Raw genomic sequence first — 57080 nt, forward strand, 5'->3', positions numbered from 1 at the left:
GGCGTATTTGCCAAGTGCGCTCATCGCGCTCATAGAAAATGCCGTTTCCATTTGGCTTGCAAGCTGTGTCATAACCTCGTTTGTTTTTTGTTGCATGCTAAGCTGAGAAAGCATTGAAGTTTGCTCTAACATCGCCTTTGAATCCATCGGTTCGGTCGGATCTTGGTATTGAAGCTCAGTTAAAAGTAATTTTAAAAAATCTTCTTGATTTAGCTCGGCTTTTGGGTTTGTGGGCGCAACACCGCTTGTAATCGAGCTTTTAGCCACGCCATTTGCGGCTGAATTAGTAGCGGAATTGATGCTACTTGTATCAAAATCAAATGAACTTGCCATAATTTTCTCCTCATTTTTGCTGTTTATTAAGCAAATTTTATTCCATTATTACTTGCTTTTAGTGATTATTTATTTACAATTATAAGATAAAATCCGCGCCACTTTATTTTAAAAGGATACAACAATGAAAAAACTAATCGTAGGCTCACTTTTTGCTAGTATTGCTTGCAGCGCGGCATTTGCTGCTATAAGCGATGATGAAATAATCGCATCATTCCCGCCTATTGCACAAGGTGTAAATATCAGCGTAGAAAAACGCGAAAAGCTAGAAAATACCGCATTTGAAAAGATTGTAATCTTACTAAAAAAAGATGATCAAGAATACAGACAAATAATGTTTAGCGATGGCAAATATTTATTTCCTGATATCATAGATACTGCTGCAAAACGCTCTTATGCTAGCGAATTTAGAGCCGAGCAAGAGAAAATTTTAATGTCAGCAGGCTATGAAAACCTAGCAAAACTACTAAAAACTTATCCAAAAAATAAAATTGTAAGCCTAGGTAAGGATAAGAAAAAACCTGTGAAGGTAATTTTTACCGATCCACTTTGCCCTTATTGTAAGCAAGAAATGAAAAACATACACGAAAGATTAAAAGAAGCAAATTTGCGCTTAATCTTTGCTCCAATCCCAAGCCACGGCGAAGAAGCAGTAGCTAAATCAATAAGCATTCAAAAAGAAGCAAGAAAGGCTAAAAAAGATAGCGAAATCATCGCGATTTTAGAAAAATACTATGCTGATGATTCTGTTCCAGCTAGCAATATAAGCACCGATGAAATCGAAAAAGAAAAAATGTTAATAGATAGTATATTTGCCACAGGCGCGATTAGAGGCGTGCCAGCAATCATTGATGGCAAAGATATAGATGTAAAATAATTTTAAATTTTAAAATTTGTTTAAATGTAAAATTTTGTCTAAATTTTAAAATTTGCGGGCTACTTGCCCGCCCAATCTCACTTAATTTAAAATTTATTAAAAAATTTATTAAAATTTTCTATAAAATTTTAAAATTTCAAAACTTAAAATTTATAAAAAACATTTCTTAATTTAAGCATAATTAAATTTTAATAAAGTAAAATTGCCCCTTTTGTAATCCGCGGTTTTTGAGTGCTTGGCACGAGATTTAAAATTTGCCGCTTTTTACCGCATTTGGCGATACATTCGTAAAAGCGTAGAAGCGTCTTAGACAAGTAAAAAGGACAAAAATGTCAAGAATAGGCAAAAAACCTATAGCCATACCAAATGGCGTAGATGTTAGTGTAAATGGTTCTGTTTTGACCTTTAAAAAGGGCAATAAACAAAAAGAGCTAGATACAAAAGGTAATGTAAATGTAAGCATTGAAAATGGCAACATCGTATTTAGTGCCAAAGGCGATGATAGGCAAAGTAGGGCTTACTGGGGCACATACAGAGCATTAGCAAACAATGTAATAATCGGCATAAACGAAGGTTTTACGCGCGTATTAGAAATTAACGGCGTAGGCTATAAAGCAGCTGTTAAAGGCAAAATCGTAGAGCTAAATTTAGGCTTTTCACATCCAATCAACTACGAACTTCCAGCTGGCATAGAAGCAAGCATAGAAAAAAATCAGCTAACGCTAAAAGGCGATGATAAGCAATTAATAGGACAAGTTGCAGCGCATATTAGAGAATTCCGCCCACCTGAGCCGTATAAAGGCAAAGGCGTTAAGTATCTAGAAGAACACATAGTCCGCAAAGCCGGCAAAACATCTAAAAAATAAGGGTAAGCTATGGTAGCAAATGTATTAAAAAGAAAAATCGCACTTCGCATTAAACGCAAAAAACGCGTTCGTTCAAAAATTACAGGCACACAAGCACGCCCAAGAGTATCTATTTTTAAATCAAACCGCACAATTTATGCTCAGGTAATAAACGACACCATAGCAAGCACAATATGCGCTAGCGATGGACACAAACTAGGCTTAAAAGCAAATAAGGCCGATGCTGTTAAATTAGCAGCTGATTTAGCCCAAAAAATGAAAAAAGCTAATATTGAAGAGGCTGTTTTTGATAGAAACGGCTATTTATACCACGGCGTAATCGCAAGTTTTGCGGACGCTTTACGCCAAAACGGCATAAAATTATAAGGATAAGCAATGCAAAATTACAATAGAGAAGAGTTTGAAGAGGTAATAGTTGATATTGGGCGCGTTACAAAGGTTGTAAAAGGCGGTCGCCGTTTTAGATTTACAGCGCTTGTAGTAGTTGGCAATAAAAAAGGTCTTGTAGGTTTTGGTTTTGGTAAGGCAAAAGAAGTGCCAGATGCTATGAAAAAAGCGGTAGATGACGCATTTAAAAATATTGTGGAGATTAAATTAAAAGGTAGCACAATCCCACATGATGTAGAAGTAAAATATAATGCTTCTAAAATTTTATTAAAACCAGCTAGCGAAGGTACAGGCGTAATCGCAGGTGGTGGCGCTCGCCCTGTAATAGAACTAGTTGGCATCCGTGATATACTAACTAAATCACTAGGTTCAAATAACTCAGCTAATGTGGTAAGAGCCACAATCAAAGCTTTAAGTATGTTGAAAGGCTAAAAATGGGATTAGAAAATTTACAAAAAGCAAATGGCTCTACACATAAAACTAAGCGTGTAGGCAGAGGTTGCGGTTCAGGTATGGGAAAAACAGCCACTCGTGGTGGCAAGGGTCAAACAGCTCGCACAGGCTCACACCAAAAACGCGGTTTTGAAGGCGGACAACAACCACTTCAACGCCGTTTGCCAAAGGTAGGCTTTACAAGCAAATTTGAAAAACCTTATGTAATAAATGTAGAAAAAATCACCGCACTTAAAGAACTTAATGAAATTAGCATTGAAAGCATTAAAAGCGTGCATAAACTAAGTTCAAGCGTTAAAAAAGTAAAACTAATTGGCGCAAGCGCAAAAAGCCTAGCTTCTAAAATCAAAGATGCTAATGTAATAACAAGTGGCGTTAAAAAGAGCTAAATATGAATAAATCTCTAACAAACAAAATTCTAATTACATTAGGATTTTTGTTTATTTATAGGATTTTGGCTTATGTGCCAGTACCAGGCGTAAATACTGAGGTTATTAAAGAATTTTTCACAAGCAATGCCGATAATGCCCTTGGGCTTTTTAATATGTTTAGCGGTAATGCTGCTGAGCGACTTAGCATTATTTCGCTTGGCATTATGCCTTATATTACGGCTTCGATTATTATGGAGCTTTTAGCAGCGACCTTTCCTAACCTTGCTAAGCTAAAAAAAGAGCGCGATGGTATGCAAAAATATATGCAAATCATACGCTATGCAACCATAGCAATTACCATAGTTCAAGCCATAGGTGTTAGTATAGGTTTGCAATCCCTTACTGGCAAAAACGGCGCAGCAGCTATAATGATAGATATAAATTTATTTATAGCGATTTCTTGTGCTTCTATGCTAACAGGCACGATGCTACTTATGTGGATAGGCGAGCAAATAACCCAAAGAGGCATCGGCAATGGTATAAGTTTGATAATTTTTGCTGGTATTGTTAGCGGGATCCCAGCAGCTATTAGTGGCACGATAGATTTGGTAAATACAGGCGAGATGAATTTCTTAGTGGTTTTATTCATCGCCCTTATAATAATAGCCACCGTTGGCGTGGTAATTTATGTAGAGCTTGGCGAGCGCCGTGTGCCTGTATCATACTCACGAAAAACCGTTATGGAAAATCAAAACAAGCGCATAATGAATTACATCCCTATAAAATTAAATCTAAGCGGTGTTATACCGCCGATTTTTGCCAGCGCGATTTTGATGTTTCCTAGCACGATTTTACAAGCTAGCACTAATGAATACATACAAATGATAAATGATTTTTTAAATCCAAACTCATATATGTTTAATGTGCTAACCTTTCTTTTCATTATATTTTTTGCGTATTTTTATGCTTCGATTGTATTTAATGCCAAAGATATTAGCGAAAATTTAAAGCGTCAAGGCGGATTTATCCCTGGTGTGCGTCCTGGCGAAAGCACGGCTGGATATTTAAATGAATTAGCTAGTCGCTTGACTTTTACCGGAGCTATATATTTGGGCTTAATCTCAACCTTGCCTTGGGTGCTGGTTAAAATTTTAGGCGTGCCGTTTTATTTTGGCGGCACTAGCGTGTTGATTGTAGTTTCAGTAGCTCTTGATACCATGAGGCGCATTGAGGCACAAATTTATATGAACAAATATCAAACTTTAAGTGCGGTAGGCTTATAGATGGCAATTAGCATAAAAACGCCAAAGGATATAGAAGCCTTGCGCAAGAGCAATCATATAGTTTCTCTTGCGCTTGATAAGGCGCAGGCTTTAATAGCGCCGGGGCTTAGCTTGCTTGAAATCGATAAAGCTTGCGAAGAAGTGATTTTAGAAAATGGTGCAACGCCCGCATTTAAAGGACTTTATGGCTTTCCAAACGCAACTTGCATCAGCGTAAATGATGTGATAATTCACGGAATTCCAAGTGATTATAAATTAAAAGAGGGCGATATTGTAAGCGTAGATTTAGGCGCCAAGCTTAATGGCTATTTTGGTGATAGCGCACGCACTTTTGGTGTTGGTAAGATCAGCGAGCAAGATAAGGCTTTGATAGCTTGTAGCAAAGATGCTTTGTATGATGCGATTGAATTTGTGCGCGCTGGTATGCATTTTAAAGAGCTATGCGCTCACCTTGAAAATTTTATAAAAGCTCGTGGCTTTACTCCGCTTTTAGGTTTTTGTGGGCATGGCATAGGGCGTAATGCTCACGAAGAGCCGGAAATTCCAAATTATTTAGAAGGTCAAAATCCAAAATCAGGCCCAAAAATTCGCAATGGCATGGTATTTTGCATAGAGCCGATGATATGCCAAAAAGACGGCACGCCAGTTATCGCTGCTGATAAATGGACAACTCGTTGCAAAGATGGATTAAACACCGCACATTATGAGCATTGCTTAGCTATGATTGATGGCAGAGCGCATATACTTAGTAAATAGAGGCAAAAATGGCAAAAGACGATGTTATAGAAATAGACGGCAATGTAATAGAAGCACTACCAAATGCGACCTTTAAAGTAGAGCTTGATAATAAGCATATAATACTTTGTCATATCGCAGGCAAAATGCGTATGCATTATATTAAGATTATGCCAGGCGATAAGGTAAAAGTAGAGCTTACTCCATATAGCTTAGATAAAGGGCGAATAACTTATAGATATAAATAATTTATTTAATTTAAAATTTTAAATAATTAGCGTTGCTTTCTAGCTTTTAAGTTTTAATTAAGCGTATTTTTGAGTTTAAATTTCTTAAATTATTTTTGTGCTTGTATAATTTATAAGCTCTATCTTTATAAAAAATATATTAAAATTTTATGAATGTAAAATTAGCCCTTTATATTCAAAGGGCTAAAATATAATTAGAGATTGTTTATTTAATCAAATCACTTGCTTTATTAGCGATATTTTCAGCACTAAAACCAAAATGCCTAAACAATTCATTTGCATCGCCGCTTTCGCCAAAGCTATCCATACCAAGCACGCAATCAGCGTATTTATACCATTCTAGCGCGCTAGCTGCTTCGATGGCTAGCACCTTGCCAGCAAAAACACGCTCTAAGTATTGTTTTGGCGCATTTGCTATTAGCTCAAAACACGGCGCGCTAGCCACATTTACGCTAATGCCGTTTTGCTCTAAAATTTGGGCTGCTTTAATGCAAACTGCCACCTCGCTACCGCTTGCAACTAGCGTGATTTGCGCGTTTTTACTCTCTTTTAATAAATAAACGCCTTTTGAAATTTCACCAAAAACACTTTCATTTAATGCTTCTAAATTTTGACGCGAAAGCACAAAAGCACAAGGCGCATTTAATTTTAATGCTTCTTGCCAGCAAAGCGTGTTTTCATAAGCGCTTGCTGGGCGGAAAGTATAAAAATTTGGCAAGGCACGAAGTGCGCTAAGATGCTCGATAGGCTGGTGAGTTGGGCCATCTTCGCCCACACCTATGCTATCATGGGTGAAAATAAAATAATTTTTTAAGCTCATAATTGCTGCCATTCTAAGCGCTGGCTTTAAATAATCGCTAAATACAAAAAAAGTAGCACAAAAAGGCAAAAATAATCCATATCTTGCATAAGCATTACAAATAGCGCCCATAGCGTGTTCTCTAATGCCAAAATGTAAATTTTTGCCATGCGGATAATCCCCTGCCAAACTTAGCTCTGTTTTGTTGCTTGGCGCTAAATCCGCGCTACCGCCCAAAAAGCCAGGCAATGCCGCGCTAATGGCATTTAAAAGCTTGTGATTGCTATCGCGGGTAGCCATTTTTACGCCTTTAAAATCAGGCCAAGAAATTTTAGTAAAATCAGGTTTTAATAAAGCATTTAAAAGTGATTTTTTTTCATCGTTTAAATTATTTAGGCTTTCTTGCCATTTAGCCTGGGCTAAATCGCCAAGCTCTAAGGCCGTGCGAAAGGCAAATAATACATCATCTTCTACCACAAAAGAGCTTGTTTTATCTAGTTTGGCTGCTTCTTTTGCCCTTGCTAATAAATCCGCTCCAAGTGGCGCGCCGTGCGCTTTATGGCTACCTTCAAGCTCCAAAGCACCTTTTGCGATTGTAGTGCGCGCAATGATCAAATATGGGCGTTCTTTATGCTCGGCATTTTTTAAGGCAAACTCTATCTCATCAATATCATGCCCATTTATGCGCGCTACCTCCCAGCCAGCTGCTTCAAAGCGAGCCTTAATATCCTCGCTCCAAGCAATACACGTATTGCCTTCTATTGTTATATCATTGCTATCATAAATTAGCACTAAATTATCCAGGCTATGCTTGCCAGCAAGCGCGCAAGCTTCATAACTAATGCCTTCTTGTAAATCCCCATCACCACATAAACAATAAATTTTATGATTGATGATTTCATCGCCTAATAAATTTTGTGCGCTTTTAGCAGCCATGGCTAAGCCAACGGCATTTGCTACGCCTTGACCTAATGGGCCTGTGGCTATTTCAATGCCAGGCGTGCTAAGTTCTGGATGGCCTGGCGTTTTAGAGCCAAGTTTTCTAAAATTTTTTAAATCATCCATACTCACATCATATCCGCTAAGATATAAAAACGCATAAGCTAGCGAGCTAGCATGCCCGCCAGAAAACACCAATTTATCGCGGTTTAGCCAGCTTGGGTCTTTTGGATTATGCTTTAAGGTTTGCATTAATCCTACCATCACCTCAGCCAAGCCCATAGGCGCGCCTGGATGGCCTGAATGTGCGTTTTCAACCATATCCGCGCATAAAAATCTTATAGTATTTGCTTGTTTTTCAAACATCGCTATCCTTTAAATATTTTTGCATTAAATCATTAAGCAGGGGCTTTATTTGCGTGCTTGCTTCATTTAAAATTTGCTCTTTTAGCTCATCTCTTGCGTTTTTTGCGCCTTGTAAGCCTAGTAAATTTGTAAATGAGTTTTTGTCTTTATCGTTTTTTACAGGTTTTTTTGCAATGCTTTGGCTTGCACTTGCGTCTATTATATCATCGTGTATTTGAAAGGCAAGACCTAATTTTAATCCAAGATTATAAACGCTTTTTTGGGTTTTTTTATTTTGTTTTGCTAGCACAGCGCCCATTTGCATACAGCCAGCTATCAAGCACGCGGTTTTGTGTAAGTGTAGAAATTTTAATTTAACTAAATCTAATTTTTTATTTTCAAAGTAGCAATCAATAGCTTGGCCTATCACCATGCCGTTTAATCCGCCATTATAAGCTAAAATTTTAATAAGCTTATAAGAAAGTTTAGCTTTTTTTATTTTGCTTAGTTCATAAAATGCTTGTGTGTTTAGTCCATCGCCTACCAAAATAGCTGTGGTTTGGTCGTATTTTAAATGTAAGGTTTGCACGCCACGCCTAAATGCGGCATTATCCATAGCTGGTAAATCATCATGGATTAGCGAATAAGTATGAAAAAACTCCACGCCCAAAGCACATTTTAAGGCAGATTTATTTATTTTGTTTTTTTTGCTAAAAGCTAGCATTGTGCCTAAAATTAATTGAGCGCGAAAATGCTTGCCACCAGCATTTAAAATCCAAGCAAGAGCTTCATTAAAATGCGGATGAAAGCTATTTATGCGCGGTAAATGCGTGTTTAGATACTCGCTAAAAACAGCATTTACATCTAAACTCATTTTTTCAGCCTTATGAAAAACTGAAAATTATCACGCTCTACTAAAATATGATTTACGCGGTAATTGTTTAGTTTGTTTTGTAGCTCTTTTGCTGATTTTACTGATTTTTTTTCAACTTGCATTATTAAATCGCCCACTTCAAATCCAGCAAGATGAGCTGGAGAATTTGGCGTAATCGCTGTAATAAACATCGCTTTATCTAGCCTAAATCCATAATCTTTTTGTAAAATATCATATTCATTCAAAATTTTAGGTTTAGGGCTTTGCTTTTTGGTGATTGTTTTTGTGGTGTTTTTATCGCTTTGTATTTTATTATTTAGTGCTTTTTCTATGGCGATTTTTACAGCCTCATGTTCGCTTTTTTCATAATCTTGGGCTTTTGGTAATTCAATATTTATTAACTGCTTTTTATCCGCGCGTAAAATTTCAAAACGCAAAACGCTACCTTTTGGCGCAAAAAGCACCATTTCATTTAATTCTCTAAGATCTTTTGGCACTATTTCATTTACGCTTAAAATTTTATCCCCAGCTTGCATTTTGCCACTTACTAAACCAAAAGGATAAACGCTTTTTACTGCCAAATCACCATTAACTCCATCAAAAACCGCGCCTATATCGCCATAATACACATCGTTGTATTTTATAAAATGGCGTAAATATCTATTGCCAATAAATTTTTCACCGCCTTTTGCTATGCCTACCATCAAACAACAATCGCACAACAAAAGCCCCTTTTTATCAGCACTATAACTAAGCTCATCAAACTCGCCCAAATTACCAGCCAAGCTTTTAATATGCCCGGTTTGCGTGGCGTTATCTTCTAAAACATTTACCCACATATCAGTTTTCATATCTTTTTCATCCATCATAAAAGGCGCTATTAAAGTAGTAGGCATTTTTATAAGATACAGCCCTAAATACGGATCGTGCTTGATATAATCAATTTTTTCTAAGCTTTTGTTATCTTCTTGTAAGACAGCGGCTAGATTGCCAGTAAGTGCGATAGCTGTGTGGCCGTGGTAATCAAACTGAGAAATTTTATTTTTATCATAGCATAATTGTAAATCCTCAACACTCGGGCGTGGCGCGCCAAATGCCAAGCTATTAAACGCTAGAAAAAGTGATAAAATTTTAAACTTCATAATATCCCCTTTTATAAAATCCTAAAAGTAATTTTAAACTCTCACACAAAATCGGCAAATTTAAAATTTTATTATTAAAATTTCGCTATTTTTAAAGATTTTATTTTCAAAAAGGCAAATTTAGCCTTTAAATTAAGAATAAAATTAAAATTTTAATAGCGAAATAATTATTTTGGATTTAGTGAGTTAATTCAAATCTTGATAATACTCGCAACTTAACTGATGGTCTAAATCGCAAGCTCTGCCATAATAATCTTTGGCCATGGTTTTGTTTTGCTCTAAGCCTTCTTGGCCATTTTTATACGCTCCGCCAAGAAAAAAGCAAGCAAAGGCATCTCCATTATCGCAATCTTTTTTGAATAATTCATTAGCTTTATTATATAATTCATCGGCTTTTTTGTTGTTTGGTTTTGTGTTTTTGCCTGTTTTGTATAAAAGTCCTAGTTTATTACAACTTTTAGCATCGTTATCATCGCAGGCTTTTTGATATAATTCCATAGCTTTTTTATAATCACCATTTTTTCTAGCCTCCCAAGCCTCTTCATAACCGCCACTAAAAACAGCAGTATTTAAAAGTACCAATGCCAAAATAAATTTTTTCATCTTTGCCCTTTAAATAAAAATTTTTAAACTTGCGTTTTTAAAATGTTAATTTTAATAAATTTAAAATTTAAAATTCTTAAAATTTGACTAAATATTTTGTAAAATAATTACTTTAAGATATTTTTAAGCCAGATAATCCCTAAAATTTCACTTTTTTAAAATTTACAAACCAGCAAAACCAAAAGCCTGCGCTGCTTGTTTTTTCTTTTCTTCTTTTACTAATTCATAGGCTTCATTTACGGCTGAAATTAGTAAAATTTGTAGGCTTTGTTTATCGCTTAATAATTCATCATCGATGCTTATATCTTGGATTTGTGCGTTGCCATCGATCGTAACGCTAATTAGTCCGCCACCGGCTTTTGTGGTGTAGCTTTGTTTTGCAGCTTCGACCTCAAACTCTTCTACTTTTTGTTTTACGCTATTTAGCATTTCGCCCATTTTGCTTAAATCGATATTTTCAAACATAAATAATCCTTCAAAATCGCCGATTGTATCTAAAAATTGCTAAGTTTTTTATGAAAATTTTAAAATAATGCAATAAAATAAAAAGCCCTGCTCTGTAAAGCAAGGCTTTAAAATAACGCTTTAAATAAAATGCGTTTAAAATCCTAAGCTTACGCCGCCATTTTCGCCCGTTTGATAATTTGCATCGCGGCCTATGTCGTATCCAGGGCCATTTCCGCCACCTAATGGACGACAAATATTACCTTCTTTTACAGCTCCATCAATAACCTTAGCATAAGATAGTTTTGGATCAGCGCGGGTTATTTCAACCTTGCCTACTTTGCTTTCTATCTTAGAATCGCCAGTGCTTTCTTTGGTGTAGCTATCTTTTAATGCCTTGCCTTGGGCAAAGCATTCATAAGTATCGCCCACGCTTAGTTTTTGTGTAAATACAGCCTCGCTTGCATTCATACTAGCAATTTTTAGCGGATATATTGCGTTTAAAATATCTTGGCTAATTTTAGCTGCTATTTTTGCTATCGCGTTTTCGCTTGATTTGATATCATCTTTTATGCTTACTGACATTGTTAGGGTATTAGAAAATTTCACCTGAGCTGTGGCAAATAAAATAACTTGATAATCCACGGCTAATTCAACCTTGGTGCTAGTTTTGCCGGTTAAATTGCTAATTTTGCTCTTAGCTTGGGCTGCTGCTATGTTAAAGATCAAAAAATAATCACTCCCTAACACATTTTTAAGTTTGTAAATTTCATCATTTGCAGCGTTGCCAGATTGAATTATGGCCTTTTCCATAGCGTAATACCCGCCATTATCTCTATCTAGCACATTAAATTTTCTACTATCTAACAAATCAGTGATTATGTGCTTTTTAAGCCTTTCGCCCATTGGCCTATACTCTTGCATTGAGCTATCAAAAACGCTAATTGAGCGCCTAGAACTAGCTTTTAGCCCCGGAGCTTTATAGGATTTGGTAGTTTTTGAATTTTTTATTGTAACTCTAGCTACCCATTTGCCATCAGTATCTTGGTATGCTTCATCTATTTCATAGCTATCTGCTCTACCTTTTGTAGCTTTTCTTATTTCACTACTATAAGTGTCTAATATATCTGTCCCTTTATTGCTACTAGTTGCATAAACGCCTAATTTTTTTATAGCCTCTTCTCTTGTTAGTCCGTGTCCTTCGCCAGAACTTGTTTTAGTTACTGTTTTTGTAACTACCTCTGCATTAGCAAAGCCTAAAAACAATACAAATTAATTGTGATACTTTTCTTGCTATTTGAGCGAAAATTCCACCCTTTTCAAGTGGTTCAAATTCTTTTGCGTTAGTTGAATTATCGCTCATTAAAGAATTTATACTTTTAGTAGCTATATTGCCAAAAGTATCTTTAATAAATTCGCCTTTCAGATTTAACATAGCCTTGTTATAAGCATTTTGTAGTGCTTTGGCAAAATCTGCGTCTTTTTCTTTTACTAGCACTTCTGCTTCACCTTTATAAAATACCATACCTTTTTCATTTAGTATATTATATTCTATGCCAAACTCGTCTTTAAACTCATCAAAAAAATCCTCAAGTGATTTAGGTGTAATGTTTTGCATACTAGCGTCTGATGTTTTGTTTTACATCTCTACATCTGTTTGGGTGATTTCTACTTGTTTTTCACCTGCTCCAAATAGCAAACTAGCCGCTAATAGCGAGCCTAAAATAATTTTTTCATTTTTTGTCCTTATATTGATTAAAAAGGCCCTAAAATATTTAGGGCAAGAAGTTAGGTATGAGATTACCAAGTTACGCTTTTGCTTGAACCGGCTTTATTGATTGTTTTTTCATCAGCAAAATTTTAAAATTTTTAAAATTTAAAATCATCGCTAAGTATGATTTTACCGCGACCTAAACGCAAAAGTCCGCTACTTTCTAATTCTTTTAAAATCCTGCTTACCGCCTCGCGCGCACTGCCTATTTCATTTGCGATTTGTTCATGCGTTTTTTCTACAATATTATTATTTGCCTTGCTTAATAAATAGCTTTTTATGCGTTCATTAAGCGTAGAAAATAACGCCTGGCTCATAATTTGAATGCTTTTATTAAATCTTTTTGCCAATAAATCAAGCACAAAATTTGCTAATTTTGGATATTTTAGGCGAAGTGGCATAAAAATTTCAGGCGCGACAACTAAAATTTTAACCTCATCCATAGCTTCTAAATTGATTTCTAATTCATCATTTTGGGCTATGCATTTAGCGCAAAGCACGCATTCATCGCCTTTTTCTAGTTCAAAAATCGTAATTTCTTTATTATTTGCAAAAAGCACAAAAGCACGCAAAGCTCCGCTAAGAACAAGCAAAAATCCATAACAAGCACTTTTATCTTTATATAAAATTTCGCCCTTATTAAAGTTTAAAATTTTAGCTTGATTGATGGCATTTTGCATGTCCGCATCGCTTAGCTCAAATGGTGCAAACTCTTTAATTATCAGCTCTTTTTTATCCATAATCTTGCCTTTTTGGCGTGATTTTAACTAAATTTTAATAATATAGGCGAAATTTTATTGTTTAAAATTATGGATTAAAATTTTATTTAAAAAGTATTAATTTAGCTTTGAAATTTTAATAAACCAAGCGTTAGGGTTTAAACTAACGCTTGGTTAAAGGGGATCACAATTTTTATTTTACAAGACTTTTGATGTATTCATCTGCTAAATATGGGCCGTGGCTAGCTTCGCCTATTAGTTTGATTTTATCTAAAATGCCCCTAAATAGCGCTTCTTCTTCGTGTTGTTCGCTCACATACCATTGTAAAAAGTTAAAAGTAGAAAAATCTTTTTTGCTTAGAGTAAAATCTACAAGATTGGTTATGGATTCTGTTATGCTTAGCTCGTGCGTGTAGATTTTTTCAAACACATCAAGCAAGCTATCAAACTCGCTCTCAGGCTTGGCGATCGTATCGATTACGGCTTTTGAATCTGTATCGTTTAAGTATTTTATAAGTTTTGTTGCGTGATCTCGCTCTTCTTCTGCATGAGCAAATAAAAACTCGCCCGCTCCATCAAAATGATTTTTATAGCACCACGAACTCATATTTAAATATAAATTCGAAGCAAACATTTCCTTTTTAACTTGCTCGTTTAGCAAATTAACCACCTCAGCTGATAGCATAAGCTCTCCTTTTTTTGATTTTTAACAATTTTGCCAAGGCAAAAAAGTTTAGAAGTTTAACATTTTATTAAGCTTTTGTCAATTATGAAATCAGATCTCATTTTTTATAATTTTACATTTAAAATTTTAATTTTATTATCGTGCTTTTAAGCATTTTAAAATTTTAAAATTTTGCTATTTTTTCTACTATTATATTTTTAATAATTTTTATATCAAGTTCATTTAAGCAACGACTGATTTTGCTACCATCACAGCCATCTTTTCCGCACGGCACACAATCCCACGAATGCTGAATTACGCTATGTTTGCCCATATTTTGTAAGCCGTTTTTTTGCGTGTAGGCTGAGTGCAAAAATGAATTATCCCAAGGCCCCCAGTGCATAGCCCCACTAGGCCCAAATAAAGCAATCACTGGCGTATCCACAGCAGCTGCTATATGCATAATCGCCGTATCTGCGCCTATAAAAAGCCTTGATTTAGAGCTTAAAAATGCGACTTGTTTTAGGTTTAGAGTGCCTAAAAAATTAAGTGGTTTGGCCTTTGCCAGATTTAAAATTTGCTTTGATTTTTGAATTTCTTTTTCATCATTAGCACAAGTTAGCACTACTTTTATGCCAAGTTCTAATTCGCAAAAATCAATAATTTGCGCGTTTATTTCATCGCTTGCGCATTTAAAAAGCCATCTGCTCATTGCGTGCATATGAATAAAATTTGCTGGCAGGGCATTTTTAGCGCTAAAAAAATTAGAAAAATCATCAAAATATATGCTAACTTTTGCGCTTGTTGGTTCGTAATTTAAAATTTTAATTGCGTCAAGATTACAAATCACACTATGTCTAAAGCCCTGAGCTGGCAAAAAATGCGTGATAAAACGATTTAAAAAAGCGTTTTTGCTTTTATAAGCAATTAGCGCGCGCGGGCGACAAAGCGCACTTAAAATAATGCCACGCTCGCCGCTAGTGCTTTGAATTATCAAATCAAAATTTTCATTTTTCAAGCTTTTAAAATAAGCAAACTCAGCCTTTAATCTTGCCAAAAATCCGCCTTTTTTAATGCGTTCTCTTTGGTAAATATGTAATTTTTCAATATAAGGATTTTGCTCTAAAACAGCCTGCGTGCCGTCATTTAAGGCAAAATGAATTTTTGCTTTTGGATAAATGCGTGCTAGCTGGCTAATTAAAGGCGTGCTGAGTAAAACATCGCCGATATTGCGAAATTTCATTATTAAAATTTTACGAATTTCTTTCATTTTATGTATTTCCAAAAGGTGTATTGTGCGTAAAGTTTAGCCACGATAAATCCGCGCCAGCCGTCTAAAAAGCCAGCCTTAATCACATAAAGTTTAAAAAAAGTCCAAAATGGGCTAAATAATGCTTTAAGGCGCGATTTTTTAGGATTTAGCGATGAATAGCGGTTTTGCTTGGCGATGAATTGCTCGATATTTTCATAAGCATAATGTAAAAAATGCTCTTTTAGCGCGCCGATTTTACAATCAGCTAGGACTTTTTCATGCACAGCTTCTGTGCTAAAATTTGCGTAATTTTTATTAAAAAGTCTTATTGTATAATCAGGATAAAGCCCCAAATGCCGCAAGGGCGCACCAAAAAAATAATTTAGCCTTGCTACTTTATAAGCATTAAAAGCAGGATTTTTTAGCTCGTTGCTTATTTCGCGTTGTAGATTTTGTGTGATGATTTCATCGCTATCAAGGACAAAAACCCAAGCATTTTTACAAGCATTTACCCCGTAATTTTTCATTTTTCCAAAGCCAAGCCATTCATGGCTTATAAACTTAGCATTTTGATATTTATTTACAATATGCCTTGTATCATCGCTACTGCCGCTATCAAGGATTAAAATTTCATCAGCAAAACTAGCGCTTTTAAGCACTTCATCTAAATATTTTTGGCTATTAAAAGTAAGAATAAGCACGCTTAGGGCGTTTTTTTGATTTGGGTTATTCATAGATTGACTCGTAGAAATGCTTGAATTTTTTATGCATCCAAAAATATTCATCTGGTTTTTTTCTTATCACGCGCTCGGTGGCATCGCTTTGTAATTGCGTGGCGATTTGAATGCTATCTTTGCCTAAGGCATCTAGGCTAATTGGTTCATAAAAGCTAATTACTGAAATATCGCCATCTTGATGGACAAAAGTCGGCACAATCAGCGCATTTAGCTTTTGGGCAAAAATACTAGCTGCTGGCGTGTGTAAGATTTTCTTGCCAAAAAATTTACATTCTATGCCGTCTTTTGCTGCTGTGTTTTGATCTACAAGCATACCGACTACGCGCCCGTTTTTTAGGGCATTTAGCACGCCACGCGCTGCTCCGCTTTTAGGGATTAGTTCTATATTAAAACGGGTGCGATTTTTGCTTAAAATTTTATTCATCTTCGCGTTATCAAGATTTCTGCCTACTACTGATATACTAACCCCAAAATACGCCGCGCACGCTATGCTCATCAATTCCCAATTACCATAATGTGCTGTTTGAAAAATCAATGCCTTACCACTATTTAGCGCATCTTTTACCATTTGGGCGTTTTCAAAACGCACTTGATTTAAAATTTGCTCTTTGCTAGCACCTTGATTTTTTAAAAAACTAAGTCCAAAATAAGCGAAATTTTTATAGCAAGATTTTATGATTTTTTTGGCCTCTTGTTCATCATAACCACACATTTTTAAATTTGCTAGCATAATTTTTGTATGCTTTTTATCAAATTTATAAAAAAGCGCACTTAGGGCGTTTAAAAGCGCATTTAAAGCAGGTTTTGGGATTATAAAAATTAGAAATTTTAAAAAATAATAAAGCGATAAATATAAAAAATCAAGCATTGTCATTCTTTAAAATTTTAATTAAATCAAATGCCGTGTTGGCAATGATTTCTGGCTTTATTTCATTTATACAAAAATCATTTTTATTTATTTTTTTAGCGTCAATTTTTTTGCCTGAATCAATCACTAAATTTTTAGTTGTTAAAAGAGCATTGCGCTGGCTTGGGCGATTACCAAAAAGCGTGATTGTAGCGGTATTTTGCGCCCAGGCAAGATGGCTTATGCCGCTATCATTGCCTATTAAAATGCTAGCGTTATTTATGAGCGTTATTAGCTTAGAAAAATCTAAAATTTTAAGCACCTTTGCGCTTGAAATTTGCGCGATTTTTTTGGCTTTTATTAGTTCGTTATCGCCGTTTTGGATTATTAAAATTTCATAATTTTTAAGACTAGATTTTAAAATTTTAATAACTTCATCAAAATGCGCGTAGCACTTGCTTTGCTCGCTTGCAAATGGAGAGATTAGAATGTAGTTTTTATTAGTTAAGTTTTCGTTATTTATTAAAATTTTATCTTTTTGTAAGTTTTCATAACTAAATAAATTTTTAGTAAAAATCGCGTTTTTGTTTATTATTTCATTTATTTGATAAGTGAATTTAAGTCCAAAAGCGCATAAATTAGCATTTCTTAAAATCACATTTTCATTATAATCGCTTTTAAATTTATGCGCATATAAAATGCTACAAATACCTTCTTTTGCGCTTTTGTATGAAAAGCCATAAATATTTTTGCCTAAAATTCTAGCAATTATGCTTGATTTTATTAAGCCTTGTAAGTCTATGATTAGGTCGAATTTATTTTGGTATTGTTTTAAAATTTCAAAGCTTTTTTTGTAGCTTTTTTCTTTTAAGGGCAATAAAACTAATTCATCAAGCAAGGCACAATGATTTAAAATTTTGCCAAATTTTAAATCCGCAAACCACGCAATACGAGCATCTTTTATATATTTTTTAATTAAAGCAAGACTTGCGCTTGCGTGGATTATGTCCCCAAGTGATGAAAGTTTGATTATAGCTATATTCACCTAAAATCCTAAAATTTTGGCTATTATTCTAAGCAATTTTTTCTAAAAAGTTGGTAAATTATGAGCTATATTTGCGTTTTTGATTGTGAAACTATCCCAAATGCTGCGCTTTTAAGACAGGTTTTTGGATATAGTGGTGATGATTATAGCGTTAGCTTACAAGCATTTAGCGAGCAAGAGGCAAAAACTGGCAATGCTTTTTTACCTGTGTGTTTTCATCAAGTAGTTAGCATTTCAGCCGTGATGGCTGATCAATATGGCAAGTTTTTGCGCGTTAAAAGCATTGATGGCGCAAATGAGCGCGAGATGATCACGCAATTTTTAAGTTTTATTGATAAATATAATCCTAGACTTGTTAGCTATAATGGGCGCGGGTTTGATTTGCCTATGTTGATGATAAGGGCGATGAGCTATAATATCTCGGTAAATGCGTATTTTGACACAAATGATAGAAGTTTAAATAAAGATAAATGGACAAATTACCGCTCGCGTTATGATGGGGTTTTTCACCTTGATTTACTTGATCATATTAGCGATTTTAAAGCAGTTGGTGGGTTAAAACTAGATTTGCTTTGTGCTAGCTTAAACTTACCTGGCAAATACGACATACACGGAGATCAGGTTTTTGAATTATTTTATAATAACGAACTTGATAAAATCCACGAATACTGCCGCAGCGATACATTAAACACTTACTGGCTTTTTTTAAAATACGAACTTTTACGCGCAAAAATCAATTTAGATGATTATGCAAATAACCTTGCGATAATGAAACAACACCTACAAAACGAACATACAGAATTTGGCTACACTAATGTATTTTGCGAATATATCGATCGCGAACTAGCTAGAATCAATGGCTCGCTAAGCTATGAAGATAAGCAAGATAAATGCGAAGAAAATGATGAAAATTTTAATATAGAAAATATAGATGATTTTATGAATCAAAATGGCCTAAACAAAGGTGCTAGCGGACTAAAAAGCACCAAAACACAGCCAAAAAACAGCACAAATGATAATGAGAATTTGCCTGAAATAAACCTAGATGATGAATAAAGCAAAAAAGGATTTTTATGCTTAAAGAAAAAATTGCAATTATTGGCTTAGGTTATGTTGGTATGCCCTTAGCAGCGGCATTTAGCGAGCATTTTGAAGTAATTGGCTATGATTTAAATCAATCTCGCATAGATGAATTAAAAAATGGCTTTGATAAAACCTTAGAACTTAGCCCTAAACAAATGCAAAACGCCCTAAAACAGGGCATAAAATTTACAGATGATATTTATGATTTAAAAGAATGCACTTTTTTTATTATAAGCGTGCCTACGCCTATTGATAAAAATAAACGCCCTGATTTAAGTTGCTTACAAAGTGCTAGCCTTAGCGTGGCCAAAGTGCTTAAAAAAAGCGATATAGTGGTATTTGAAAGCACTGTTTATCCGGGTGTGAGCGAGGAATTTTGTGCGCCACTTTTACAAAGTTGTGGTTTAAAATTTGGCATAGATTTTGAGATAGGTTATAGCCCTGAGCGCATAAATCCAGGCGATAAAGAACACACAGTAAGCAAAATCAAAAAAATCGTATCTGCTAGCTCTAAGGGTGCGCTAGAACGAGTAAGTAAAGTTTATGCCCAAATCATTAAAGCAGGCATTTATGAAGCAAGCAGTATAAAAGTAGCAGAAGCGGCTAAGGTTATAGAAAACACACAAAGAGATATAAATATTGCTTTTATAAATGAGCTTTTAATGATTTTTGATAAGATGGAGATAAATACGCAAGAGGTGCTAAAAGCGGCTTCGACAAAATGGAATTTTTTAAATTTTACCCCAGGGCTTGTCGGCGGGCATTGTATAGGCGTTGATCCTTATTATTTAACGCACAAAGCAGCAGAAATAGGCCATCATGCCGAGCTAATCTTAGCAAGCAGGCGCATAAATGATAATATGGGCATTTACCACGCAAATGTTGTTATAAAAAAAATGATAAAGCATAATTTAAAAATTAAAGGCGCAAAGGTGCTGATTTTAGGTTTAACCTTTAAAGAAAATTGCCCTGATATTAGAAATACTCGCGTAATTGATTTATATAATGAACTTAGAGATTTTGGTTGTGAATTAAGCGTAAATGACCCTTTGGCTAATGCTGATGAGGTAAAGAAATTTTATAATATAAACTTCCAAAATGAAAAAATTTGCGAGCAAAGATTAAAAGATTATGATTGCGTGATTTTAGCTGTCGCGCACGATGAGTTTAAAAAGCTAGATTTTAGCGGTGTTTTGACACATTTTATTAAATATTTGGAGTAAAAAATGAAAATTTTACTTACCGGCGTTGCAGGATTTATAGGTTTTTCATTAGCGCGCGAGCTAATCAAAGGCGGTGATGAAATAATTGGCCTTGATAATATAAATGAATATTACGATGTAAAATTAAAATATGCGCGCCTAGCCCAGCTTGGCATAGATGATATAAATGCTAATAGCTCAAATCTTGTAAGTTCGGCTAAATATCAAAATTTAAGTTTTATTAAGCTTGATTTAAGCGATACCGAGGCGATTTTAAAATTTTTTAAAGAGCAAAATTTTGATTGTGTGGTTAATCTTGCAGCTCAAGCTGGCGTGCGTTATTCCTTAGAAAATCCTCAAAGCTATATCAGCTCAAATATTTTAGGTTTTGAAAATATTTTAGAGGGTTGCCGCCAAGAGGCTGTGAAAAATTTAGTTTTTGCTAGTTCTAGCTCGGTTTATGGGCTAAATACTGCCTTGCCTTTTAGCGAAAGCGCAAGCACGCAACATCCAATTAGCCTATATGCAGCCACAAAAAAAGCAAATGAAATGATGGCTCACAGCTACGCTCATCTTTTTAATTTGCCTTGTACGGGGCTTAGATTTTTTACCGTTTATGGTCCGTGGGGACGCCCTGATATGGCGCTTTTTAAGTTTGTTAAAGCAGCACTTAATGATGAAAGCATCGATGTTTATAATCACGGCAATATGAAGCGCGATTTTACTTATATAAGCGATATTGTAGGTGGTATTATTAAATGCATACAAAAGCCAGCCGCGCCAAGCACAAACTTTAACGCCCAAAACCCAAACCCAGCAATTTCAAGCGCGCCGTATAGGATTTATAATATAGGCAAAGGCCAAAGCGTTGCGCTAATGGAGTTTATAGTGGCTATTGAAGATATTTTGGGCATTAAAATTAAAAAAAATATGCTAGCAATGCAAGCAGGCGATGTAGAGGCTACTTGGTGCGATACTAGCGCATTAGAGCGTGATTTTGGCTACAAAGCGCAAGTGAGCATAAAACAAGGTGTGAGCGAGTTTATCGCTTGGTATAAAAAATATTATGGCATTTAGCCCAAATTTTAATTTAAAATTTAAAGCTAAATGTTTTAAAACTCCATAAAATCGCCAAAACCCAGCAAATTTTAAAATTTGCTGGCAGATTAAGCTTGTAAAATCTTTCTAATAAAGCAAATTTTAATTTAAAATTTTACATAAAGCTAACGCAAAATGTGGTTTGTTTTTCATTTGAGCTAGCTGTGATGGTGTAATTTAACTCATCGCAAAATCGCTTAACCAAAGAAAGCCCTATGCCAAAACCGCCATTTGTCCTATCAAAACGCGTAAATTTATCATAAATTTTTTCTAAGTTTTGCTTGTTTATTACCACGCCTTTTTGCGCGATTGCTAGTTTATTGTTTTCTAAGCTCACGCTTATGATCTCACCAGAAAAACTATATTTTATGGCATTTGATAATAAATTATCTATAATTTTGCTTAGGCGAAATTTATCGCTTGTAAGTTCAAGGGGCGCTAAATCTAATTTAAAGCTAATTTGCTTTTTGCTAGCACTTAGCTCAAAAAAGCCCACTCTTTCTTTAATAAGCGCGCTTACATCAATATGCTCAAAGCTTAATGGCTGGGTTTTAAGCGTGCTAGAAAGATCGCTAAAAAGTTGCGAGAGGCTAAAAGCTGCGTTTTTGATGTTAGCTAGATATTTTTGCGGATTTTTCTCATACATTTCAAGACTCATTAAAATCACGCTTAGTGGGGTGTTAATCTCATGCGTGGTATCAGTGATGAAAGTATTAAGGGCTTTAATGTGGCCAAGTAAAGGCGCATAAGCTAAACGCACAATAAAATAAGAAAGCACCAAAACCACGCCAAAGCTTAGCAAGCAAATCACCAAAACGCTAGCAAATAACCTAGCATTTGCCTTATGTAGCTCATTTGTGCGTAAAATCAAAACAAGCGAGCGTTTGTGGATTGGGGCGATGTAATAAGCATAATTTTGGCTAATAATAAAATTGTTAATGCGCTCTTTTGGCTTGGTGTTTTGGGGAGATTTTTCATCTGGGGTAATATGCTCTGGCAATGCTTTTTCATCTGGTGGCGCGATATTTGGTGGCGGCAAGGTTTCATCTAATGGATAGCTTGGCTTGGTTTTTTTCTTAGAGTTTTGCTTGAAATCTTTTTGTAAGTGTTTAATGGCTTGTGTAAGTTCGTTTGGTATATCATTAAATTCTTGAACTTCGTAGGAATTTTGAGCTAAATTAAAAATATTTATATCGTAATTTCTAAATCCAAAAATGCCGTCCATATCGCCATTTGTGCGCCTAATATAAGCAATTTGGCGCGCGCCATCGTGCAATATAAATGAAGTATGATTTAAAATATCGTTTTTTTTGCTTTGATAATAAAATGTGCCAAAAAACAACACAAAAGCACCGCTAGTGCATACATAAACAAGCAAAACCAAAAGCGGATATTTTAGGTTTTTATCTATCATTTTTTAAATTCATAACCCTGCTTAGAATGCGAAATAATACGCTCTTGGCCTAAAATTTTACGAAGCTCTCTAATATACACACGCAAGGCCATCTCGCTAGGCTCATCTATGCCCCATAAATGCGAGTAAATCTCAGCTCTTGATACAATACAATTAGCCCTGGCAACAAAAAGCGATAAAAGCTCACTTTGTTTATTATGTAAGTTAATGCGCTTGCCATCGCAAAATAATTGCTTTAAAAGCACATCATAGCTAAAATGCTCGTCAATTTTTACCACGCTTTTTCTATCAAAATTTCTTTTTAATAAATTTTGAACTCTCAAAGCTAGCTCTCCAAGCTCAAAAGGTTTTTTTAAATAATCATCGCAACCTGCGCGAAATCCCATTTTAACATCATCCATACTATTTAGCGAAGTGATAAAAATACAAGGCGTGTCGATGCCAGCTTCTCTTAGCTCGCTTAATAATGTAAAACCATTGCCATCAAGCACCTTCACATCAAAAATAAATAAATCATAATTTTTACTAGCTAATTCTATGGCTTCATTATAGCTAGCGCAAGCATCTACGCTATAATTGTTATCTTGTAAATATTCAGCGATCATATCACAAAGCATATTTTCATCTTCTAAAAGTAAAATTTTATTCATTTAGTTTTCTTTTTGGCAAATTTTATTTAGCAAGCAAAACGCAGTTTATGCGTTTTGCGCCTTTTTGGTTTATTTCATTGCTTGGCAATCCATATTAGGACATTGTGGCATTCTTTTTTGTCTTTGATGATCAAGCTTAGCTGGCTTTGCTTTTGGGCCAACAAAACCGCCAAAATTCCCACAAACCCTATCATTGTAAATATCATCTCGTTTAAGTTTTGCTAAGCCTTGGCGATTTTGATATTTTAATTCGCTTAAAAACTCAGCCCTTTGAGCTTCGTCTAAATTATTAACTACGGCTTTTAATTGGCGCTCTTTGGCACAAATTTGAGCTATTTTTGCCTCTAACTGGCTGGCCTCTTTTTTCAAGCTTATGCTCTCTTGGGCTGTTTTGCTTGCTAATTTTTGAATCTCAGCCTTGCTCATATCAGCACCAAAACTCGCACTAGTTAGCAGGCTAGCTGCTAAAACAATGGTTAATTTTTTCATCTTTTCTCCTTTGAAGTGATGGCAAAATTATGAAATATAAATGTTAAATGCTTGTTAAAATTTTAATTTTTGCAAAAAATTTTAAAATTTACTAGCACTTTTAGCTTCAATTTTAAAATTTAGAGCTTTTCATTGATGTGTTTTACTATTTTATCTATGGTATTAAGCTCCATAAATTCATCAGCGCTGATTTTGATATTGTAAGTTTCTTCGATATTTAAAAATAAACTTGCCTTATCCAAAGAATCAACGCCTTGATCGCTAAGATTTACATCATCTTGTAAGTTTTGCGCTAAGATGCCACATTGTTTAATTAGCTCTTTAATCTCTAAATTGCTGATATTTTTCATTTTTGCTCCTTTTGATTTTTTTCTAAAATACAGCTTCCCCACGAAAGCCCACCACCAAAACCACAAGCCAAAATGCGTTTTGCGTTTTGCTCTAAAAGCTGGGATTGAAGCATTAAGGGTATAGATGATGAGATGGTGTTGCCGTAATTTTTAGCTAAAAACGGCATTTTGCTTTCATCAAGTTCTAATCTTTTGGCTAATGAATTGATAATAAACTTGCTTCCTTGGTGAAATAAAAACTTATCTATTTGCTCTTTGCTAAGCGAGTTTTCTTGTAAAAACTGCTCTATATGCGATGAAATTATTTGCATAGCAAAATTAAAAACCGCGCGCCCGTCCATACTTAATCTATCTTTTTGGCAAAATATCGCTTCAAAGCCAGCTCCATCAGTACCAAACTTAAAAGCTTTTGGCACATAAATAGGCTCTGTATTTATTAGGCTGACACTAGCAGCATCGCCAAAAAGCAAGGCCGTGTTTTTATCATCATCATTTATAATTTGGCTATAAGGATCGCAAGTAAAAAGCAAGCCTTGTTTAAAGCCATTTATTTGCATAAAGCCCAAAATCGCACAAAGCCCGTATATATAACCACTACACGCCAAATTTATATCAAAACAAGCACAATTTTTTGTTAGGTTTAGTTTATCTTGTAAGATGGCTGAGGTGTGCGGGATTTTAAAATCTCCATTTTGCGTGATTAAAACAATACAATCAATAGCATTTTTATCCACATCTACAAGCTTTTCATAGGCCTTTATACACAAATTGCTTGCTTTTTCATCTTTTTGCTTGCGCGTTAGATACTCAAAGCCGATTTTTTCTTTAATGAAAATTTCATCTATGCTAAATTTATCTTTAAAATCATAATTATACAGCTTTTCTTGTGGTAAAAAATTTGAAATTTCTCTTATGCCTAGCATTTTTATCCTTTCATTTTTAAAGCAAAAAACATTGGGCTATTTTATTTTCTGGCTCTGCCAAAAAACACCCCCCCTGTCATTAGCTATGAAAAATTTCGCTTTTTGTAAGCAAGAAATTAAAATGCGATTTAAAGCGAAGTTTAAGCGGGTATTTTTCTTTAAACTCATCATTTAAGTTTAGTTTAGCAAAATACCATTTGCTCTTTTGCTCGCTTAATACATTTAAAAGCAAATGTTTATTTAAAGCAATAATTTCTTCCATAAAAGAAAAACCACTTGGGCAAGAAAGCGTAATTTCTTGTTTTGCTAAATCAAGCGAGCTTTTAGATATTATTTTTTCTTCTTCATAAATTATGCTTTTGCTTGGCTTTGAGTTTGGATTTTTTAACCCAAAAATCCTTAGTTCGTTTTTAAAATTTAGCTCTTGCGCGCTTTTAAATCTGGCGATAAAATAAAGATCTTTTTCATCTTTTGGCGCGCCTTGGCTTAATAAAATATTTTGCGTCATTAGTTGATGAAAGCTAAGCTCAAATAACTTTAAATTTGGATAAGTTTTTAATAAAGCATTATAAACATCAGGGCCTTGTATATAAGTGCGCTCGCCTTTGAAATTAAAATTTAATTCTTGCATTTTTGCCTCTTATATTCTATATGGTTTTTCTTGTGGTTCTTGCTTCATCCAAGCATAAATATCTTTTGAAAAAAGCTCCACGCAAGCTTTATAAAAAGCCTTATAATCATACACAAAAACCGCACTTTTGCCTAAATTAAACTCACGCACGCTCTGTTTATAAACTTGCGTAAAATATTTAAAAATTTTAACATTCTCATCGCGCGTCAGTTTTCTATAAGGTTCATAAAGCACTTGCAAATAAAAATTTTTATAACTTATTTCATCGTTGATTTTTATAGGATGATAAAATTCTTTTATATATCGATAAGGCACATTCATTACAAATTCTACATGATGAATAAGCGAACAAGTAAGATTTGGGCGCATTCCTATGCTTATCATTAAAATTTTATCAAATTCAAGCATATTATGATAAGGGCTTGCTATGCCATAAGCGTGTGGCGTGCTTGTGTTGCAGATTTGAGCATTTTTGCCAAGAGCTGTATAAGATGCAAAAGGATGTAAGCTGCGCACGCTATTTGGAGTGTTTAACAAAAAATTCCCAAAAGCGCCCAAATTTGATGGAGTATAACGCTCAAATGGCGTGTTTGTGTTGCAGATTTGAAAGCTCATGGTTTGGGTCATTATCGTGGCGTTATCATTACTGGCTTTAAAAATGCTTGCGTTTATGGCATTTAATAGATCAAATTTATTTTTACTATCAAAGCTACCAGCTACGCCCAAATCCCCAGCGACAAAGGCTATATCTGTATGGGCGTTTATATTTTTGGTTAAAATTTGCTCCAAATCTTTTATTTTATAATCACTCACAATCTATCCTTTCAAAAAATCGCTCCAAAACTCATCAAAAACAAACACGCAAAGCACAAAACCTACAATTAAATTTATCAAAGCCCCAAAGAAAAATGCTAAAAAAGGCTTAAAGCCCACGCTTAAAATATCTTTAAATCGCACGCTAAAACCTATGCTTAAAAAAGCAAGAGTAAAAAACTAGTTTTTTAAATTTTTGAAGTATAAAAAACGCACTAAACTCAAAAATAAATTTTCTAAGCCCGCGCCCATAAATCCAAGCCACAAACGCAAAAACGCTAGCAAAAAGCACATAAAAAAGAATGAAATTTAATAAATTCAGCCCAGCCAAAAGTTCATTAAAATTTGAATAAGTTGTGATTTTAAAATTTAAAAAAGAAATAAAATCAAGCCCAGCAAAATGCCCTAAATTCACCACAAAAATAAGCACAAAAGCAATTAAAATTGCTAGATTGTCTTCTTTTTGCCAAAGGCCTTTTGCGCTCATTTTTTATCCTTTTACTGCCAAATAATAAAATTTTAAAATTTTAGTATTTTATGATGGCTTTTGTGGTTGTTTTTATTGCTTGATTTTTAAAATTTCTAGCGAATTTTTGAATATTTCATTATTAAACCCATTTAAGCCTTATTTTGAAATTTTAATATCACGCTCTATAAACTCACCACTTTTTAAGCTTTATTTATAAATTTTATAAATTAGCAAGCAAGTTTATTTTTTAAATCAATAAAATTTTTAAAACTAAGCCATTTTAAAGCTAAAAAGTCTAGCTAAATGGCTTAAATTTTAATTTATTAAGCTTGTAAGATTGCGCCGTTGCTTGCGTTGCTTACTAAGGCTTGATATTGTCTTAAATATTTGCTTTTTACTTCTTTGCCGCCATAACGCCAGCTAGCTTTGCGCTTTGCTATTTGCGCTTCATCTAAGCGCACATTTATACTAAAATTATCCACATCAATATCTATTATATCGCCATCTTCAAGCAAGGCTATCATACCGCCTTCTGCTGCTTCTGGGCTAATGTGTCCTATGCTTAACCCGCGCGTAGCACCGCTAAATCGTCCATCTGTAATCAATGCGACATCTCCGCCAAGACCGCGCCCTACAATCAAGCTAGTAGGGCTTAGCATTTCTTGCATGCCAGGGCCGCCTTTTGGGCCTTCGTAGCGAATTACCACCACATCGCCCTTTTGGACTTTGCCACTACTAATGCCCGCTATCGCTTCATCTTGGCTATTAAAGCACACAGCCTTACCGCTAAATTTTCTCTCGCCTATAATGCCAGCAGTTTTTATAACACAGCCTTGCTCGGCTAAATTGCCAAATAAAATCGCCAGCCCACCACGCGTAGAATAGGCGTTTTGGCTTGTGTGTATTATGCTCTCATCGCGTATTTTGGCGTTTTTAATGCGCCCCCATAAAGTGCCACCTTCAATTACATTTACGCTAGTATCAAGTAAATCCGCATTAAATTTGTAAATTTCATTCATTATCGCGCTTAATCCGCCAGCATTATGTATATCTTGCATATGCACGCTTGGCAGGCTTGGGGCAATTTTGGCTATGTGCGGGACGGCGCGACTAATATCATTTAGCCCAGCTATATCAAGCCCGCATCCTGCCTCGCGACTAATTGCTAGCATATGTAAGATTGTATTTGAGCTACCGCCCATTGCCATATCTATTATCATAGCGTTGCGGATTGAGCGTGCGTTTATGATGTTGCCAATTTTATAATTTTCATCTAGGGCGATTTGGCAAATGCGCCTTGCAGCCGTTCTTAGCAATTTTTCTCGCTCAGGGCTTAGGGCTAAAATAGTTCCATTGCCATCTAATGCCACGCCCATTGCTTCACATAAGGTATTCATAGAATTAGCAGTAAACATACCAGAGCAACTCCCGCCACCAGGACAAGCATTACATTCAATAAAATGTAATTCTTTTTCATCAATTTGGCCTGTTTGAAAAGCGCCAACAGCTTCAAAGGCTGAGTTTAAATCCAGGCTTTGGGTGCCGTGTCCTGTGCCTGCTCTCATTGGTCCGCCACTTACAAAGATAGTGGGCACATTTACCCTAAGTGCGCCCATTAACATACCTGGCGTGATTTTATCGCAGTTTGGTATGCAAATTAACGCATCTAAGCAGTGCGCGCTCATTACCGTTTCTATGGAATTTGCGATTATTTCGCGACTTGGCAGGCTATAAAGCATACCATTATGCCCCATCGCTATGCCATCATCTACGCCGATTGTATTAAACTCAAATGGCACACAGCCATTTTTGCGAATTTCATCTTTAATAATGCGGGCGTATTCATTTAAGAAAAAATGCCCAGGGATTATTTCTATAAAACTATTTGCTACGCCAATAAATGGCTTTTTAAAATCATCATCTTTTAACCCAGTAGCGCGTAATAATGAGCGGTGCGGAGTTTTTTCATAGCCCTTTTTAATCTTATCACTTAGCATTTTGATCCTTTGAAATTTTAAAATTTGGCGCCGATTATAGCCAAAATCATAAAAATTTTAGCGATAAATCCTAGCATTGCGCTAATAATTTAAAATTTAAAAGCAAATTTTAAAAAGCCATTTCTTCATCAAACACCACGCAAAATTCGCTCCCAACGCCAAATTCGCTTTGAAGTGTGAGATGAGCTTTGTGGTAAAAACAAGCGTGCTTGACGATAGAAAGTCCAAGTCCTGTGCCGCCAAGCTCTTTACTGCGGCTTTTATCCACGCAAAAAAAGCGTTCAAAAATACGGCTGTGGTGTTCTTTTTTAATGCCTATGCCGCTATCTTTGACGGTGAGTTTGATGAGGCTGTTTTGCCTTTTAAGTGAGATTTTGACAAAGCCATTTGGTTTGTTGTATTTTATGGCATTATCGCAAAGGTTGTAAATGAGGTTTTCTACAAGTTCATAAACGCCAAAAAGCTCTTGTTCTTCTAAATCGCAAAGAAGTTTTACGCCTTGCTTTTGCGCAACTTGCTCTAAACGCGAAACCACTTTTAAGATGATGGATTTTAAATTTATTTTTTGCTTTTGGAGTAAATTTTGCTTGTTTTCGTCAAAAAATGAGAGTCTTAAAATCTCATCAATCATCTCTAAAAGTCTTTTTGATTCGCTATAAATTGTATCTATAAATTTTGGCATATCAGCGCGTTGAACGAGTTTGTTTTTTATCATCTCGCTACTTGCTAAAATGCTTGTAAGCGGGGTTTTAAGCTCGTGGGTTACATTTGCGCTGAATTCTTTTCTTAATTTTAAGGCTAGTTTTTCCTCGCTTAAATTTTGAATTAAAATCATCATTCCTTTAAATTTTTCCTCCACAAAAATAGGCGAAAAGATAAGTTCGCATTCCTCATCATTTAAGGGCATTTGAATGTTTTTGTTTTGCCTTATTTTTTGGGATTTAAACTCATCAAGCATTTGAGCGCACAGCTTGCAAAAGGCTGAGTTTTCAATGTTTTCAAGGCTTACAGCATTGTTTAATTTTAAAAAATTTTCTATATTGTTGTTGGCTAAAATTATCATTCCTTTGGCATTAAGCAGCATAAAGCCGTCTTTTATATTTTGTGCTAAAAGCAAGCTTTCTTGCTGTTTTTGTAAAAGTTTCTTGTAGGCTTTTTTTATGGTTTTATTTTGTGTTTTGATTTTTTTGATGATGCCTCCAAGTTCGCTGTAAGCGTCATTTTTGTGAAGTTCTTTTAAATTTATATTTTTTATGGGGTTTAAAATTTTTTTTGCGAGAATTTTGGCGATGAAAAAGCATATAAAAAGCAAAAACAGCATTTCACACACAAAGAGCAAGGCAAGGTTTAAAATAAGGCTTGTGAGGCTTTTTTGGGTGGTGGCGATTCTGATGATATAGGTTTGATTTGCCTTTTTGTAAGCTTTGGCGTAGTAGATTAAATTTTGTTTTAAGCTTTGTGAGTAGCGTATTTTAAAGCTTTCGCCCTTTGTAAGCGTGTCTTTTATTTCTGCTCTGTTTAGGTGATTTTCTAAATCAAAAGCAAAGTTATCAAACAGCACAACACCATTTTCATCGATGATTGTAAGGCGGTTTTGCGCGTTAAAATCTTGCATTTTGCTTAAATTTTCATCAAATTTTTGCACGCTTAAAAGGGTGGCGGCTTGTTTTTTCATATCGTTTATGATTTGCGTTTTGAAAAAATTATCAAAATACAAAAACAAAAATATATTTGAGGTTAAGAGCAAAAAACCGCACACGCCAAAGATAGCATAGAAAATTCTTTTTTGCATTTAGGCTTCTTTTGAGAATTTATAACCTACGGCGCGTATGGTTTTAATGTGCTTGCCAAATGCGCCAAGCTTGCTTCTCAAAGTGTTTATGTGTATGTCAAGTGTCCTGCTGCTCGTGCAAGCATAACCCCACACAAGCTCTAAAATGTCATCTCTTTTAAACACCCTTTCGCAGTTTTGCAAAAGCAGTTTTAAAAGCTCAAATTCTTTGAGTGTAAGCTCTACAAAATTGCCGTTGATTTTTAAAGTGTGTGCGATTAAATCCATACTCAACCCCTCAAATTCAAGCTTTTGGTTTTGAGGTTTTAGCCTTCTTTGTATAGTTTTTATCCTTGCGATAAACTCCATTACCCCAAAAGGCTTAGCGATATAATCATCTGCTCCAAGCTCTAAACCTTTTACCTTGTCCATTTCGCTATTTAAAGCACTTAAAATCAAAATGGAAATGCTTTTTGTTGCGGGATTGTTTTTAAGCTCTTTTGTGATTTCAAAGCCGCTTTTGCTTGGCAGCATTAAGTCCAAAACGACAATTTGAGGTTTATTGTTTAAGAGTGCTTTTGAAAACTCATCTGGGTGTTTAAAGCCCAAAGCTTTGATGTTTTGCGATTTAAGCGCGTATAAAATAAGCTCTAAAATGCTCTCATCATCTTCTAAAACATAAACCATTTAAGCCTTTCATCAAATTCAATCAAATCCTAAATCAAATTCGGTTTTTGTAAATTTTTATTAAGTCTTTTTAGCCAAAGCGTCCTAAAATGTAATCTTGCGTTTTTTTCTCTTTGGGGTTGTTAAAAATCTTTTTTGTCTCATCATATTCAACCACTTCGCCCATTAAGAAAAATGCCGTTTTATCTGAAATCCGCGCGGCTTGTTGCATATTATGCGTAACGATGATTATAGTATAATTTTTCTTTAAATTTAAAATGAGCTCCTCAATTTTAGAAGTTGCTACCGGGTCAAGCGCGCTTGTTGGCTCGTCCATTAAAATCACCTCAGGATTTACCGCTATCGTCCTTGCTATGCAAAGCCTTTGTTGCTGTCCTCCACTTAATCCTAATGCTGAATGCTTGAATCTATCCTTTAAATCCTCCCACAAGGCTGCTTTTTTAAGGCTAGTTTCTACTATCTCATCAAGTTTAGCCTTATCTTTTGTGCCGTGTGTTTTAGGTCCAAAAGCGATATTATCATAAATGCTCATCGCAAAGGGATTTGGCTTTTGGAAAACCATTCCTACCTTTTTACGCAACAAATTCACATCACAATCCTTGCTGTAAATGTTTTTGTCGCGAAATAAAATTTTGCCTTTGATTTTACAGTATTCAATTAAATCATTCATACGGTTTAAACTTTTAATAAAGGTTGATTTCCCGCACCCACTAGGTCCTATAAAAGCCGTTACTTCGCCTTTGTAAAGGTCTAAGTCTATATTTTTAAGTGCGTGAAAATTTCCATAATACAAATTCATTTTTTTAATGTCAAAACACACTTTCATAAAACCTCCTTAAACTCGCAATAATTTTTTAGCGATGAAATTTGCAAATAAATTTATAGCCAAAACGATGAGGATTAAAATCATTGCCGTGCTATATGCTGCGTTTATGTGTAGTCCCTCGCTTGAAATGGCATACATATGAACGCTTAAAGTTCGCCCAGAATCAAACAGCCCAGCCACCTTTGCTACGCTGCCTGATGTATAAAGCAAAGCCGCACTTTCGCCTACAATCTTGCCTATACTTAAAATAATGCCCGCTAAAATGCCCGAAATCGCACTTGGCAAGATTATCACAAAAATAGTGCGAATTTTTGAAGCTCCAAGCGCAAGTGCTGCTTCTTTGTAACCCTCAAAAACACTTTTTAAAGCCTCTTCGCTACTTCTTAAAATAAGGGGCAAAATCATAATGCTTAAAGTTAAAACTCCTGCAATAAAACTTGTCTTAAAGCCAAAATAAATCACAAAAGCCAAATACCCAAAAAGCCCATAAACAATGCTTGGAATGCCTACCAAAGTTTCAGAGGCTATGTTGATAAGCCTTAAAATTTTACTTTTTTTGCGTGTGTATTGTGTCAAAAAAATCGCCCCAAAAATGCCTACGGGCATAGCGATACAAATGGCGCAAACAATCATATTTATAGTGTTTATAATGGCTGGCATCATCGAAATGTTTTCGCTATTATAATTCCACTCAAAAAGGCTTAAATTTAAGTTTAAAATGCCCTTGTAAAAGATAAAACCTATCAAAAGAAAAAATATCCCCAAAACGCTAGCAATAGCAAATCTTAAAAGAAATGACAAAAGCAAGCTGAGTTTGTCTTTTTTCATTTTGTCTCCTTTTTGATGGCGTTAAAACTTGCGTTGATGATGAGGATAAATACAAAAAGCACCGCCGCACTTGCGATTAAAACCTCTCTGTGTAAATCAGTCGCATAGCCCATTTCTAGCACTATGTTTGTAGTAAGTGTTCGCACACCGTCCATTAAGCCGTGCGGGATTTGGGCTTGATTGCCAGCTACCATAATCACAGCCATAGCCTCGCCGATAGCCCTGCCAACGCCAAGTATCACAGAAGCTAAAATTCCACTCTTTGCCGCAGGAACAAGAGCAAAAAACACACTTCTTTCTTTGCTTGCGCCCAAGGCTAATGCGCCCTCATAATAGCTTTTTGGCAAGGCATCAATAGCCGCTTTTGAAAGCAAGATGATAGTAGGCAAAATCATTATAGCCAAAACAAGTGAGGCAGCCAAAACGCCCTTGCCAGAAATGCCGCCATATAGACTTGATAAAGTTGGCACAATCACCACAAGCCCAAAAAATCCATACACAACAGAGGGAATAGCCCCTAAAAGCTCCACACAGGGCATAATGAATTTTTTAAGCCTTTTATGGCAAAAACAAGAGAGATAAATCGCGCTTAAAACCCCAAGTGGCACGCCTATGAAAATCGCCAAAGCCGTTACATAAAGGCTACCGATAATCATCGCAAAAATTCCAAAAAGATCCTCGCTAGGAAACCACTCAAAACCAAAAATAAACTCAACAAAACCTATTTTTGACATAGTTGGCAGTGCATTTGCAAACAAAAAAAGGCAAATCATCAGCACGGCAAGCACTGAAAACACCGCATTTACAGCAAAAAGCGCAGTGAAAAATCTTTCTTTGAGCTTGGTCATTTTTTAACCTTTTCTTGCTCTATATTTACGAGCCAATAACCCCGCCATCAAGCTTTTTAATTTGCATTACCGTGCTTCTTGGCGTGGTGTTTTTGCCGTTTGGAAAGTGGCTTTTTGCGCCAAACTCTCCGGGGTGCTGAACGCCTACAAACATCACCGTGCTATCTTTTGAAAAGGTACAGCCAGTAATCTCACACGCCACAGGTCCGCTTAAAAAACGCCTAATCTCGCCTGTGTTTGGATTCGCACAAAGCATTTGGTTATTTCCCATTTTGGCGTAATCTCCCTTATTTGAATACTTACCATCACTTTGTATCCACAACCTGCCAAATTTATCAAATTTTAAACCATCAGGCGAGTTAAACATATTTTCTGCGTTGATGTTTGAGCTACCTCGCCTAGTGCCGTTTGGATACACCTCTGGGTTGCCCATTAAAGCAAAAATGCTCCACTTGAAATTTTTGCCTGCGTGGTCTTTGTTTTGCGCTTGCCAGCTGATGATTTGTCCGTAAATGTTGTTTGTTCGTGGATTTGCGCTGTCTATTTTTTCACGTTTTGTGTTGTTTGTCATTGTCGCATAGACAAACTCGCCCTTTAAATCCGCCGCGATCCACTCAGGGCGATCCATAGGTGTTGCGCCGACAAAACTTGCAGCAAGGCGAGCGTGGATTAAAATTTCAGCCTGCGAGTTAAAGCCAGAGCTTTTATCAAGCCCGTTTTTGCCATAACTTAGCTCAATCCACTCTCCCACACCTTCAAGCAAATCACCGTTAAATTTTGCCACATAAAGCGTTCCGCTGTCTAAAATATCTTTATTTGCGGTTTTGTTTGTTTTGTTAAATTTATTTTTGCTTACAAATTTATACAAAAACTCATTTGCCTCATCATCGCCCATATACACGACAACACGCCCATCTTTGTTAATGAGAACTTCTGCATTTTCGTGCTTAAAGCGTCCCAAAGCCGTGCGTTTGATTGGCGTTGAGTTTGGGTTGTATGGGTCAATTTCCACCACCCAGCCAAAGCGGTTGGCTTCATTTGGGTTTTTAGCTAAGTCAAAACGAGGGTCAAGCTCCCATTTATAAACGCTTTCTTTGTTAAAACCGTAGCGTTTTAAAGCAGGCGTGAAAGCTTGATTTGCCTCGCTTGAACCGAAAAAATCATCCACATTCTCCTCACAAGTTAGGTAAGTTCCCCACGGAGTTTGCCCATTTGCGCAGTTATTAAGCGTGCCAAGCACCAACTCGCCTTTTTTGTCCGCAGCTGTGCGCATAAGTTTATGTCCTTTTGCAGCTCCTTGTAGCTTCATTGGCGTTTGAGCGGTGATCCTGCGGTTATATGGTGAGTCAAGCACCACTTGAAAAAAGCCGTCCTTATCTTTGCTTATCTCAAATATACTCACGCCAAGTGAGTTTTGCATATACCGCACATCTTCAAGCGTAGTTTTTTCGCCCTTGTGTGAAAACATTATCTCAGGGTTGATATACTCATTATTTACCGCCAAAAGCGCGTTGCCGTTTTCTAGCTCAAATAACGCCATCCCGTCATTGTTGTCGCCAAAAACCAAATTCGCATTTTCAACCGCCCTTTGGTCGATGATTTTATTTTCATCAAACGCGCTAGCCTTGCTAAAAAGCGCGTCTCCCCACGAAATGAGCGGTTTTGCTTCGTATCCTTGTGGGACTACAAACTTATCTTTGTCGTTAAAGGCGATCTGCTCAAAGCCTAGCAAATTTTCACTAGACGCGGCAAAAACCGCAGAGGGAGAGAAAAAACTAGCAAACCCAATCGCTCCGCAAGTCGTTTTTAAAAATGTTCTTCTTTGCATTTTTCTTCCTTTTAAAATTTGGCGGACTTGCCGCCTTGAACCACGCCTAATTACCTAACTTCGTCCCAGTCAGTAACTTCGCCCATAAAAATCTTTTTGACGCTCTCTTTGCTGATGTCATCAAGTTTGTTGCTTTTATGCACGATTACCGCCAAGCCATCAAGTGCTAAAACCTGCGCTTTTAAACCCTTTTTTAGCTCGCTTTGCTTAACCTCGCGCGAAACCATTCCAATGTCGGCGATGCCCTCAATTGTCGAAGTAACGCCCGTTGTGGAGTCAGATTGTAAAATCTCCAAATTCGCATTTGGGTTAATCTTCTCATACGCCTCTTTTAGCTTTTCCATAAGCGGCGTTACAGAGCTTGAACCTGCGATAACAAGCTTGCCTTTTGGCTTTTTAGAGCTAAACGCGTTTTTGCTAACGGCGATATAGCCCGCTTTTTCAATGATAGCAAGTGCGTTTTGCGAGCTAGCGTAACTTAAAAAATCCTCAGCAAGCGGAGTTTTTGTTTTTGTAACGACATTAAACGGACGAAAAATAGTGTAGCTTTTGTTGTTGATGTTTGCCACGCTTGGCGCAACGCCATCAATCTTCAAAGCCTTGACCTCGTCATTTAACGCCCCAAGCGAGATGTAGCCTATGGCGTTTTTGGAATTTGCCACTGTGGTTATCATAACGCCTGTGGAGTTCGTAACTTCGGCTTTTTTAGAGGTGGCGTCAATTTTCTTGCCTGTTTCTTGTTTGACATCAAAAATATCCACAAAAGCACCTCTCGTGCCTGAACCCATTTCGCGTGAGATGGGATAAATGCTTTCAGCAAAAGCACAACTTAAACTCAGCATCAAAGATGCCATTACAAATTGTAGTAATTTTTTCATTACCACTCCTTTCAAATTGAATTTGTGATGAAAGTATAAAAAGGCATTGTAAAGTTTGATTTTGGCGAATGTAAAATTTATGTAAATTTGTGATGAGAGTTGAAAAAAAGTTGAATTTAGTAGAATAAATTTAAATAAGCTTGCAAGTTTATCAAACCACAAGCTTATTTTGTATAAAACCAACGCTTAGCCCATTATGCCGTCTGTTGCGCTCCATTGCGTAAGGCTGTTTTCTTTGGCTTGCACGCAAAGATAGCGTAGTTTGCTCGTAGCTATTACCTTTCTCATAACGCTTGGAGCGACTCGCACCGCGTCATTTGCCTTTACCGCAAGCTTTTGACTATCTAGCTCGATAAATCCATCACCTTCTAAAAAGAGATAAAGCTCTTCATTTTGCTGATGAGCGTGGTAAAATGGCACTTCCGAACCAGCTGACAGCTCATTGAGCGAGACTTCACAGCTTGTTAAACCAAGCTTTTCCTTTAACTCCACTCTCGCTTCGTTTGCGAGTGAGATTTTACTGAATTTTGACATTGTGTCCTCCTGTTTAAGTTATGTTAAAGCCTTTTTTAAGGCTTGCTGCTTTGTGAGTGAATTTTCACTCTTATAACAAATAAATTTGTTGAGCGAAATTTAACACACTAGCATAACTTTGTCAAGTAAGCACTTTTTTATTATATAGTCATCTTTTAGAAACTATTGTGTAAAAATAAGCCTTTAAAGGCTTTAAAATTTTTGTAAATTTTTTAAAATTTTTTGAATTTTGACTTGAATTTTGAAAAAATTTGCTATAATTTTGGCAAATTTTTTAAATTTAAAGGACAAAAATGAAAAAGTATTTCTCCCCTTGCCCCATAGAAACTGTGTTAAATCTCATCGGCAACAAGTGGAAATTCCTCATCATACGCGATTTGCTTAAAGATACAAGGCGTTTTGGCGAGCTGAAAAAGTCCATTTCAGCCACCAAAAACCAAGACATTTCGCAAAAGGTGCTGACGCAAAATCTACGCGAGCTTGAAGAAGCAAGGCTTGTAAAACGCAAGGTTTTTGCCGAAGTCCCGCCCAAAGTCGAGTATTCTTTAACCCCGCTAGGACAGAGCCTTGAAAGCGTTTTTGACAGCCTTGCTTTGTGGGGCGAAAACTACAAAAAGCTAGCTTAAATTTAGAAATTTTTGCTTGCTAACATTAATAAATTTTAGTAATTTTTTCATTACCAATCCTTTCAATTAAAATTTTAATGAAATTTTAAAATTTGCCTGTATTATAAAAATTTTAAAATTTTAATGCCTTAAAGGCGTAAATTCTCAAGCTAAAATTTCGCTAAATTTTTTCAAGAAAAATAAGCTAAGAATAAGCATAAATCAGCTATGATTACGCCTTTTAAATCTAGATTTAAGGATAGAAAATGGCTGTGGAGCATTTCCAAACAGAAGAAGACTTCGCAAAATTGCTTGCAGAAGATGAGCGATCACAAAGTAGCGGAGCGCTTTGTGAGGGCGTAATAGTAGCGATTAAAGACAATGAAGTTTTAATTGATGTTCGTAAAAAATCAGAAGGCGTGATGGATATAAATGAAATCCAAGACGCAAATGGTGATTTAACTTATAAAATCGGCGATAAAATCAGTGTTTTAATAACAGGTTCGCGCTCAGGTCGTCCGCTAGTATCGCACAAAAAAGCACTTAGAAAAGTGAAAGTTCGCCAATTCATTGAAAATTATGATGAAAATGCTGATAATATTTATGAAGTAAAAATCATTAGCAAAAATAAAGGCGGATATGTAGGCGTAAATGATGATAGCGTGGAGTTTTTCATCCCGCGCTCGCAAATACGCGATACAAATATAGGCGCTAAAATAAAAGTAAAAGTGCTTAAAGTAAATAAAGATGAAGGCACGATAATAGCTTCAAATCGCCGTATTGTAGATACAGCTCGCAAAGAACGCGCCATAGCATTAGAAAATATCACAAAACAAGAGGGCATAATAGATGGCGTGATTAAAAAAATCACTAGTTATGGTATGTTTGTCGATGTTGGCGGCGTAGATGGCTTGGTTCATTATAAAGAAATCAGTTACAAAGGGCCGATAAACCCTGCGAGTTTGTATAAAGAAGGCGAAAGTGTAGGCGTTAAAATTTTAAATTACGATAAAGATAAAAAACATCTTTCACTTTCCATAAAAGCAGCTATGCCTGATCCTTGGACTGATGTTAAAGACAACCTAAGCGTAGGCGATACTATTCGCGTAAGTGTGAGCAATATCGAACCTTATGGCGCTTTTGTGGATTTGGGTAATGATATAGAGGGCTTTTTGCATATTAGCGAAATTTCTTGGGATAAAAATATCAAAAACCCGCATGATTTTATAAAAGAAGGCGATGAGATTGATGTAGAGGTTATAGAAATCGATATGGACGCACACAAACTTCGCGTTAGTCTTAAAAATTTATTAGATAAACCTTTTGATGAATTTCGCAAGGCTTATAAAGTAGGCGATGTGGTAAAAGGCAAGGTAGTTTCTACTACTGCTTTTGGGGCGTTTATTCGCATAGCTGTAAATAACGGCAGTGTAGAAGGGCTTTTACATAACGAAGATTTAAGCTGGGATAGAAATGCCAAATGCAAAGAAAATCTAAAAATTGGCGATGAAATACAAGTAAAAATCGTCAAAATCGACACAGAAAAACAAAAAATTTCTCTAAGCGCGCGTGAGCTTAAAGATAGCCCTATTAGCCAATACGCCAAAACTCATAAAATAGGCGATGTTGTAAAATGCACCATTAAAGATATAAAAGAATTTGGTGCTTTTGTAAGTTTAGAAGGCGATATAGAAGCGCTTTTAAGAAAAGAAGATGTTAATGATTTTAGCGCGCTTAAAATAGGTGATAGCTTAGAAGCAGCCATAGCCTTTATAGACGAGCGCAAGGGGCATATTCGCCTTAGTGTAAAACGCGTAGATATACAAAAAGAGCGTGATACCATTAATAAAATAAATGCCCAAGATAGCGATAGAATAAGCCTAGGCGATATTATAAAAGAGCAATTAGCCTAAGTTTTAGCACATTGCGTTGAGAGTTTGAGTGTGAAATTACCTTTAAACTCGCAACGCATTAAAATTTGTTTTGTGCGTTTTATAATTAAAATTTTAAGTTCTGCTTTATTAAAATTTTAATTTATTGGCAGTTTAAAATTTTAATTTATTGAAATTTACCAAAGTTATGAATTAGCTAAATTTTAATGCAATACACAAATAGGCGAAATAAAAATGACAAGTAAAAACGCTTTATACATTGCTTTGGCTTTTATAATGTTATTTTTGATAATTACAGCCGTTGTTTTGATAAATTACGCGCGCGTAGCAAAGCCTGTGTTTGATTTAACACCAATAGCGCCTATTACTTGGAGTGATACAAACAAAAGCGTAGATGGCTGGATGGCCAATGTCGCAAAGCTAAATAAATCCAGTGATGTTTTGCCTGTTAATTTAATGTATATAGAATTAAACGAGCGCAAAAGCAGGCTGGATTATCACACAAATAATAAAACATTGCGCTATCAAGTGCTGATATCAAAATGCACGGATTATTCTATTTTTTGTATGCAAAGAGTGGCTAAAAGCTTAGATATAGAACTTAGCCTTGTGCGCCAAAATGGCTCACACACTATTTTTATAAACACAAATAGCGCAGCTACGGCTAATAGCTTTATAACTAATCTCAAAAAATATAATATAAACTCCACTTTAAAGGAAGTTAAATGAAAACTATCATAGTTTGTGATGCTATTCACCCTAAGGGTTTTGAAATTTTAAGAGCGCAAAAAGATTTAAAGATCATAGACGCTGTAAATGTCCCAAAAGACGAACTTTTAACTATGTTAAAAGGCGTGGATGTAGCTATTACTAGAAGTTCTACTGATTGTGGCGAGTATTTTATAAATGCTGCTAGCGATTTAAAGGCCTTAGTGCGTGCTGGCGTGGGCGTGGATAATGTAGATATACAAACTTGCTCTAAACACGGCATAATCGTAATGAATGTCCCGACCGCAAACACAATAGCCGCTGTGGAAATGACGATGTGCCATTTATTAAACTCGGCGCGTAATTACATAGCAAGTGTGAATGATTTACAACAAAACCACACCTGGAAGCGCGAAAAATGGTATGGCACAGAGCTATACCAAAAAACGCTAGGCATAATCGGCTTTGGCAATATTGGTAGCCGTGTCGGCACTCGCGCGCTTAGCTTTGGTATGAAAGTAATTGCTTATGATCCTTATATTGAGCCGAGCAAGGCAACGGATTTGGGCGTAGAATATACCAGTAATTTTGATGATATTTTAGCTTGCGATTTTATTAGCATTCACACACCTAAAAATAAAGAAACCATCAATATCATAGACGAAGCACAAATTGCCAAAATGAAAGATGGCGTGCGTTTGATTAACTGCGCGCGCGGTGGTTTATACAATGAAGATGCGCTTTATAAAAATTTAAAAAGCGGAAAAATCGCATACGCTGGCATTGATGTTTTTGTTAAAGAGCCAGCTAGCCAGCATCCGCTTTTAGAGCTAGCAAATGTTAGCGCAACGCCTCACCTTGGAGCAAATACGCTTGAGAGTCAAAAAAACATCGCAGTAGATGCTGCCGAGCAAGCAATTAGCGCAGCGCGCGGTATTTGTTATCCAAATGCGCTAAATCTGCCGATTAAAACAGAAGATTTGCCTAATTATGTAGCACCTTTTGTAGAATTAACAAGCAAAATGAGCTATTTTGCCGCTCAGCTAAATAAGGGCGCGATAAAGAGCATTAAGCTAATAGCTGAGGGTGAAATTTCAAATTATGCAAAAAGTTTGCTTACCTTTGCCTTAGTTGGTGCTATGAAAGATAGCGTAGGTGATGGGATAAATTATGTAAATGCTTCTTTTGTAGCAAATGAGCGTGGCATAGATAGCGATGTGGAGATAAAACCTGAAAATAGTGGTTATAAAAATAAAATTAGCGTGAAAATAACCACTGATGAATACGCTATTATTATAGGCGGAACGGTATTTGGTGAAAATGAGCAAAGAATTGTTCAAATTGGCGATTTTAAAACAGATTTTAAACCAAAAGGGCAAATGATAGTGTTTAAAAACACCGATGTGCCAGGCGTTATTCGCGATATTAGCGGGATTTTAGCAGCGCAAAATATAAATATAGCAGATTTTCGCCTAGGCAGAAGCGGACATGGCGAGGCCTTGGCTGTGATTTTGGTCGATGGCGATATAAAAGCGAATATTTTAGATGAATTAAATGCGCTAAAAACTTGTATTTGGGCAAAATACGCACAAATTTAATTTAAGGAGAAATAATGGCAAGCTACCAAATGGGCGATTTAAAAAAGGGCTTAAAGATTGAAATAGACGGCATTCCGTTTAAGATCGTAGAATATCAGCATGTAAAACCAGGCAAGGGGCCAGCCTTTGTGCGCGTAAAAATTAAAAGCTTTATTGATGGCAAGGTGCTTGAAAAAACTTTTCACGCCGGAGATAAATGCGAAGCACCAAACTTAGAAGAAAAACAAATGCAATACCTTTATGATGACGGCGAGAATTGCCAGTTTATGGATAATGAAAGTTACGAGCAAGTAGCCATCAGCGATGATGATGTAGGCGATGCCAAAAAATGGATGATAGATGGAATGATGGTTGATGTGCTTTTTCACAACGGCAAGGCGATCGGCGTAGAGGTGCCACAAGTTGTAGAGCTTAAAATCATACAAACACAGCCAAATTTTAAAGGCGACACGCAAGGATCAAACAAAAAGCCAGCCACGCTTGAGACGGGTGCGGTGGTTCAAATCCCTTTTCATGTGCTTGAAGGCGAGGTGATTCGCGTTGATACTGTGCGTGGCGAGTATATAGAAAGGGCAAATAAATAATATCTCACTTTTTGCAGTAATACACAAAGGCAGGCGGGATATTTTGCCACACTGTTTTAGAAGTTTTTACTTCGCCAAATAAAGCAAAAAGCTTTTTTCTAAATCTAGCCCTTGCTCGTGTTGGTAAAATGTAGGCAAAAGTGGTAAAATATCCTCCCTCATCTAAACACTCATAAATGCTATATAAAAGCTGTTCTTGTTCTTTTTCTTTCAGTAAAGCCCAAGGAATCGAAGAGATGACAATATCAAGCTTGTTGATTTTTCTTTTAGATAAAATGTTTCTCAAATTTAAGGCTGAGTTTATTTCTATATCTAAATTTTCAAATTTAAGTGAGAGTTTATTTGCCATTTTTTTGTTAATTTCCACAGCGAAAAAATTTGCATTCTCATCTTTTTTTGATAAAATATTTCTTGTAAATGCACCCGTTCCAGCACCTATTTCAGCGATATTGCGAGCTTTTTGAAAATCTATATTTTCTGTCATTGCCACTGCTAGTTTAGATGAGCTAGCGCACAAAGCTCCTGTTTGTTTTGGATTTGTAAAATATTGAATGATAAACATTTTTTAACCTTGTTTTAAAATCAAATATTACAGTAAAAATGTAAATTGAGCGTGAATTTTTATTTGATGAATAACACTCGATAATTATAAAAAAATTTGCCAAAATAGCAATTCATAAAAATTTTCAAAGAGTAGGGTATGCACGGCAAAATAGTTATGCATATGGAATCCACAGGGTGTGGCACTGTGATGAACTTAGCTAAGGTTTTTTTACGATTTTAATGTTATTAAAATTTTGGCGGTTTTTGCTTAGAATTATTTTAAAATTGGATCTTTTGCCTTTGCCATAGCAAAGCCTCTTGCGCGCAATAAACAGCTATCACAGGCTTTACAAGGTTTTTGGTTATTTTCATAACAACTATAAGTATGCGAAAAATCCACGCCCAAACTAAGCCCAAGGCTTACGATTTGGTTTTTATTTTTATGCACGAGCGGGGCGCAAATTTTAATATTTTCACCACTGCCACAACTAATAAAATCTTGCGCCTTATTAGCAAAATCTTCGCTACAATCAGGATATCCGCTGCTGTCTTCTTCAACTATGCCTAAAAATATCGCCTCTGCGCGTTCGCGTTGAGCCAAAGCCGCTGCAATGCTAAGAAAAATCCCATTACGAAACGGCACATAAGTTATAGGCAAGCTTTCAAGTGCGTTTTTATTAGAAGTTTGCTGGCTTTGAGCATCAATGCTATTTTTGCTCTCATAAGCGTTTGTATTTAAAATTTCTAGCGCATTTTTAGGGATATTCAAGCTAGTATCAGTTAAAGCTCCGCCGCCGATTTGTGCTATAAAATTAGCATCAAAAATAAAGCTTTTTAGCGCGCCAAAATCCTTACAAAGCATCTTAAAGCATTCTTTTTCGCGCTCTTGCGTGCGCTGATTATAATCAAAATGCAAGGCTAAAATTTCATAGCCTTGGCTTTTAGCAATGGCTGTGGCTACTGCGCTATCCATACCTCCGCTTAAAATGCAAAGAGCTAGTTTTTTATCCATTATTTGTCCTTAAAATTTGAGCTAATTTTATTTATTAGGGCTGTAAATTTTTCTTGTATTAGGCTTAGGTTTTCTTGGCTGTTAGCCTCAAATCTAGTAACTAGCACAGGCGTGGTATTACTAGCTCTTACTAGCGCCCAGCCATCTTTAAAGCGCACTCTTACGCCATCGATATCTATCACATTTAAAATTTGCGGTAAATCTGCTGTGTTTAGCGCATTTTTAATCTCTTCTACGATGATAAATTTATTTTTATCGCTTGAGTTTATTTTAATTTCATCTGTGGAGTAAAGTTTTGGGAGTTGATCTAGTTTAGCGTCTAAATCCACGCCCTTAGCACATAGCTCTAAAACCCTCATAGCCGCATAAACCGCATCATCAAAACCAAAAAATCTTTCTTTGAAAAATATATGCCCGCTAACCTCAGCTGCCATATCTATATTTAGCTCTTTCATAGCTTTTTTGATATTAGAATGCCCTGTTTTTCCCATAAAAGTTTTGCCGATTTTATCGATTTGATCATACATGTTTTGGCTACATTTTACCTCGCCTAAAACGCGCGGGTTTTTCATATTTAGTGCGTATAAATATGCTAATTCATCGCCTTTGATTAAGCGTTTTTTGCTCAGCACTGCTATGCGATCGCCATCTCCATCAAAACCAAAGCCTAGCGCGAATTTACCGCTATTTAGAGCCATTTTTAAATCCTGTAAATTTTCTGCTACGCTAGGATCTGGGTGATGGTTTGGGAAATTGCCATCTGGTTTAGGGTATAAAATATGAGCGTTTAAATCAAGCGCTTTAATGATTGCTTCTAAGCTAACGCCAGCAGCCCCATTAGCACAATCACAAACAAAAGGTAAATCAAAACCCTTTAAATGCGCAAAACACTGGGTAAAAAAATCTACATATTTGCTTAAAATATCGTATTTTTGGCATTTTGTATTATTTGGAATTTGCTCTTTTGAATCTACTAGCGCGCATACTCTTTGGCCTAGTTTTGTAATATCATCGCCAAAAAAACTATCCGTGCCGATAGTGATTTTAAAGCCATTGTATTCTTTTGGATTGTGTGAGCCTGTGATCATAATATTTGCATCAAAAACCCCGCTAAAAACGCTATAATACCCAACTGGCGTAGCCAATAAGCCAATATCAAAAATTTCTAAATCATTCGCATTTAATCCGCTAAGCAAATAATCAAAAAGCTCTGGCGCGCTCAGCCTTGCATCATAGCCTACACTTACATTTTTTACGCCACGCTCTTTCATCACCGCGCCTAGTTCTTTGCCTATTGCTTTAATGCTTATTTGATTTAATTCATCGCCCACAATTCCTCTAATATCGTATTCTCTAAAAATATCTTTAAGCATATTTATCCTTTAATTTTAAATTAAAATTTCATTTTAATTCTAGCTCTTCAAGTAAAAATTCTCCCGTAAATGAGCCTGTTTTTTTATAATTTTTTGCTAGCTCTTGTGGTGAGCCAGCAGCAATTACGCGCCCACCTAAATCCCCGCCACCTGGACCCATATCTATTAAATAATCGCAGTTTTTTAGCACATCTAAATTATGCTCGATTACTATTACGCTATTGCCAAGATTTACAAGGCTTTGAAGCACATTTACTAAACGATCCACATCAGCAAAATGTAAGCCAGTAGTTGGTTCATCAAGGATATAAAGCGTTTTGCCAGTGTCTGCTCTGCTTAGCTCTTTTGCTAGTTTTATTCTTTGAGCCTCGCCACCACTAAGCTCGGTTGCACTTTGGCCAAGGCTAATATACCCAAGCCCAACGGCTTGAATTGTGGCTAGTTTTGTGCGAATTTTAGGCAAAGCATCAAAAAACAAAAGCGCCTCATCTACGCTCATTGAAAGCACATCGGCTATATTTTTGCCTTTATATTTAATTTCAAGTGTTGGCTCGTTATAGCGCGTGCCATTGCATGCATCACAAACCACGCTTACATCGGGCAAAAAATGCATTTCTACTACTATCGCGCCATCTCCGGCGCATTTTTCACAGCGTCCGCCCTTGACATTAAAGCTAAATCGTCCGCTTTTATATCCTCTTAGTTTTGCTTCTTTTGTTTGAGCAAAAAGCTCGCGAATTTCATCCATTACGCCTGTATAAGTTGCTGGATTTGAGCGTGGTGTGCGACCTATTGGGCTTTGGTCTAAATAAATTACTTTATCAAGTTGATCTAAGCCTTCGATATTTGCATTTTTTAGCGCGCTTTCATTTATTTTGGCTTTGCTTAATTGTGCTTGGGCTCGTGGTAAAAGCGTTTGAAGCACCAAAGAGCTTTTGCCTGAGCCACTTACGCCACTTACGCCTACAAAATTTTTAAGAGGAAATTTTACATCTAGATTTTTTATATTATTTATATTTGCGTTTTTAACCTCTATCCATTGTTCTTGGGGTCTATTTTTAGCATAATTTATTAGTTTTTTGCCGTTTAGATATAAGGCCGTTTGGGTTTTGCTTTTTAAAAGCTCTTTATAAGTGCCACTAAATATTACATTACCGCCATTTTTGCCAGCACCTGGGCCTATATCGATGATAAAATCTGCATTTTGCATGGTTTTTTTATCGTGTTCTACTACAAGCACGCTATTGCCTTTATTTTGTAAGCTTCTTAGGGTTGAGATTAGTTTTAGGGTGTCTTTTTCGTGTAAGCCTATGCTTGGCTCATCTAGCACATACATTACGCCACTTAATCCTGAGCCGATTTGGCTTGCTATTCTTATGCGCTGTGCTTCGCCTCCGCTAATTGTCCTTGCATCGCGTCCAAGGCTTAGATATTCTAAACCAACATCATTTAAAAAATGTAATCTTTCGCGAATTTCTTTTAAAATCGGCATAGCTATTTGTTTTTGCGTGTCGCTAAAATATTTAAAATTTGCTTCATCATCGATAAAGGCTAAGCATTGTTTAATTTGCATACTAATTAGCTCGCCTATGCCTTTATTAGCTACTTTTACAGCAAGCGAGCTAGCATTTAAGCGCAAGCCCTTACAATCAGGGCAGGGTTTTTGCGCGGTATAATCGCTAAAATCCTTGCCATCTTTGATTAAATCATAGCTGATTTTTAAAGCGCCCTCAAAACGCCTTGATAATTTATGCCTTTTCCAAATAAACTCCACATTGCTAGCATTACCATATAAAAGCGCTCTTTGCTCATTAGCATTAAGCTGGCAAAAAGGCGTTTTAGCATTTATTTCATTTTGCTGGCAAAATGCTAGGCAAAACTTATAATAATAGCTTTTATTAAAGCCATAAAGCAGTTTTAAGGCTCCGTTTTCAACGCTTAAACTTTCATTTATTATCTTGCTTTGATCTATGCTAAAACACGCACCAAGCCCATCACAGCCCCCGCACGCGCCTTTTGGCGAATTAAAGCTAAAAGATAGCGGTTCAAGCACTTCATAAGAAATTTTACAATCAAAACAAGCATTATGCTCGCTAAAATGCATAAAGTCATTTGAAATTCCTAACTCACTCGCATTTATTATGCTTAATTCAACCTCGCCATAGCTTAAAGCAAGCGATTTTTCTACTGCTTCAATAACGCGTAAATGATTTTGCGGGGTTAGCTCTATGCGGTCAATCACTGCTTTTATCGTGTGTTTTTTGGTTTTGCTTAGCTCTATGTTTTCATCTAATCTTTGGATAATGCCATCGATTTGAACTCTAAGCAAGCCATCGTTTCTAAGTTTTTCAAAAGTGTCAGCAAATGTGCCTTTTTTTTCGCGCACTAATGGAGATAAAATAACCACCTTCGTGCCATCTGGCAAGGCTGAGATTTGATCGATTATATCTTGTGCGCTCATTTTTGAGATCGGTTTATTACATTTATAACAATGCTGAATGCCAACGCGCGCATATAAAAGTCGCAGATAATCATAAATTTCAGTGATCGTTCCAACAGTAGAGCGTGGATTTTTGCTTGTGGATTTTTGATCTATGGCAATGGCTGGTGTTAGGCCTACAATGCGCTCTACATCTGGCTTTGTGTTTTTGCCTAAAAACTGCCGTGCGTAGCTTGAAAGGCTTTCTATATAACGGCGCTGACCCTCAGCATAAAGTGTATCAAATGCAAGCGTGCTTTTCCCGGAGCCAGAAATGCCAGTAAATACGACTAATTCATTTTTTGGAATTTGTAAGGATATGTTTTTTAGATTATGCTCTTTTGCGCCTGTAACGCTGATATATTCTTTTTTCTTTTGGCTCATACCCGCCCTTTAAAATTAAAAGGCGCAATTATAGCAAAAAAATACGAGCGGGCGTTTTTAAATTTTAAAGCGCAACCAAAAAAGCTAGCGCGCATTAAAATTTTAAAAAAATGTATCTTTGTGGATATTTGTAAAGGCTGATTTTAGGCTGATAAAAAGCTTAGGATTTTTGGCTTCAAGTCCAGCTAAAAGTGCCTTGGTTTGTGCTCTTGCGTGTGGCATTTTCACATCAAAACGCATAGCAGGACAAGCCTCATCGCCTATTACTTGCCAATGATTTTTTAATGCATTATCTCGTAATTGTCGCTCTCTGGCTAAAATTAGCGGGCGAATTACGATTATGCCGTTATTTGCGGTGTATTTTGGAGCAAGGGTGCGAATTGCGCCATTGTGAGTAAAGTTCATAAAAAAACTCTCAGCCGCATCATCAAAATGATGGGCGATTGCAAGTTTATTAAAACCGCCCTTTAATGCATAGCTGTATAAATACCCGCGCCTCATACGCGAAAAAAACGAGCAAAAACTAGAATTAGCGCGAATTTTTTCTTTGCTAATTTCAAAAATCGAGCTATCAATTACGCTGTGTTTGATCCCATAAGCCTTGCAATGCTCGCTTAAATAGCTAAAATCTTCGCCCATACCATAGCTTAGCGTAACAGCTTCAAAGCTAAATTTTTCTGGCGTTACTGCGCAAAAATGCTTTAAGATGTGCGCTAAACTTAGGCTATCTTTGCCCCCACTTAAAGCAAGTAAAATTTTATCGTTTTTTTCAAACATCTTGTAGCGCGCATTTGTTTGACCTACAATTTTTAATAATTTTTTGCTAATTACAACTTGCTCATTATCCATTTTAATCCTTGTAAATAGGCTTTAAATTTTAAAATTTAAGGCTAGATTTTTTTAATCATTTCTAATAAAAATTTCGCAGATTTGCTAGCAGAATCTTTTAAAAACTCATCAAAATCAAACTCCGCCCCAGAACCTGCTTCATCGCTAATTGCTCTAAGCACAAAAAACGGCACTTTCATTAAATCACAAACTTGCGCCACGCTAGCACCTTCCATTTCTACCGCATCCGCATTAAAAACATCTTTAATCCAGGCTTTTTTATTTACATTACACACGAATTGATCTCCGCTAGCTACTATGCCCTCAAATAATTTTATATTTAATTGGCTTGCGACTTGTCTTGCGATTTGATTTAAGCTTTCATCGCTTTTTGGCGCGATATTTATACCAGGGACAAAGCCAGCAGGATGGCCAAAAGCCGTGATATCAAGGTCATGCTGGACGCAGCTTGTAGCAATTAACATATCTCCTATGTGTAAGTTTTTGTTTAACGAGCCAGCAACTCCGCTAAAAAGCACGATCTCGCAACCATATCGCTCGATCAAAAGCGCAGCACTAAGCGCGCTTGCAACCTTGCCTATTTTAGTGCAAGCTATGGTTAAATTATGATCGTTTAATGTTGCTTTATAAAAAGTATTTGATGCGTATTCTTCGCCTGTGTATTCTTTTAAGCTAGCTAAAATTGGCGCAATTTCTTCATTCATCGCGCCTAAAATTCCTATTTTCATCTTTATCCTTTTTTAAAATTTGCTCTAAATTTTAATGATTTTTTAAAAATTCCACTGCCTGGTTTAAACTTGCTAAATCGCTTATGGCGATGCTTGGCTTTTGTGTGATTTTTTTATTTAATCCACAAAGCACGCTAGAACCAAACTCTACAAAACAATCCACTTCATCTTGCGCTCTTATAATGCTTTGCTTGTAAAGCACTGGGCTTGTTAATTGCGCTTTTAACAGCTCTTTTGCTTGCGTGGCTGTGCTGTAAGGTTTGGCATTTACATTTGAGATTACGGCTTTAAAATTTGGAGCGATTTTGCCATCAAGCTCGCTAGCAATGGCATTTGATGCGTTTTGTAAAAGCTTGCAATGGCTAGCAACGCTCATATTTAAAAGCATCGCTCGTTTTGCCCCAGCAGATTTAAACTCACCCTCAAGCGCCTTTAAATCATCTTTTAAGCCAGCAATTACAATTTGCCCATCGCAGTTGTAATTAGCCGGCCACGCAGATTTTTCAAAATCAGCACAAATTTTTTCTACTTTTTCATCGCTTAATCCTAAAACCACCATCATACCAGCGTCTTTGCCTGCGCAGTCTTTTGCCATCAACTTACCGCGTAAATTAACGAGCCTTAAAGCATCGATATAATTAAACGCCAAGCTTGCACACAAAGCGCTAAACTCTCCAAGCGAATGCCCTAAAAGCACGCTAGCTTCGCAATTTATCTGCTCTTTGAATGCGCTAAGAGCCATTAGGGAATTAAGCAAAATCGCTGGCTGGGTGAATTGGCTAATATCAAGTTTTGGATTTTGAGAAAACATCAAGGCTTTAAAATCTATATCAAGCGCGCAACTAGCATCATCTAAAAGCTTTTTAGCACTAGAAAAATTTTCATAAAATTCTAAACCCATACCAATTTTTTGCGAGCCTTGTCCTGGGAAAATAAAGGCTAAGTTCATTTATAAATCCTTAAAAATTATTTAGGCTGTTTAAAATAGTATTTTTGAGCTAGCGCGATTAAAATTTGCCCTTAAATTTTAAAATGCGCTAGATTTGTGTGAAAATTAGTGTTCTTTACAATGCCCGCCGCCACAGCAACCACCATCGCCATGTGAATGCTCGTGCGAATGCTCGTGTGAATGTCCGTGAGAATGCCCGCCACAGCAACCACCATCGCCGTGAGAATGCCCATGAGAATGCCCGTGCGAATGCCCGCCGCCGCCACACGCACACACATGCGGAGTTTTTACCACGCCTGTTAGCTCTTCATCGCTATCTGCTTGTCTGCGCTCTGTAATTTCTACATCAAAAATTAAATCCTTGCTTGCGTAAGGATGGTTATAATCAAGCAAAACATTTTCATCATCGATTTTTACAACCGTTGCATGCACGCTCTGGCCACTTTCATCTTGGCCTATTAAAGCCATACCGATTTTTAAATCAATGCCCGCAAACTGCTCTTTTGGCAATAACTGCATTAAGCTTTCATCGCGCTCGCCAAGCCCGTCAGCGGCTAAAATTTTAATTTGCTTTTTTTCGCCAACGCCCATTTTTAAAAGCTCATCTTCAAGTGCTTTTATGATTTGATCCTTACCACATACAAAGCCTAGTTCAGCTCCACCTGCATTGCTTTCAAGCAGCTCTTTGGTATTTGCATCGCTTAGAGCGTAAAAAAATTTAATTACTTCTGCCATTTTAATCCTTTTTTAAAATTTATTTATTAGCCAACAAGCTTAAAATCGCCATTCTAACAGCTACGCCATTTTCAACTTGCTCATAAGCTAAGCTAGTATTATCAAGCACGCCCGAACTCATCTCCACGCCACGATTTACAGGGCCTGGATGAAGTATCAAAACGCCCTTTTTAGCATCCTTTAAGCTGTTTTCGTTTATGCCAAAATACTTTGGATATTCAGCTGGCAAAGCGACCTCATCTTTGCTTCGTTCTAGCTGAATTCTTAGCATTATTAGCACATCTGCGCCACTTATAGCCTCTTTTAGGTTTTTAGCGATTTTGCATTTAAACACGCTAGCATGGCGCAAGCAAGCAGGCGGGCCAAACAGCGTAATATCAGCGCCAAGGCCTTGCATAGCATAAATATTTGATCTAGCAACGCGCGAATGAAAAATATCGCCGATTATGCTAATTTTTGCGCCTTTAATTGGGCTTAAATCTTTAAAATTTACGCCATCTAAATGCTCTAAAATAGTGAATATATCAAGCATTGCTTGGCTTGGATGCTCATTGCAGCCATCGCCTGCGTTTAGCACATGCGCGCTTGTGTTTTTTGCTATAAATTGCGCTGCTCCGCTATTAAAATGGCGCACCACAAAAAAACTATTTTGCATAGAGCTAAGATTTTTAATGGTATCGATTAAACTCTCGCCCTTTGCGGTGCTTGAAATACTTGGATTTAGGCTTAAAACATCAGCGCCTAGGCGTTTTGCGGCTAATTCAAAACTCATTCTAGTTCTTGTGGAATTTTCAAAAAACGCGCTTAATACGCTCTTGCCCTCTAAAAGATTTTCGTGTTTATTTTCACTTTTGCCTAGTTTTTTAAAATGTTTTGCGCGTTCTAAGATTGCAAGAATATCGTCTTTGCTTAGATTTTGCGTGCTTAAAAAGTCTTTTTGCATAGCTGGCCTTTTGATTTTGGGCGTGATTTTAGCCAAAAAGCTTAAATAATTAAGCAAATTTTAGTTAAAATCCGCATTCAAATTTTAAATAAAGGTGAAAAATGCGTGGCTACAAGATATTTTCAGGCACAGCAAATATAGATTTTTCAAGGCAAGTGGCGAAATTTTTAGGCATTCCACTAAGCGATGCTAGCATTAAGAGATTTAGTGATGGAGAAATTAGCGTTCAAATCGGCGAAAATGTGCGTGGCAAGGATGCTTTTATCATTCAATCAACCTGTGCGCCAACTGATACTAATTTAATGGAGCTTTTGATTTTAACAGACGCCCTAAAACGAAGCTCAGCTAGCTCAGTAACTGCTGTGGTGCCGTATTTTGGTTATGCTAGACAAGACCGCAAGGCTGCGCCACGCGTGCCAATTACTGCTAAGCTTGTAGCAAATATGATGCAAACAGCCGGCATTAACCGCGTAATTACCATGGATTTACACGCTGGACAAATACAAGGCTTTTTTGATGTGCCTGTGGATAATCTTTACGGGACGATTGCTTTTACTAATTATGTTAAAAATAAGCACTTAACAAATCCCATTGTCGCAAGCCCTGATATAGGCGGCGTAGCGCGTGCTAGAAGTTTGGCAAAGACGCTAAATTTGGATTTGGTTATAGTAGATAAACGGCGCGAAAAGGCAAATGAAAGCGAGGTTATGAATGTAATAGGCGATGTAAATGGCAAGGATGTGATTTTAATTGATGATATGGTAGATACTGCTGGCACGCTAGTAAAAGCGGCTAAGGCATTTAAAGAGCGCGGGGCAAATAGCGTGCTTGCATTTTGTACGCATCCTGTGCTAAGTGGTAAAGCGCGCCAAAATCTTGCGAGCGGAGCCATAGACGAGCTAGTAGTAACTGATACTATACCATTAAATGAGCCTTGCGAGTATGTTCAGGTAATAAGCGTGGCATCGCTATTTGCTGAGGTTATAAGGCGAGTTTATCATGGTGAAAGCGTAAATGGGCTTTTTGAATATTGATTTTTATAAATTTCTAGTGTTTTGGTTAGAATTTTAATAACAGAAGTTAAAATTGTAACCTTCGGGTTATGAAACTGGTTAGCTACTAGCTACTCTATACTTGCATTAATATAAAAAAACGATTAAAAAGTGGATAGAGGATCGAACATAATGTCAGGATCAAAACCTGTCAGCAAAGCAAGAATTTCAATTATTTTTAGTAATTAGGCGATTTGCCAGATAAAAGGAATGTATTAAATGGCTTTACAACTTCAATACGACAAACAAGGCAGGATTTATAGCCCCTTGCGTAAAAAACACCTTGTCGCCACGCCAGAAGAAAAGGTTAGGCAAGGCTTTGTTTGCACTCTCGTTAATACTTATGGCTATGAGCTTGCACAAATGGGCGAGGAAGTGAAAACAAAAGATGGCAAAGGTAGCACAAGGGCTGACATTGTCATTTGGAAAAGCATTGAAGATAAGAAAAACTCCAAAAATCCGCTTATCATCGTAGAGTGTAAGGCTGATACTATCCGCATAAGCGAGGAGGATTATAAGCAGGGCGAGAGTTACGCTAGACATACCAATGCGCCATTTTTTGTTACACACAACAGCTATGAGACGAGATTTTGGCGCGTGATAAAAGACAAAATGCCCGGACACATACAAGAAATTGCTAACATTCCGCGAAACAACGCCACACAAAAAGACATAGATAGGCTTTATAATGATTTGGTCGTATTTAAAGAAGACGAGTTTGCAAATTTGCTCCATAAATGCCACAATATAATACGAAACATTGAAAAACTAGACCCAGCTGCTGCATTTGATGAGATTGCCAAAATTTTATTTATGAAAGTTTTTGTGGAGAGGGATTTACGCAAAGGCGAACAAAATAATAAATTTACTATTGATTACATAGAAAAGGCAAAGGAGTTTAACGCTAACCCGCTAACAAACTTTTTTGAGGATACCAAAAAAATCTTTGCCAAAGATTTGATTTTTGATAAAGATGAAAAGATAAATTTAAAAGAACACACTATTTTACGCATCATTAAAGAGCTTCAAATTTATAACCTTTCGCTGACTTCCACAGATGTTAAAGGTATAGCCTTTGAGCGATTTTTAGGACGCACTTTTCGCGGAGAAATCGGGCAGTTTTTTACGCCTAGAAGTGTTGTGGATTTTATGGTGGAGATGATAAGCCCACAAGAAAGCGAAATAATATGCGACCCAGCAAGTGGAAGTGGTGGTTTTTTAATCCGAGTTTTTAGTAAGGTGCGAGAACGCATTCAACAAGATATTATCAAGCAATATGAAGTATATAAACAAAATTTACTACAAGACAAAGATGAAAACAAAATCACTGAGCAAGAAGCCAAAGCACTTGATGAGAAATTTAATGAGTTACAAAAAGAACTCAAAGTTGAAAATTCAGGTTCAAGGCTATATAATCTCTCAAATCATTGTATTTTTGGCACAGATGCTAACGATAGAATGGCACGCACTTCCAAAATGAATATGATAATGCACGGCGATGGACACAGCGGCATTTATAATCACGATGGACTTTTAAATATCAACGGCATTTTTGAAAATCGCTTTGATATAATCCTTACAAATCCACCCTTTGGCGCACAAGTAGAAAAAGAAGACAAAGTCCAAGAAAAAGACACGCAATTTTTAGTGCAAAAAGACGGTGATAAATATAAAGTTTTAAAAAACGACAAAGAAGAATGGATAGCAAAAGATGATGAGCTAGCCCAAAAATACTACGCCCTTTACGGCAAAGTAACTTACCAAAATGCCCAAGCCAAAATCATAGAAAACATAGGCAAACCCATAGCCTCACTTTTTGCCCTTAAAGAAAATTTGCAAAGTGATAAAACCGAGCATTTATTTATCAATCGTTGTTTGGATTTGTTAAAGCCTAGCGGACGAATGGGTATAGTCTTGCCAGAAGGCGTTTTTAACACACCAAATGCCGAGTATGTGCGTAAATTTGTAGAAGGCAAAGCCTTTTTAAGAGCAGTCATTTCCTTGCCAAGCGAAACTTTTTTAAGCTCCAAGGCAAGCGTAAAATGCTCGATTTTATTTTTGCAAAAATTTAGCGAGAGCGAACAAGCAAAATGGGATGGTTTATTGCAATCACATAGGCAAAATTTGGAGCAAGAGCATAAAAACGAGTTAGATTTGCTTAATGAAATTATCTCTTATCGCAAACAAAAGGGCGAGAAAATCGCTAAATACAGCACAGATGATAAAAAACGCGCCAAAAAAGAGCAAAAAGAGCTAACCGAGCGCATAGAAAAAGAAGCGTTGTCAAAAACAAAAATAGATTTTGATTATCCCATATTTATGGCAGAGCCTGAATTTGTAGGCATTACAAGCACGGGCGAAACAGGGGACAATGTCCCAAATGATTTGCGAGACAGCTTTGAAATGGTAGATAACGAACCAAAATTAAAAAATAAAGGCATAGCCACGCATTTTAAGGAATTTTTAGAAGAGTATAATATCGCGTGGAATGGCAAGGCGCAGGATACAAAGGAATCCAAATGACAGAGATTGACAAACAATCCTTGCAAAATGCCAAGCGACTTTTTGAAAGTGGAGAGATAGACAAAATCGAAGTTGGCACGACAAAAGGACTTCAAAGTATTCATAAATATCTTTTTAATGGTTTGTATGATTTTGCAGGGAGCATTCGCACTCAAAATATTTCCAAGGCTAATTTTCGCTTCGCAAACGCACTCTATCTCAAAAAAGTGTTAAAGGTAATAGATTCTATGAGCGAAGCAAATTTCGATGAGATTATCGTCAAATATGTAGAAATGAATATCGCTCACCCCTTTATGGAGGGTAATGGCAGAGCTACGCGAATATGGCTAGATATGATTTTTAAGCAAAATTTAGGCGTAGTGGTGGCGTGGCAACATATCGATAAATTCAAATACTTGCAAGCTATGGAGCGAAGCCCTGTGAATGATTTAGAGCTAAAAGCCCTAATTGAGCCAAATTTAAGCCCAAAAATCAACGATATAGAAAGCATTTTCAAAGGTATAGAGCAATCATATTTTTATGAGAGCGAGGATAGATAATGAGTAAGATTCAAGTAGTGTGGTTTAGGGATTTAAGTTTATGGGATTTTAAGAGCAATGGCTTTATTTCCAGCAATGAATTGTTTAAATCAAAATATCCACTAGTAAAAATTAGCGAGTTTCTAAAACGAAATAAAACGCAAACTATCATAAAAGATGAAGTTTTATATATAAGAGTTACAATAAGTGGTAAGGCTTCTTTTAATGGTGCTACGGTAAGAGATAAGGTTTATGGAAAAAATATAGGCATAAAAAAACAATACAAGATTAAAGAGGGTCAATTTTTGGTGTCGAAAATTGGGGCTGGAGATGGTGCTTTTGGTATCGCGACAAATGAACTTAATGAGGCAATAATTACTTCTGATTTTTGGGCTTTTGATTATAACCAATCAAGAATCAATCCATATTTTTTACTTTTTATGGTAAAAACTAAAAAATTTATCTCTTTTGCAAGAGCTTCAAGCAGTGGAACAGCACTAAAAAGAATGAATGAGAATAAATTTCTCGGTGCTAAAATCCCGCTCCCACCAC

General features: G+C 36.3%; 62 protein-coding genes (2 of these 62 cut by a window edge). 20 read left to right on the forward strand and 42 right to left on the reverse strand.

Going from position 1 to position 57080, the window contains the following annotated elements; translation table 11 throughout:
- Window positions 1–333 carry the start of a flagellar hook capping FlgD N-terminal domain-containing protein gene (locus CINF_RS00550; protein ID WP_178695745.1) on the reverse strand. It extends 384 nt beyond the left edge of the window, so 333 of the gene's 717 nt are visible here — the first part of the coding sequence; its start codon is at window positions 331–333; its stop codon lies off the left edge, out of view.
- 124 nt (window positions 334–457) lie between these two features.
- On the opposite strand from CINF_RS00550, the gene CINF_RS00555 reads away from it, so the two are divergent.
- From CINF_RS00555 to infA, 8 genes are all read left to right on the forward strand, one after another.
- On the forward strand, window positions 458–1210 hold the full coding sequence (locus CINF_RS00555; RefSeq protein ID WP_179975351.1) for a thioredoxin domain-containing protein: 753 nt from the start codon (window positions 458–460) through the stop codon (window positions 1208–1210).
- Between the two features lie 329 nt (window positions 1211–1539).
- A complete protein-coding gene (gene rplF, locus CINF_RS00560) occupies window positions 1540–2076 on the forward strand; it encodes a 50S ribosomal protein L6 (RefSeq protein ID WP_178695749.1) in 537 nt (178 codons plus the stop codon).
- 9 nt (window positions 2077–2085) lie between these two features.
- On the forward strand, window positions 2086–2442 hold the full coding sequence (gene rplR / locus CINF_RS00565; RefSeq protein WP_178695751.1) for a 50S ribosomal protein L18: 357 nt from the start codon (window positions 2086–2088) through the stop codon (window positions 2440–2442).
- A gap of 9 nt (window positions 2443–2451) precedes the next feature.
- Window positions 2452–2895 (forward strand): 30S ribosomal protein S5, encoded by a 444-nt coding sequence (gene rpsE, locus CINF_RS00570; RefSeq protein ID WP_178695753.1) that lies wholly within the window; start codon window positions 2452–2454, stop codon window positions 2893–2895.
- Window positions 2896–2897: 2 nt separating this feature from the next.
- Window positions 2898–3305, forward strand: a complete 408-nt coding sequence (rplO, locus tag CINF_RS00575) for a 50S ribosomal protein L15 (protein ID WP_178695755.1) — start codon at window positions 2898–2900, stop codon at window positions 3303–3305.
- Between the two features lie 2 nt (window positions 3306–3307).
- Complete coding sequence (secY, locus tag CINF_RS00580; protein ID WP_178695757.1) at window positions 3308–4570, forward strand: preprotein translocase subunit SecY; 1263 nt, start codon at window positions 3308–3310, stop codon at window positions 4568–4570.
- A complete protein-coding gene (map, locus tag CINF_RS00585) occupies window positions 4571–5326 on the forward strand; it encodes a type I methionyl aminopeptidase (protein WP_178695759.1) in 756 nt (251 codons plus the stop codon).
- 8 nt (window positions 5327–5334) lie between these two features.
- Window positions 5335–5553: a translation initiation factor IF-1 gene (gene infA, locus CINF_RS00590; protein WP_178695761.1), complete on the forward strand. Its 219-nt coding sequence runs from the start codon at window positions 5335–5337 to the stop codon at window positions 5551–5553.
- Between the two features lie 205 nt (window positions 5554–5758).
- On the opposite strand, the gene tkt is transcribed toward infA, so the two are convergent.
- From tkt to waaC, 14 genes are all read right to left on the reverse strand, one after another.
- Window positions 5759–7657 (reverse strand): transketolase, encoded by a 1899-nt coding sequence (tkt, locus tag CINF_RS00595; protein ID WP_179975352.1) that lies wholly within the window; start codon window positions 7655–7657, stop codon window positions 5759–5761.
- Complete coding sequence (locus CINF_RS00600; RefSeq protein WP_179975353.1) at window positions 7650–8510, reverse strand: polyprenyl synthetase family protein; 861 nt, start codon at window positions 8508–8510, stop codon at window positions 7650–7652. Before CINF_RS00600 ends, tkt begins: the two co-directional genes overlap by 8 nt.
- Complete coding sequence (locus tag CINF_RS00605) at window positions 8507–9652, reverse strand: DUF7488 domain-containing protein (protein ID WP_179975354.1); 1146 nt, start codon at window positions 9650–9652, stop codon at window positions 8507–8509. Before CINF_RS00605 ends, CINF_RS00600 begins: the two co-directional genes overlap by 4 nt.
- A gap of 186 nt (window positions 9653–9838) precedes the next feature.
- Window positions 9839–10255 (reverse strand): tetratricopeptide repeat protein, encoded by a 417-nt coding sequence (locus CINF_RS00610; protein ID WP_179975355.1) that lies wholly within the window; start codon window positions 10253–10255, stop codon window positions 9839–9841.
- 162 nt (window positions 10256–10417) lie between these two features.
- On the reverse strand, window positions 10418–10720 hold the full coding sequence (locus CINF_RS00615; protein WP_179975356.1) for a YbaB/EbfC family nucleoid-associated protein: 303 nt from the start codon (window positions 10718–10720) through the stop codon (window positions 10418–10420).
- Window positions 10721–10855: 135 nt separating this feature from the next.
- A complete protein-coding gene (locus CINF_RS00620; protein ID WP_179975357.1) occupies window positions 10856–11965 on the reverse strand; it encodes a hypothetical protein in 1110 nt (369 codons plus the stop codon).
- Window positions 11946–12317 (reverse strand): hypothetical protein, encoded by a 372-nt coding sequence (locus tag CINF_RS00625; protein ID WP_179975358.1) that lies wholly within the window; start codon window positions 12315–12317, stop codon window positions 11946–11948. The genes CINF_RS00620 and CINF_RS00625 overlap by 20 nt, the downstream gene beginning before the upstream one ends.
- Before the next feature lie 21 nt (window positions 12318–12338).
- Window positions 12339–12506 carry a hypothetical protein gene (locus CINF_RS00630; protein ID WP_179975359.1) on the reverse strand — a complete coding sequence of 56 codons (168 nt, stop codon included), beginning with the start codon at window positions 12504–12506 and terminating at the stop codon, window positions 12339–12341.
- Between the two features lie 62 nt (window positions 12507–12568).
- Window positions 12569–13210 carry a Crp/Fnr family transcriptional regulator gene (locus CINF_RS00635; RefSeq protein WP_179975360.1) on the reverse strand — a complete coding sequence of 214 codons (642 nt, stop codon included), beginning with the start codon at window positions 13208–13210 and terminating at the stop codon, window positions 12569–12571.
- Window positions 13211–13382: 172 nt separating this feature from the next.
- Complete coding sequence (locus tag CINF_RS00640; RefSeq protein ID WP_179975361.1) at window positions 13383–13874, reverse strand: ferritin; 492 nt, start codon at window positions 13872–13874, stop codon at window positions 13383–13385.
- 163 nt (window positions 13875–14037) lie between these two features.
- On the reverse strand, window positions 14038–15123 hold the full coding sequence (locus CINF_RS00645) for a glycosyltransferase family 9 protein (RefSeq protein ID WP_179975362.1): 1086 nt from the start codon (window positions 15121–15123) through the stop codon (window positions 14038–14040).
- Complete coding sequence (locus tag CINF_RS00650; protein ID WP_179975363.1) at window positions 15120–15839, reverse strand: glycosyltransferase family 2 protein; 720 nt, start codon at window positions 15837–15839, stop codon at window positions 15120–15122. The genes CINF_RS00645 and CINF_RS00650 overlap by 4 nt, the downstream gene beginning before the upstream one ends.
- Window positions 15832–16710 (reverse strand): lipid A biosynthesis lauroyl acyltransferase, encoded by an 879-nt coding sequence (locus CINF_RS00655; RefSeq protein WP_178695787.1) that lies wholly within the window; start codon window positions 16708–16710, stop codon window positions 15832–15834. Before CINF_RS00655 ends, CINF_RS00650 begins: the two co-directional genes overlap by 8 nt.
- A complete protein-coding gene (gene waaC / locus CINF_RS00660) occupies window positions 16703–17734 on the reverse strand; it encodes a lipopolysaccharide heptosyltransferase I (protein ID WP_179975364.1) in 1032 nt (343 codons plus the stop codon). Before waaC ends, CINF_RS00655 begins: the two co-directional genes overlap by 8 nt.
- 60 nt (window positions 17735–17794) lie before the next feature.
- On the opposite strand from waaC, the gene CINF_RS00665 reads away from it, so the two are divergent.
- From CINF_RS00665 to CINF_RS00675, 3 genes are read left to right on the forward strand one after another with little or no spacing between them, the layout of a single operon-like run.
- On the forward strand, window positions 17795–18790 hold the full coding sequence (locus CINF_RS00665; protein ID WP_179975365.1) for a 3'-5' exonuclease: 996 nt from the start codon (window positions 17795–17797) through the stop codon (window positions 18788–18790).
- Between the two features lie 17 nt (window positions 18791–18807).
- Window positions 18808–20040, forward strand: coding sequence for a nucleotide sugar dehydrogenase (locus CINF_RS00670; protein ID WP_179975366.1), 1233 nt, complete (start codon window positions 18808–18810; stop codon window positions 20038–20040).
- A gap of 3 nt (window positions 20041–20043) precedes the next feature.
- The gene (locus tag CINF_RS00675) at window positions 20044–21096 is read left to right on the forward strand and encodes an NAD-dependent epimerase (protein ID WP_179975367.1); all 1053 of its coding nucleotides are present in this window, start codon (window positions 20044–20046) and stop codon (window positions 21094–21096) included.
- 136 nt (window positions 21097–21232) lie between these two features.
- Here CINF_RS00675 and CINF_RS00680 read toward each other — a convergent pair whose 3' ends face one another.
- The 18 genes from CINF_RS00680 to CINF_RS00765 all read right to left on the reverse strand — a co-directional run bounded on the left by CINF_RS00680 (window position 21233) and on the right by CINF_RS00765 (window position 37053).
- The gene (locus CINF_RS00680) at window positions 21233–22531 is read right to left on the reverse strand and encodes a sensor histidine kinase (RefSeq protein WP_178695778.1); all 1299 of its coding nucleotides are present in this window, start codon (window positions 22529–22531) and stop codon (window positions 21233–21235) included.
- A complete protein-coding gene (locus tag CINF_RS00685) occupies window positions 22528–23181 on the reverse strand; it encodes a response regulator transcription factor (protein ID WP_179975368.1) in 654 nt (217 codons plus the stop codon). The genes CINF_RS00680 and CINF_RS00685 overlap by 4 nt, the downstream gene beginning before the upstream one ends.
- Window positions 23182–23250: 69 nt before the next feature.
- Window positions 23251–23670 carry a hypothetical protein gene (locus CINF_RS00690; RefSeq protein WP_179975369.1) on the reverse strand — a complete coding sequence of 140 codons (420 nt, stop codon included), beginning with the start codon at window positions 23668–23670 and terminating at the stop codon, window positions 23251–23253.
- A 119-nt stretch (window positions 23671–23789) separates the two neighbouring features.
- A complete protein-coding gene (locus CINF_RS00695; RefSeq protein ID WP_178695772.1) occupies window positions 23790–24020 on the reverse strand; it encodes an acyl carrier protein in 231 nt (76 codons plus the stop codon).
- On the reverse strand, window positions 24017–24943 hold the full coding sequence (locus CINF_RS00700) for a ketoacyl-ACP synthase III (protein ID WP_179975370.1): 927 nt from the start codon (window positions 24941–24943) through the stop codon (window positions 24017–24019). Before CINF_RS00700 ends, CINF_RS00695 begins: the two co-directional genes overlap by 4 nt.
- Window positions 24944–25022: 79 nt before the next feature.
- Window positions 25023–25574, reverse strand: a complete 552-nt coding sequence (locus tag CINF_RS00705) for a hypothetical protein (protein ID WP_179975371.1) — start codon at window positions 25572–25574, stop codon at window positions 25023–25025.
- 9 nt (window positions 25575–25583) lie between these two features.
- Window positions 25584–26387: an AAC(3) family N-acetyltransferase gene (locus CINF_RS00710; protein ID WP_179975372.1), complete on the reverse strand. Its 804-nt coding sequence runs from the start codon at window positions 26385–26387 to the stop codon at window positions 25584–25586.
- 3 nt (window positions 26388–26390) lie between these two features.
- Window positions 26391–26531 carry a hypothetical protein gene (locus tag CINF_RS00715; RefSeq protein ID WP_179975373.1) on the reverse strand — a complete coding sequence of 47 codons (141 nt, stop codon included), beginning with the start codon at window positions 26529–26531 and terminating at the stop codon, window positions 26391–26393.
- 1 nt (window position 26532) lies between these two features.
- Complete coding sequence (locus tag CINF_RS00720; RefSeq protein WP_179975374.1) at window positions 26533–26874, reverse strand: hypothetical protein; 342 nt, start codon at window positions 26872–26874, stop codon at window positions 26533–26535.
- 305 nt (window positions 26875–27179) lie between these two features.
- Window positions 27180–28853, reverse strand: a complete 1674-nt coding sequence (gene ilvD, locus CINF_RS00725; RefSeq protein WP_179975375.1) for a dihydroxy-acid dehydratase — start codon at window positions 28851–28853, stop codon at window positions 27180–27182.
- A 109-nt stretch (window positions 28854–28962) separates the two neighbouring features.
- Window positions 28963–30645, reverse strand: a complete 1683-nt coding sequence (locus CINF_RS00730; RefSeq protein WP_179975376.1) for an ATP-binding protein — start codon at window positions 30643–30645, stop codon at window positions 28963–28965.
- Window positions 30646–31311 carry a response regulator transcription factor gene (locus tag CINF_RS00735; protein WP_179975377.1) on the reverse strand — a complete coding sequence of 222 codons (666 nt, stop codon included), beginning with the start codon at window positions 31309–31311 and terminating at the stop codon, window positions 30646–30648. It abuts the gene before it with no gap.
- 70 nt (window positions 31312–31381) lie between these two features.
- Window positions 31382–32137, reverse strand: a complete 756-nt coding sequence (gene pstB, locus CINF_RS00740) for a phosphate ABC transporter ATP-binding protein PstB (protein WP_179975378.1) — start codon at window positions 32135–32137, stop codon at window positions 31382–31384.
- A 9-nt stretch (window positions 32138–32146) separates the two neighbouring features.
- Window positions 32147–32965, reverse strand: a complete 819-nt coding sequence (gene pstA / locus CINF_RS00745; protein WP_179975379.1) for a phosphate ABC transporter permease PstA — start codon at window positions 32963–32965, stop codon at window positions 32147–32149.
- The gene (gene pstC, locus CINF_RS00750; RefSeq protein ID WP_179975380.1) at window positions 32962–33813 is read right to left on the reverse strand and encodes a phosphate ABC transporter permease subunit PstC; all 852 of its coding nucleotides are present in this window, start codon (window positions 33811–33813) and stop codon (window positions 32962–32964) included. The genes pstA and pstC overlap by 4 nt, the downstream gene beginning before the upstream one ends.
- A gap of 25 nt (window positions 33814–33838) precedes the next feature.
- On the reverse strand, window positions 33839–35641 hold the full coding sequence (locus tag CINF_RS00755) for a PhoX family protein (protein ID WP_179975381.1): 1803 nt from the start codon (window positions 35639–35641) through the stop codon (window positions 33839–33841).
- A gap of 50 nt (window positions 35642–35691) precedes the next feature.
- Window positions 35692–36519 carry a substrate-binding domain-containing protein gene (locus CINF_RS00760; RefSeq protein ID WP_179975382.1) on the reverse strand — a complete coding sequence of 276 codons (828 nt, stop codon included), beginning with the start codon at window positions 36517–36519 and terminating at the stop codon, window positions 35692–35694.
- 186 nt (window positions 36520–36705) lie between these two features.
- The gene (locus CINF_RS00765; protein WP_179975383.1) at window positions 36706–37053 is read right to left on the reverse strand and encodes a cupin domain-containing protein; all 348 of its coding nucleotides are present in this window, start codon (window positions 37051–37053) and stop codon (window positions 36706–36708) included.
- A gap of 293 nt (window positions 37054–37346) precedes the next feature.
- Here CINF_RS00765 and rrpB point away from each other — a divergent pair, with 293 nt between their 5' ends.
- From rrpB to efp, 5 genes are all read left to right on the forward strand, one after another.
- The gene (rrpB, locus tag CINF_RS00770; protein ID WP_179975384.1) at window positions 37347–37679 is read left to right on the forward strand and encodes a MarR family transcription factor RrpB; all 333 of its coding nucleotides are present in this window, start codon (window positions 37347–37349) and stop codon (window positions 37677–37679) included.
- A 245-nt stretch (window positions 37680–37924) separates the two neighbouring features.
- Window positions 37925–39571 (forward strand): 30S ribosomal protein S1, encoded by a 1647-nt coding sequence (locus CINF_RS00775; RefSeq protein WP_179975385.1) that lies wholly within the window; start codon window positions 37925–37927, stop codon window positions 39569–39571.
- Between the two features lie 213 nt (window positions 39572–39784).
- Window positions 39785–40279 carry a hypothetical protein gene (locus tag CINF_RS00780; protein WP_178695837.1) on the forward strand — a complete coding sequence of 165 codons (495 nt, stop codon included), beginning with the start codon at window positions 39785–39787 and terminating at the stop codon, window positions 40277–40279.
- Window positions 40276–41856: a phosphoglycerate dehydrogenase gene (gene serA, locus CINF_RS00785; protein ID WP_179975386.1), complete on the forward strand. Its 1581-nt coding sequence runs from the start codon at window positions 40276–40278 to the stop codon at window positions 41854–41856. Before CINF_RS00780 ends, serA begins: the two co-directional genes overlap by 4 nt.
- A 14-nt stretch (window positions 41857–41870) precedes the next feature.
- The gene (efp, locus tag CINF_RS00790; RefSeq protein ID WP_179975387.1) at window positions 41871–42440 is read left to right on the forward strand and encodes an elongation factor P; all 570 of its coding nucleotides are present in this window, start codon (window positions 41871–41873) and stop codon (window positions 42438–42440) included.
- A 4-nt stretch (window positions 42441–42444) separates the two neighbouring features.
- On the opposite strand, the gene CINF_RS00795 is transcribed toward efp, so the two are convergent.
- The 9 genes from CINF_RS00795 to CINF_RS00835 all read right to left on the reverse strand — a co-directional run bounded on the left by CINF_RS00795 (window position 42445) and on the right by CINF_RS00835 (window position 52435).
- Complete coding sequence (locus tag CINF_RS00795) at window positions 42445–43002, reverse strand: class I SAM-dependent methyltransferase (RefSeq protein WP_179975388.1); 558 nt, start codon at window positions 43000–43002, stop codon at window positions 42445–42447.
- A gap of 255 nt (window positions 43003–43257) precedes the next feature.
- Window positions 43258–43995, reverse strand: a complete 738-nt coding sequence (gene queC / locus CINF_RS00800) for a 7-cyano-7-deazaguanine synthase QueC (protein WP_179975389.1) — start codon at window positions 43993–43995, stop codon at window positions 43258–43260.
- Window positions 43995–45368 carry a phosphomannomutase/phosphoglucomutase gene (locus CINF_RS00805; RefSeq protein ID WP_179975390.1) on the reverse strand — a complete coding sequence of 458 codons (1374 nt, stop codon included), beginning with the start codon at window positions 45366–45368 and terminating at the stop codon, window positions 43995–43997. The genes queC and CINF_RS00805 overlap by 1 nt, the downstream gene beginning before the upstream one ends.
- A 28-nt stretch (window positions 45369–45396) precedes the next feature.
- Window positions 45397–48231 carry an excinuclease ABC subunit UvrA gene (gene uvrA / locus CINF_RS00810; RefSeq protein ID WP_179975391.1) on the reverse strand — a complete coding sequence of 945 codons (2835 nt, stop codon included), beginning with the start codon at window positions 48229–48231 and terminating at the stop codon, window positions 45397–45399.
- Between the two features lie 102 nt (window positions 48232–48333).
- Entirely contained in the window at window positions 48334–49080 is a 747-nt protein-coding gene (locus tag CINF_RS00815; protein WP_179975392.1) for a tRNA 2-thiocytidine biosynthesis TtcA family protein, read from the reverse strand.
- A gap of 41 nt (window positions 49081–49121) precedes the next feature.
- Complete coding sequence (locus tag CINF_RS00820) at window positions 49122–49808, reverse strand: 5'-methylthioadenosine/adenosylhomocysteine nucleosidase (RefSeq protein ID WP_179975393.1); 687 nt, start codon at window positions 49806–49808, stop codon at window positions 49122–49124.
- A gap of 31 nt (window positions 49809–49839) precedes the next feature.
- Window positions 49840–50757 carry an ACP S-malonyltransferase gene (fabD, locus tag CINF_RS00825; protein ID WP_179975394.1) on the reverse strand — a complete coding sequence of 306 codons (918 nt, stop codon included), beginning with the start codon at window positions 50755–50757 and terminating at the stop codon, window positions 49840–49842.
- Window positions 50758–50862: 105 nt separating this feature from the next.
- Window positions 50863–51492, reverse strand: a complete 630-nt coding sequence (locus CINF_RS00830) for an FKBP-type peptidyl-prolyl cis-trans isomerase (RefSeq protein ID WP_179975395.1) — start codon at window positions 51490–51492, stop codon at window positions 50863–50865.
- 19 nt (window positions 51493–51511) lie between these two features.
- Window positions 51512–52435, reverse strand: a complete 924-nt coding sequence (locus CINF_RS00835; RefSeq protein WP_179975396.1) for an aspartate carbamoyltransferase catalytic subunit — start codon at window positions 52433–52435, stop codon at window positions 51512–51514.
- Window positions 52436–52536: 101 nt separating this feature from the next.
- Between CINF_RS00835 and CINF_RS00840 the strand changes: the two genes are divergently transcribed.
- From CINF_RS00840 to CINF_RS00855, 4 genes are all read left to right on the forward strand, one after another.
- Window positions 52537–53469: a ribose-phosphate pyrophosphokinase gene (locus CINF_RS00840; RefSeq protein WP_179975397.1), complete on the forward strand. Its 933-nt coding sequence runs from the start codon at window positions 52537–52539 to the stop codon at window positions 53467–53469.
- 237 nt (window positions 53470–53706) lie between these two features.
- Window positions 53707–56010 (forward strand): type I restriction-modification system subunit M, encoded by a 2304-nt coding sequence (locus CINF_RS00845; protein WP_179975398.1) that lies wholly within the window; start codon window positions 53707–53709, stop codon window positions 56008–56010.
- Window positions 56007–56549 carry a protein adenylyltransferase Fic gene (gene fic / locus CINF_RS00850; RefSeq protein WP_179975399.1) on the forward strand — a complete coding sequence of 181 codons (543 nt, stop codon included), beginning with the start codon at window positions 56007–56009 and terminating at the stop codon, window positions 56547–56549. The genes CINF_RS00845 and fic overlap by 4 nt, the downstream gene beginning before the upstream one ends.
- A protein-coding gene (locus CINF_RS00855) for a restriction endonuclease subunit S (RefSeq protein WP_179975400.1) crosses the window boundary here: on the forward strand, window positions 56549–57080 show its 5' portion. Its footprint extends 326 nt past the window's final position; the window shows 532 of its 858 coding nt (coding positions 1–532); its start codon is at window positions 56549–56551; its stop codon lies beyond the right edge, outside the window. The genes fic and CINF_RS00855 overlap by 1 nt, the downstream gene beginning before the upstream one ends.

This window comes from Candidatus Campylobacter infans (assembly GCF_013416015.1).
Classification (GTDB): domain Bacteria; phylum Campylobacterota; class Campylobacteria; order Campylobacterales; family Campylobacteraceae; genus Campylobacter; species Campylobacter infans.

What these genes read in the sequence shown, in the direction of transcription:
- CINF_RS00645 (WP_179975362.1), bottom strand. Translation starts at nt 15,123, where the DNA reads ATGAAAGAAATTCGTAAAATTTTAATAATGAAATTTCGCAATATCGGC.
- CINF_RS00845 (WP_179975398.1), top strand. Translation starts at nt 53,707, where the DNA reads ATGGCTTTACAACTTCAATACGACAAACAAGGCAGGATTTATAGCCCC.
- CINF_RS00695 (WP_178695772.1), bottom strand. Translation starts at nt 24,020, where the DNA reads ATGAAAAATATCAGCAATTTAGAGATTAAAGAGCTAATTAAACAATGT.
- CINF_RS00670 (WP_179975366.1), top strand. Translation starts at nt 18,808, where the DNA reads ATGCTTAAAGAAAAAATTGCAATTATTGGCTTAGGTTATGTTGGTATG.
- CINF_RS00610 (WP_179975355.1), bottom strand. Translation starts at nt 10,255, where the DNA reads ATGAAAAAATTTATTTTGGCATTGGTACTTTTAAATACTGCTGTTTTT.
- CINF_RS00755 (WP_179975381.1), bottom strand. Translation starts at nt 35,641, where the DNA reads ATGCAAAGAAGAACATTTTTAAAAACGACTTGCGGAGCGATTGGGTTT.
- rplO (WP_178695755.1), top strand. Translation starts at nt 2,898, where the DNA reads ATGGGATTAGAAAATTTACAAAAAGCAAATGGCTCTACACATAAAACT.
- CINF_RS00680 (WP_178695778.1), bottom strand. Translation starts at nt 22,531, where the DNA reads ATGATAGATAAAAACCTAAAATATCCGCTTTTGGTTTTGCTTGTTTAT.
- CINF_RS00765 (WP_179975383.1), bottom strand. Translation starts at nt 37,053, where the DNA reads ATGTCAAAATTCAGTAAAATCTCACTCGCAAACGAAGCGAGAGTGGAG.
- CINF_RS00775 (WP_179975385.1), top strand. Translation starts at nt 37,925, where the DNA reads ATGGCTGTGGAGCATTTCCAAACAGAAGAAGACTTCGCAAAATTGCTT.
- rrpB (WP_179975384.1), top strand. Translation starts at nt 37,347, where the DNA reads ATGAAAAAGTATTTCTCCCCTTGCCCCATAGAAACTGTGTTAAATCTC.
- map (WP_178695759.1), top strand. Translation starts at nt 4,571, where the DNA reads ATGGCAATTAGCATAAAAACGCCAAAGGATATAGAAGCCTTGCGCAAG.
- CINF_RS00635 (WP_179975360.1), bottom strand. Translation starts at nt 13,210, where the DNA reads ATGGATAAAAAAGAGCTGATAATTAAAGAGTTTGCACCATTTGAGCTA.
- CINF_RS00690 (WP_179975369.1), bottom strand. Translation starts at nt 23,670, where the DNA reads ATGAAAAAATTAACCATTGTTTTAGCAGCTAGCCTGCTAACTAGTGCG.
- queC (WP_179975389.1), bottom strand. Translation starts at nt 43,995, where the DNA reads ATGGATAAAAAACTAGCTCTTTGCATTTTAAGCGGAGGTATGGATAGC.
- infA (WP_178695761.1), top strand. Translation starts at nt 5,335, where the DNA reads ATGGCAAAAGACGATGTTATAGAAATAGACGGCAATGTAATAGAAGCA.
- CINF_RS00675 (WP_179975367.1), top strand. Translation starts at nt 20,044, where the DNA reads ATGAAAATTTTACTTACCGGCGTTGCAGGATTTATAGGTTTTTCATTA.
- rpsE (WP_178695753.1), top strand. Translation starts at nt 2,452, where the DNA reads ATGCAAAATTACAATAGAGAAGAGTTTGAAGAGGTAATAGTTGATATT.
- fabD (WP_179975394.1), bottom strand. Translation starts at nt 50,757, where the DNA reads ATGAACTTAGCCTTTATTTTCCCAGGACAAGGCTCGCAAAAAATTGGT.
- CINF_RS00840 (WP_179975397.1), top strand. Translation starts at nt 52,537, where the DNA reads ATGCGTGGCTACAAGATATTTTCAGGCACAGCAAATATAGATTTTTCA.
- CINF_RS00815 (WP_179975392.1), bottom strand. Translation starts at nt 49,080, where the DNA reads ATGGATAATGAGCAAGTTGTAATTAGCAAAAAATTATTAAAAATTGTA.
- CINF_RS00835 (WP_179975396.1), bottom strand. Translation starts at nt 52,435, where the DNA reads ATGCAAAAAGACTTTTTAAGCACGCAAAATCTAAGCAAAGACGATATT.
- CINF_RS00805 (WP_179975390.1), bottom strand. Translation starts at nt 45,368, where the DNA reads ATGCTTAAAGATATTTTTAGAGAATACGATATTAGAGGAATTGTGGGC.
- secY (WP_178695757.1), top strand. Translation starts at nt 3,308, where the DNA reads ATGAATAAATCTCTAACAAACAAAATTCTAATTACATTAGGATTTTTG.
- CINF_RS00700 (WP_179975370.1), bottom strand. Translation starts at nt 24,943, where the DNA reads ATGCTAGGCATAAGAGAAATTTCAAATTTTTTACCACAAGAAAAGCTG.
- serA (WP_179975386.1), top strand. Translation starts at nt 40,276, where the DNA reads ATGAAAACTATCATAGTTTGTGATGCTATTCACCCTAAGGGTTTTGAA.
- CINF_RS00685 (WP_179975368.1), bottom strand. Translation starts at nt 23,181, where the DNA reads ATGAATAAAATTTTACTTTTAGAAGATGAAAATATGCTTTGTGATATG.
- CINF_RS00820 (WP_179975393.1), bottom strand. Translation starts at nt 49,808, where the DNA reads ATGAAAATAGGAATTTTAGGCGCGATGAATGAAGAAATTGCGCCAATT.
- CINF_RS00625 (WP_179975358.1), bottom strand. Translation starts at nt 12,317, where the DNA reads ATGCAAAACATTACACCTAAATCACTTGAGGATTTTTTTGATGAGTTT.
- CINF_RS00705 (WP_179975371.1), bottom strand. Translation starts at nt 25,574, where the DNA reads ATGCAAGAATTAAATTTTAATTTCAAAGGCGAGCGCACTTATATACAA.
- CINF_RS00760 (WP_179975382.1), bottom strand. Translation starts at nt 36,519, where the DNA reads ATGAAAAAATTACTACAATTTGTAATGGCATCTTTGATGCTGAGTTTA.
- CINF_RS00600 (WP_179975353.1), bottom strand. Translation starts at nt 8,510, where the DNA reads ATGAGTTTAGATGTAAATGCTGTTTTTAGCGAGTATCTAAACACGCAT.
- CINF_RS00655 (WP_178695787.1), bottom strand. Translation starts at nt 16,710, where the DNA reads ATGCTTGATTTTTTATATTTATCGCTTTATTATTTTTTAAAATTTCTA.
- ilvD (WP_179975375.1), bottom strand. Translation starts at nt 28,853, where the DNA reads ATGCTAAGTGATAAGATTAAAAAGGGCTATGAAAAAACTCCGCACCGC.
- uvrA (WP_179975391.1), bottom strand. Translation starts at nt 48,231, where the DNA reads ATGAGCCAAAAGAAAAAAGAATATATCAGCGTTACAGGCGCAAAAGAG.
- CINF_RS00735 (WP_179975377.1), bottom strand. Translation starts at nt 31,311, where the DNA reads ATGGTTTATGTTTTAGAAGATGATGAGAGCATTTTAGAGCTTATTTTA.
- pstB (WP_179975378.1), bottom strand. Translation starts at nt 32,137, where the DNA reads ATGAAAGTGTGTTTTGACATTAAAAAAATGAATTTGTATTATGGAAAT.
- CINF_RS00650 (WP_179975363.1), bottom strand. Translation starts at nt 15,839, where the DNA reads ATGAATAACCCAAATCAAAAAAACGCCCTAAGCGTGCTTATTCTTACT.
- rplR (WP_178695751.1), top strand. Translation starts at nt 2,086, where the DNA reads ATGGTAGCAAATGTATTAAAAAGAAAAATCGCACTTCGCATTAAACGC.
- CINF_RS00795 (WP_179975388.1), bottom strand. Translation starts at nt 43,002, where the DNA reads ATGTTTATCATTCAATATTTTACAAATCCAAAACAAACAGGAGCTTTG.
- CINF_RS00830 (WP_179975395.1), bottom strand. Translation starts at nt 51,492, where the DNA reads ATGGCAGAAGTAATTAAATTTTTTTACGCTCTAAGCGATGCAAATACC.
- CINF_RS00605 (WP_179975354.1), bottom strand. Translation starts at nt 9,652, where the DNA reads ATGAAGTTTAAAATTTTATCACTTTTTCTAGCGTTTAATAGCTTGGCA.
- CINF_RS00780 (WP_178695837.1), top strand. Translation starts at nt 39,785, where the DNA reads ATGACAAGTAAAAACGCTTTATACATTGCTTTGGCTTTTATAATGTTA.
- CINF_RS00615 (WP_179975356.1), bottom strand. Translation starts at nt 10,720, where the DNA reads ATGTTTGAAAATATCGATTTAAGCAAAATGGGCGAAATGCTAAATAGC.
- fic (WP_179975399.1), top strand. Translation starts at nt 56,007, where the DNA reads ATGACAGAGATTGACAAACAATCCTTGCAAAATGCCAAGCGACTTTTT.
- pstA (WP_179975379.1), bottom strand. Translation starts at nt 32,965, where the DNA reads ATGAAAAAAGACAAACTCAGCTTGCTTTTGTCATTTCTTTTAAGATTT.
- pstC (WP_179975380.1), bottom strand. Translation starts at nt 33,813, where the DNA reads ATGACCAAGCTCAAAGAAAGATTTTTCACTGCGCTTTTTGCTGTAAAT.
- CINF_RS00720 (WP_179975374.1), bottom strand. Translation starts at nt 26,874, where the DNA reads ATGAGCGCAAAAGGCCTTTGGCAAAAAGAAGACAATCTAGCAATTTTA.
- CINF_RS00665 (WP_179975365.1), top strand. Translation starts at nt 17,795, where the DNA reads ATGAGCTATATTTGCGTTTTTGATTGTGAAACTATCCCAAATGCTGCG.
- CINF_RS00555 (WP_179975351.1), top strand. Translation starts at nt 458, where the DNA reads ATGAAAAAACTAATCGTAGGCTCACTTTTTGCTAGTATTGCTTGCAGC.
- CINF_RS00640 (WP_179975361.1), bottom strand. Translation starts at nt 13,874, where the DNA reads ATGCTATCAGCTGAGGTGGTTAATTTGCTAAACGAGCAAGTTAAAAAG.
- tkt (WP_179975352.1), bottom strand. Translation starts at nt 7,657, where the DNA reads ATGTTTGAAAAACAAGCAAATACTATAAGATTTTTATGCGCGGATATG.
- CINF_RS00730 (WP_179975376.1), bottom strand. Translation starts at nt 30,645, where the DNA reads ATGCAAAAAAGAATTTTCTATGCTATCTTTGGCGTGTGCGGTTTTTTG.
- rplF (WP_178695749.1), top strand. Translation starts at nt 1,540, where the DNA reads ATGTCAAGAATAGGCAAAAAACCTATAGCCATACCAAATGGCGTAGAT.
- efp (WP_179975387.1), top strand. Translation starts at nt 41,871, where the DNA reads ATGGCAAGCTACCAAATGGGCGATTTAAAAAAGGGCTTAAAGATTGAA.